The 53009-nt window shown below is 64.6% G+C and carries 65 protein-coding genes, 1 other RNA gene and 5 pseudogenes (2 of these 71 running past the window's edge); 16 read left to right on the top strand and 55 right to left on the bottom strand.

Annotated elements, in window-relative coordinates:
- Positions 1 to 356, top strand: the end of a protein-coding gene (locus EIO64_RS18625) for a hypothetical protein (protein ID WP_136891743.1). It extends 670 nt beyond the left edge of the window; 356 of the gene's 1026 nt are visible here — the last part of the coding sequence; the start codon falls outside the window, past its left edge; its stop codon occupies positions 354 to 356.
- 41 nt (positions 357 to 397) lie between these two features.
- Here the strand turns inward: EIO64_RS18625 and dapA are convergent, their stop codons facing one another.
- On the bottom strand, positions 398 to 1291 hold the full coding sequence (dapA, locus tag EIO64_RS18620; protein ID WP_119310959.1) for a 4-hydroxy-tetrahydrodipicolinate synthase: 894 nt from the start codon (positions 1289 to 1291) through the stop codon (positions 398 to 400).
- On the opposite strand from dapA, the gene EIO64_RS18615 reads away from it, so the two are divergent.
- Positions 1291 to 1488, top strand: a complete 198-nt coding sequence (locus EIO64_RS18615; protein ID WP_145985070.1) for a hypothetical protein — start codon at positions 1291 to 1293, stop codon at positions 1486 to 1488. The genes dapA and EIO64_RS18615 overlap by 1 nt on opposite strands.
- Positions 1489 to 1495: 7 nt before the next feature.
- Here the strand turns inward: EIO64_RS18615 and asd are convergent, their stop codons facing one another.
- Positions 1496 to 2581, bottom strand: coding sequence for an aspartate-semialdehyde dehydrogenase (gene asd, locus EIO64_RS18610; protein WP_025545280.1), 1086 nt, complete (start codon positions 2579 to 2581; stop codon positions 1496 to 1498).
- A 193-nt stretch (positions 2582 to 2774) separates the two neighbouring features.
- Here asd and EIO64_RS18605 point away from each other — a divergent pair, with 193 nt between their 5' ends.
- The 5 genes from EIO64_RS18605 to EIO64_RS18590 all read left to right on the top strand — a co-directional run bounded on the left by EIO64_RS18605 (position 2775) and on the right by EIO64_RS18590 (position 7587).
- Entirely contained in the window at positions 2775 to 4157 is a 1383-nt protein-coding gene (locus EIO64_RS18605; RefSeq protein WP_021750224.1) for a SpoIID/LytB domain-containing protein, read from the top strand.
- Between the two features lie 15 nt (positions 4158 to 4172).
- Complete coding sequence (gene queA / locus EIO64_RS18600; RefSeq protein ID WP_025545288.1) at positions 4173 to 5198, top strand: tRNA preQ1(34) S-adenosylmethionine ribosyltransferase-isomerase QueA; 1026 nt, start codon at positions 4173 to 4175, stop codon at positions 5196 to 5198.
- 51 nt (positions 5199 to 5249) lie between these two features.
- Complete coding sequence (recN, locus tag EIO64_RS18595) at positions 5250 to 6953, top strand: DNA repair protein RecN (RefSeq protein WP_136891742.1); 1704 nt, start codon at positions 5250 to 5252, stop codon at positions 6951 to 6953.
- A 131-nt stretch (positions 6954 to 7084) separates the two neighbouring features.
- Positions 7085 to 7237: a hypothetical protein gene (locus tag EIO64_RS19325; protein ID WP_429835358.1), complete on the top strand. Its 153-nt coding sequence runs from the start codon at positions 7085 to 7087 to the stop codon at positions 7235 to 7237.
- The gene (locus tag EIO64_RS18590; RefSeq protein ID WP_429835357.1) at positions 7234 to 7587 is read left to right on the top strand and encodes an amidase domain-containing protein; all 354 of its coding nucleotides are present in this window, start codon (positions 7234 to 7236) and stop codon (positions 7585 to 7587) included. Before EIO64_RS19325 ends, EIO64_RS18590 begins: the two co-directional genes overlap by 4 nt.
- A gap of 52 nt (positions 7588 to 7639) precedes the next feature.
- On the opposite strand, the gene EIO64_RS18585 is transcribed toward EIO64_RS18590, so the two are convergent.
- From EIO64_RS18585 to EIO64_RS18575, 3 genes and pseudogenes are all read right to left on the bottom strand, one after another.
- Complete coding sequence (locus EIO64_RS18585; protein ID WP_119310956.1) at positions 7640 to 8662, bottom strand: tyrosine recombinase XerC; 1023 nt, start codon at positions 8660 to 8662, stop codon at positions 7640 to 7642.
- 430 nt (positions 8663 to 9092) lie between these two features.
- Positions 9093 to 10468: pseudogene (gene radA / locus EIO64_RS18580) on the bottom strand (DNA repair protein RadA).
- A gap of 51 nt (positions 10469 to 10519) precedes the next feature.
- Positions 10520 to 11242, bottom strand: a complete 723-nt coding sequence (locus EIO64_RS18575; protein ID WP_136891741.1) for an N-acetylmuramoyl-L-alanine amidase — start codon at positions 11240 to 11242, stop codon at positions 10520 to 10522.
- A 167-nt stretch (positions 11243 to 11409) separates the two neighbouring features.
- Between EIO64_RS18575 and EIO64_RS18570 the strand changes: the two genes are divergently transcribed.
- Together EIO64_RS18570 and EIO64_RS18565 are read left to right on the top strand one after the other, a co-directional pair.
- Positions 11410 to 11907 carry a spore coat protein CotJB gene (locus EIO64_RS18570; RefSeq protein WP_025545340.1) on the top strand — a complete coding sequence of 166 codons (498 nt, stop codon included), beginning with the start codon at positions 11410 to 11412 and terminating at the stop codon, positions 11905 to 11907.
- Entirely contained in the window at positions 11907 to 12503 is a 597-nt protein-coding gene (locus EIO64_RS18565; RefSeq protein ID WP_021750721.1) for a manganese catalase family protein, read from the top strand. The genes EIO64_RS18570 and EIO64_RS18565 overlap by 1 nt, the downstream gene beginning before the upstream one ends.
- 58 nt (positions 12504 to 12561) lie before the next feature.
- Here the strand turns inward: EIO64_RS18565 and EIO64_RS18560 are convergent, their stop codons facing one another.
- Together EIO64_RS18560 and EIO64_RS18555 are read right to left on the bottom strand one after the other, a co-directional pair.
- Entirely contained in the window at positions 12562 to 12807 is a 246-nt protein-coding gene (locus EIO64_RS18560) for a hypothetical protein (RefSeq protein WP_021750720.1), read from the bottom strand.
- Positions 12808 to 12984: 177 nt separating this feature from the next.
- Positions 12985 to 13635 (bottom strand): GNAT family N-acetyltransferase, encoded by a 651-nt coding sequence (locus EIO64_RS18555; protein WP_025545342.1) that lies wholly within the window; start codon positions 13633 to 13635, stop codon positions 12985 to 12987.
- Positions 13636 to 13725: 90 nt separating this feature from the next.
- Between EIO64_RS18555 and EIO64_RS18550 the strand changes: the two genes are divergently transcribed.
- Positions 13726 to 14538, top strand: coding sequence for a MerR family transcriptional regulator (locus EIO64_RS18550; protein WP_119310953.1), 813 nt, complete (start codon positions 13726 to 13728; stop codon positions 14536 to 14538).
- Between the two features lie 81 nt (positions 14539 to 14619).
- Here EIO64_RS18550 and ligA read toward each other — a convergent pair whose 3' ends face one another.
- The 4 genes from ligA to EIO64_RS19095 are packed head-to-tail and all read right to left on the bottom strand — an operon-like array spanning position 14620 to position 18812.
- On the bottom strand, positions 14620 to 16665 hold the full coding sequence (gene ligA / locus EIO64_RS18545; protein ID WP_119310952.1) for an NAD-dependent DNA ligase LigA: 2046 nt from the start codon (positions 16663 to 16665) through the stop codon (positions 14620 to 14622).
- A gap of 16 nt (positions 16666 to 16681) precedes the next feature.
- Entirely contained in the window at positions 16682 to 17389 is a 708-nt protein-coding gene (gene yunB / locus EIO64_RS18540) for a sporulation protein YunB (protein ID WP_036628743.1), read from the bottom strand.
- Positions 17390 to 17436: 47 nt separating this feature from the next.
- Entirely contained in the window at positions 17437 to 18585 is a 1149-nt protein-coding gene (gene murD / locus EIO64_RS18535) for a UDP-N-acetylmuramoyl-L-alanine--D-glutamate ligase (RefSeq protein WP_346730058.1), read from the bottom strand.
- 17 nt (positions 18586 to 18602) lie between these two features.
- A complete protein-coding gene (locus tag EIO64_RS19095; RefSeq protein ID WP_346730057.1) occupies positions 18603 to 18812 on the bottom strand; it encodes a hypothetical protein in 210 nt (69 codons plus the stop codon).
- A 262-nt stretch (positions 18813 to 19074) separates the two neighbouring features.
- On the opposite strand from EIO64_RS19095, the gene rnpB reads away from it, so the two are divergent.
- Positions 19075 to 19653, top strand: an RNA gene (gene rnpB, locus EIO64_RS18530) — RNase P RNA component class A.
- A 200-nt stretch (positions 19654 to 19853) separates the two neighbouring features.
- Here the strand turns inward: rnpB and EIO64_RS18525 are convergent.
- The 13 genes and pseudogenes from EIO64_RS18525 to EIO64_RS18465 form a co-directional block, all read right to left on the bottom strand.
- Positions 19854 to 20864 carry a helix-turn-helix domain-containing protein gene (locus EIO64_RS18525; protein ID WP_136891740.1) on the bottom strand — a complete coding sequence of 337 codons (1011 nt, stop codon included), beginning with the start codon at positions 20862 to 20864 and terminating at the stop codon, positions 19854 to 19856.
- A gap of 26 nt (positions 20865 to 20890) precedes the next feature.
- Positions 20891 to 21196, bottom strand: coding sequence for a DUF6291 domain-containing protein (locus EIO64_RS18520; protein WP_158629843.1), 306 nt, complete (start codon positions 21194 to 21196; stop codon positions 20891 to 20893).
- 369 nt (positions 21197 to 21565) lie between these two features.
- Positions 21566 to 22302 (bottom strand): annotated as a pseudogene (locus EIO64_RS18515) (YebC/PmpR family DNA-binding transcriptional regulator).
- A 6-nt stretch (positions 22303 to 22308) separates the two neighbouring features.
- A pseudogene (locus tag EIO64_RS18510) lies at positions 22309 to 23039 on the bottom strand (Nif3-like dinuclear metal center hexameric protein).
- Between the two features lie 37 nt (positions 23040 to 23076).
- Entirely contained in the window at positions 23077 to 23280 is a 204-nt protein-coding gene (locus EIO64_RS18505; RefSeq protein WP_249390927.1) for a hypothetical protein, read from the bottom strand.
- A gap of 80 nt (positions 23281 to 23360) precedes the next feature.
- Positions 23361 to 23791 (bottom strand): annotated as a pseudogene (locus tag EIO64_RS18500) (class I SAM-dependent methyltransferase); the annotation flags it as partial.
- A 65-nt stretch (positions 23792 to 23856) separates the two neighbouring features.
- Positions 23857 to 24066 (bottom strand): DUF1858 domain-containing protein, encoded by a 210-nt coding sequence (locus tag EIO64_RS18495; RefSeq protein ID WP_021750706.1) that lies wholly within the window; start codon positions 24064 to 24066, stop codon positions 23857 to 23859.
- Positions 24067 to 24310: 244 nt separating this feature from the next.
- A complete protein-coding gene (locus tag EIO64_RS18490) occupies positions 24311 to 24592 on the bottom strand; it encodes a zinc-ribbon domain containing protein (protein ID WP_021750705.1) in 282 nt (93 codons plus the stop codon).
- 38 nt (positions 24593 to 24630) lie between these two features.
- Positions 24631 to 25272 (bottom strand): sigma-70 family RNA polymerase sigma factor, encoded by a 642-nt coding sequence (locus EIO64_RS18485; RefSeq protein WP_021750704.1) that lies wholly within the window; start codon positions 25270 to 25272, stop codon positions 24631 to 24633.
- Between the two features lie 67 nt (positions 25273 to 25339).
- Positions 25340 to 26695 (bottom strand): phosphoglucosamine mutase, encoded by a 1356-nt coding sequence (glmM, locus tag EIO64_RS18480; protein ID WP_021750703.1) that lies wholly within the window; start codon positions 26693 to 26695, stop codon positions 25340 to 25342.
- A 737-nt stretch (positions 26696 to 27432) separates the two neighbouring features.
- Positions 27433 to 27645, bottom strand: coding sequence for a helix-turn-helix domain-containing protein (locus EIO64_RS18475; protein ID WP_021750702.1), 213 nt, complete (start codon positions 27643 to 27645; stop codon positions 27433 to 27435).
- Between the two features lie 149 nt (positions 27646 to 27794).
- Positions 27795 to 28007: a helix-turn-helix domain-containing protein gene (locus tag EIO64_RS18470; protein ID WP_036628729.1), complete on the bottom strand. Its 213-nt coding sequence runs from the start codon at positions 28005 to 28007 to the stop codon at positions 27795 to 27797.
- A 159-nt stretch (positions 28008 to 28166) separates the two neighbouring features.
- On the bottom strand, positions 28167 to 28379 hold the full coding sequence (locus tag EIO64_RS18465) for a helix-turn-helix domain-containing protein (RefSeq protein WP_021750700.1): 213 nt from the start codon (positions 28377 to 28379) through the stop codon (positions 28167 to 28169).
- Positions 28380 to 28466: 87 nt separating this feature from the next.
- Here EIO64_RS18465 and EIO64_RS18460 point away from each other — a divergent pair, with 87 nt between their 5' ends.
- Positions 28467 to 28673 carry a hypothetical protein gene (locus EIO64_RS18460; RefSeq protein WP_021750699.1) on the top strand — a complete coding sequence of 69 codons (207 nt, stop codon included), beginning with the start codon at positions 28467 to 28469 and terminating at the stop codon, positions 28671 to 28673.
- Between the two features lie 4 nt (positions 28674 to 28677).
- Here the strand turns inward: EIO64_RS18460 and EIO64_RS18455 are convergent, their stop codons facing one another.
- The 31 genes and pseudogenes from EIO64_RS18455 to EIO64_RS18305 form a co-directional block, all read right to left on the bottom strand.
- Positions 28678 to 29157 (bottom strand): hypothetical protein, encoded by a 480-nt coding sequence (locus tag EIO64_RS18455; protein ID WP_136891738.1) that lies wholly within the window; start codon positions 29155 to 29157, stop codon positions 28678 to 28680.
- Positions 29158 to 29170: 13 nt separating this feature from the next.
- On the bottom strand, positions 29171 to 30235 hold the full coding sequence (gene ruvB, locus EIO64_RS18450) for a Holliday junction branch migration DNA helicase RuvB (protein WP_021750696.1): 1065 nt from the start codon (positions 30233 to 30235) through the stop codon (positions 29171 to 29173).
- 53 nt (positions 30236 to 30288) lie between these two features.
- Positions 30289 to 30543 carry a hypothetical protein gene (locus tag EIO64_RS18445; RefSeq protein WP_136891737.1) on the bottom strand — a complete coding sequence of 85 codons (255 nt, stop codon included), beginning with the start codon at positions 30541 to 30543 and terminating at the stop codon, positions 30289 to 30291.
- A complete protein-coding gene (ruvA, locus tag EIO64_RS18440; protein ID WP_021750694.1) occupies positions 30519 to 31124 on the bottom strand; it encodes a Holliday junction branch migration protein RuvA in 606 nt (201 codons plus the stop codon). Before ruvA ends, EIO64_RS18445 begins: the two co-directional genes overlap by 25 nt.
- A 67-nt stretch (positions 31125 to 31191) precedes the next feature.
- On the bottom strand, positions 31192 to 31704 hold the full coding sequence (gene ruvC / locus EIO64_RS18435) for a crossover junction endodeoxyribonuclease RuvC (protein WP_021750693.1): 513 nt from the start codon (positions 31702 to 31704) through the stop codon (positions 31192 to 31194).
- A 189-nt stretch (positions 31705 to 31893) separates the two neighbouring features.
- Entirely contained in the window at positions 31894 to 33273 is a 1380-nt protein-coding gene (locus EIO64_RS18430) for a DUF4179 domain-containing protein (protein ID WP_119310947.1), read from the bottom strand.
- Positions 33270 to 33743: a sigma-70 family RNA polymerase sigma factor gene (locus EIO64_RS18425; protein WP_021750306.1), complete on the bottom strand. Its 474-nt coding sequence runs from the start codon at positions 33741 to 33743 to the stop codon at positions 33270 to 33272. Before EIO64_RS18425 ends, EIO64_RS18430 begins: the two co-directional genes overlap by 4 nt.
- A 292-nt stretch (positions 33744 to 34035) precedes the next feature.
- Complete coding sequence (xerD, locus tag EIO64_RS18420) at positions 34036 to 34923, bottom strand: site-specific tyrosine recombinase XerD (protein WP_181446418.1); 888 nt, start codon at positions 34921 to 34923, stop codon at positions 34036 to 34038.
- Positions 34924 to 34951: 28 nt separating this feature from the next.
- The gene (locus EIO64_RS18415) at positions 34952 to 35587 is read right to left on the bottom strand and encodes a stage II sporulation protein M (protein WP_051320057.1); all 636 of its coding nucleotides are present in this window, start codon (positions 35585 to 35587) and stop codon (positions 34952 to 34954) included.
- A 363-nt stretch (positions 35588 to 35950) separates the two neighbouring features.
- Positions 35951 to 36373: a DUF3792 family protein gene (locus EIO64_RS18410; RefSeq protein WP_021752115.1), complete on the bottom strand. Its 423-nt coding sequence runs from the start codon at positions 36371 to 36373 to the stop codon at positions 35951 to 35953.
- Between the two features lie 65 nt (positions 36374 to 36438).
- Positions 36439 to 36828, bottom strand: a complete 390-nt coding sequence (gene yajC, locus EIO64_RS18405) for a preprotein translocase subunit YajC (RefSeq protein WP_021748962.1) — start codon at positions 36826 to 36828, stop codon at positions 36439 to 36441.
- Between the two features lie 74 nt (positions 36829 to 36902).
- Positions 36903 to 38036 (bottom strand): tRNA guanosine(34) transglycosylase Tgt, encoded by a 1134-nt coding sequence (gene tgt, locus EIO64_RS18400; RefSeq protein ID WP_136891736.1) that lies wholly within the window; start codon positions 38034 to 38036, stop codon positions 36903 to 36905.
- An 88-nt stretch (positions 38037 to 38124) separates the two neighbouring features.
- Positions 38125 to 38574: an arginine repressor gene (gene argR / locus EIO64_RS18395; protein ID WP_021748960.1), complete on the bottom strand. Its 450-nt coding sequence runs from the start codon at positions 38572 to 38574 to the stop codon at positions 38125 to 38127.
- The gene (locus EIO64_RS18390; protein WP_021748959.1) at positions 38564 to 39442 is read right to left on the bottom strand and encodes an NAD(+)/NADH kinase; all 879 of its coding nucleotides are present in this window, start codon (positions 39440 to 39442) and stop codon (positions 38564 to 38566) included. The genes argR and EIO64_RS18390 overlap by 11 nt, the downstream gene beginning before the upstream one ends.
- On the bottom strand, positions 39439 to 40263 hold the full coding sequence (locus EIO64_RS18385; RefSeq protein WP_136891735.1) for a TlyA family RNA methyltransferase: 825 nt from the start codon (positions 40261 to 40263) through the stop codon (positions 39439 to 39441). The genes EIO64_RS18390 and EIO64_RS18385 overlap by 4 nt, the downstream gene beginning before the upstream one ends.
- Positions 40260 to 42110 (bottom strand): 1-deoxy-D-xylulose-5-phosphate synthase, encoded by a 1851-nt coding sequence (dxs, locus tag EIO64_RS18380; protein ID WP_136891734.1) that lies wholly within the window; start codon positions 42108 to 42110, stop codon positions 40260 to 40262. The genes EIO64_RS18385 and dxs overlap by 4 nt, the downstream gene beginning before the upstream one ends.
- 16 nt (positions 42111 to 42126) lie before the next feature.
- A complete protein-coding gene (locus EIO64_RS18375) occupies positions 42127 to 42690 on the bottom strand; it encodes a hypothetical protein (RefSeq protein ID WP_025545655.1) in 564 nt (187 codons plus the stop codon).
- An 839-nt stretch (positions 42691 to 43529) separates the two neighbouring features.
- Positions 43530 to 44411, bottom strand: a complete 882-nt coding sequence (locus EIO64_RS18370) for a polyprenyl synthetase family protein (RefSeq protein ID WP_136891733.1) — start codon at positions 44409 to 44411, stop codon at positions 43530 to 43532.
- Positions 44408 to 44647 carry an exodeoxyribonuclease VII small subunit gene (gene xseB, locus EIO64_RS18365; protein ID WP_021749003.1) on the bottom strand — a complete coding sequence of 80 codons (240 nt, stop codon included), beginning with the start codon at positions 44645 to 44647 and terminating at the stop codon, positions 44408 to 44410. Before xseB ends, EIO64_RS18370 begins: the two co-directional genes overlap by 4 nt.
- Positions 44644 to 45861, bottom strand: a complete 1218-nt coding sequence (xseA, locus tag EIO64_RS18360; RefSeq protein ID WP_119310944.1) for an exodeoxyribonuclease VII large subunit — start codon at positions 45859 to 45861, stop codon at positions 44644 to 44646. The genes xseB and xseA overlap by 4 nt, the downstream gene beginning before the upstream one ends.
- 86 nt (positions 45862 to 45947) lie before the next feature.
- Positions 45948 to 46397: a transcription antitermination factor NusB gene (gene nusB / locus EIO64_RS18355; RefSeq protein ID WP_021749005.1), complete on the bottom strand. Its 450-nt coding sequence runs from the start codon at positions 46395 to 46397 to the stop codon at positions 45948 to 45950.
- Positions 46398 to 46439: 42 nt separating this feature from the next.
- Positions 46440 to 46817 carry an Asp23/Gls24 family envelope stress response protein gene (locus EIO64_RS18350; protein WP_021749006.1) on the bottom strand — a complete coding sequence of 126 codons (378 nt, stop codon included), beginning with the start codon at positions 46815 to 46817 and terminating at the stop codon, positions 46440 to 46442.
- A gap of 113 nt (positions 46818 to 46930) precedes the next feature.
- Entirely contained in the window at positions 46931 to 47494 is a 564-nt protein-coding gene (locus EIO64_RS18345) for a SpoIIIAH-like family protein (protein ID WP_136891732.1), read from the bottom strand.
- Between the two features lie 23 nt (positions 47495 to 47517).
- Positions 47518 to 47858: pseudogene (locus EIO64_RS19385) on the bottom strand (hypothetical protein).
- Positions 47859 to 48012: 154 nt separating this feature from the next.
- Positions 48013 to 48498 carry a stage III sporulation protein AF gene (locus EIO64_RS18335; RefSeq protein ID WP_021749009.1) on the bottom strand — a complete coding sequence of 162 codons (486 nt, stop codon included), beginning with the start codon at positions 48496 to 48498 and terminating at the stop codon, positions 48013 to 48015.
- Entirely contained in the window at positions 48495 to 49256 is a 762-nt protein-coding gene (locus EIO64_RS18330) for a stage III sporulation protein AE (RefSeq protein ID WP_158629841.1), read from the bottom strand. Before EIO64_RS18330 ends, EIO64_RS18335 begins: the two co-directional genes overlap by 4 nt.
- Entirely contained in the window at positions 49202 to 49567 is a 366-nt protein-coding gene (locus tag EIO64_RS18325; protein WP_158629840.1) for a hypothetical protein, read from the bottom strand. The genes EIO64_RS18330 and EIO64_RS18325 overlap by 55 nt, the downstream gene beginning before the upstream one ends.
- Positions 49564 to 49953: a SpoIIIAC/SpoIIIAD family protein gene (locus EIO64_RS18320; protein ID WP_021750249.1), complete on the bottom strand. Its 390-nt coding sequence runs from the start codon at positions 49951 to 49953 to the stop codon at positions 49564 to 49566. The genes EIO64_RS18325 and EIO64_RS18320 overlap by 4 nt, the downstream gene beginning before the upstream one ends.
- Before the next feature lies 1 nt (position 49954).
- Positions 49955 to 50149, bottom strand: a complete 195-nt coding sequence (gene spoIIIAC, locus EIO64_RS18315; protein ID WP_021750248.1) for a stage III sporulation protein AC — start codon at positions 50147 to 50149, stop codon at positions 49955 to 49957.
- A 10-nt stretch (positions 50150 to 50159) separates the two neighbouring features.
- The gene (locus EIO64_RS18310; protein ID WP_021750247.1) at positions 50160 to 50657 is read right to left on the bottom strand and encodes a stage III sporulation protein AB; all 498 of its coding nucleotides are present in this window, start codon (positions 50655 to 50657) and stop codon (positions 50160 to 50162) included.
- Positions 50651 to 51559 carry an ATPase, T2SS/T4P/T4SS family gene (locus EIO64_RS18305; RefSeq protein WP_021751893.1) on the bottom strand — a complete coding sequence of 303 codons (909 nt, stop codon included), beginning with the start codon at positions 51557 to 51559 and terminating at the stop codon, positions 50651 to 50653. Before EIO64_RS18305 ends, EIO64_RS18310 begins: the two co-directional genes overlap by 7 nt.
- 200 nt (positions 51560 to 51759) lie before the next feature.
- Between EIO64_RS18305 and EIO64_RS18300 the strand changes: the two genes are divergently transcribed.
- The 4 genes in view from EIO64_RS18300 to EIO64_RS18285 are tightly spaced (at most 14 nt apart) and all read left to right on the top strand, a layout consistent with a single transcriptional unit that may run on beyond the window.
- Positions 51760 to 51963, top strand: a complete 204-nt coding sequence (locus EIO64_RS18300) for a helix-turn-helix transcriptional regulator (protein WP_025545063.1) — start codon at positions 51760 to 51762, stop codon at positions 51961 to 51963.
- Positions 51960 to 52391 (top strand): hypothetical protein, encoded by a 432-nt coding sequence (locus EIO64_RS18295; RefSeq protein ID WP_025545064.1) that lies wholly within the window; start codon positions 51960 to 51962, stop codon positions 52389 to 52391. Before EIO64_RS18300 ends, EIO64_RS18295 begins: the two co-directional genes overlap by 4 nt.
- A gap of 12 nt (positions 52392 to 52403) precedes the next feature.
- A complete protein-coding gene (locus EIO64_RS18290) occupies positions 52404 to 52820 on the top strand; it encodes a DUF2178 domain-containing protein (RefSeq protein WP_119310940.1) in 417 nt (138 codons plus the stop codon).
- Positions 52821 to 52834: 14 nt separating this feature from the next.
- Positions 52835 to 53009, top strand: the beginning of a protein-coding gene (locus EIO64_RS18285) for a hypothetical protein (protein ID WP_119310939.1). 248 nt of this gene lie beyond the right edge of the window; the window shows 175 of its 423 coding nt (coding positions 1-175); it begins with the start codon at positions 52835 to 52837; its stop codon lies off the right edge, out of view.

The raw sequence follows: 53009 nt of genomic DNA, 5'->3' as shown, positions 1-53009 counted from the left end.
CAGCCGCCTATCTGGGGCGGTTCGTGGACGGCGTGGCCCTCCAGGGGGCGGATCTGACGTACACCTTCCACTTCATGCCGGAGCTGCCCTATGCCGCCCTGGTGATCGAGAACCAGGGGGACCAGGACATCCTGGTGCGTGTCTTCCGCCCCTGGACCGTGGGCCATATCAACCAGGAGCTGTTCTCCATGGTTCGCATCCCCGCCGGAGAGACGCTGGTCCGGGCTTTCCAGGTCCAGGAAGGGGAGAGCGCCGACCTGCGGAACAAGCTGACGGTGGAAATCACCGGCATCGGTGATGGAGAGGCCCAGGTGCGCCTGTCCTCGGAGCAGTACGGCGGCAGTACCCGGAAATAAACCGAACAGCAGCCGCCCGGCTTTCGCCGGGCGGCTGTGGCTTATACTCTGGAGGTCAGCCCGTGCTTTTCCAGGGCCGCCCTGATTTTCTCCAGCCCGGCCTCGGTGGGGTCGCACAACGGCAGGCGCAGGGGGCCCACGTCCCAGCCCAGCAGGTTCAGCGCCGTTTTGACGGGGATGGGGTTCACGTCGCAGAACATGGCGTCGCAGAAGTCCTTCAGCTCCAGCTGCAGCTTTCCGGCGGCGGCGAAGTCGTTCCGCAGGCACAGCTCCGTCAGCCGGTGCATCTCCGCCGGCAGGACGTTGGCCACTACGGAGATGACGCCCTTGCCGCCCAGCATACAGATGGCCGCTGTCTCGTCATCGTTGCCGGACCAGATGGAGAAGTCCTCCGGGCACAGGTTCCGGGTCTTCTGAATGTTGGAGAAATTGCCCCCCGCCTCCTTGACGCCGTTGATGTTGGGGTGCTTGGCAAGCTCCGCATACGTCTCCGGCGCGATGGTGACGCCGGTGCGGGAGGGTACGTCGTACAGGATCAGCGGCACATCCACGCCGTCGGCGATCACCTGGAAGTGGCGGATGAGCCCGGCTTGGCTGGCCTTGTTGTAGTAGGGCGTCACCAGCAGCAATCCGTCGGCCCCGGCCCGCTCCGCGTCCCGGGACAGGGCCAGGGCGTTCTCTGTGGAGTTGGAGCCGGTGCCGGCGATCACCGGCAGCCGCCCGTCCACGTGGTCCACACAGAACTCGATGGTCCGCATCCGCTCCCGGTAGCTCATGGTGCTGGCCTCGCCGGTGGTGCCGCAGACGATGATGGCGTCGGTGCCGTTTTTCATTTGAAAGTCCAGCAGCTTCCCCAGGGTGGGGAGATCCACGGTCTCTTTGGTAAAGGGCGTGACAATGGCCACACCGGACCCGGTGAAGAGAGGCTTTTTCAATGTACACACGCTCCTTTTCAGCTGGAAATGGGGAATTAGAAATTTTGGTGCCCGGTGGAGCTTGGAAATTTAAAATCGTTCCGCCTGCGGCGGAACACCTCCATTTCAAATTTCCAATTCCTAAATTTGATGCAGGTCTGAGGATAAAAGAGGCGGCCTGCCAACTCCGGCAAGCCGTCTCTTTTGTGGATGTATGAGATGGAATCAGTCCATGTATCCCTTGGCGCACAGCAGCTCCGCCAGGAGCACCGCGCCGCCCGCAGCGCCCCGCAGGGTGTTGTGGGAGAGGCACACGAACTTGTAGTCGTACTGGGTGTCCGGCCGCAGGCGGCCCACGGACACGGCCATGCCGTGCTCCAGGTTCCGGTCCAGCCGGGTCTGGGGCCGGTCAGGCTCCTCAAAGTAGTGGAGGAACTGCTTGGGGGCGGAGGGGAGTTCCAGCTCCTGGGGTACGCCCCGGAAGGCGGCCCAGTCGGCCTTGATCTGCTCTATGGAGGGGGCCTTGCCGTCCGCGAATTTCATAAACACCGCGGCCATGTGACCGTCCTGGCAGGCCACCCGGAAGCACTGGGCGGTGATGGAGGGGCCGTCGGCCCTGACGATCTTCCCGTCCTCCACGCGGCCCCACAGCTTCAACGGCTCCTGCTCGCTCTTCTCCTCCTCGCCGCCGATGTAGGGAATGCAGTTATCCACCATCTCCGGCCAGCGCTGGAAGGTCTTGCCGGCGCCGGAGATGGCCTGATAGGTGCAGACCAGGATTTTGTCCAGGCCGTACTTCTTCAGGGGGTGCAGGGCCGGGACGTAGCTCTGGAGCGAACAGTTGCTCTTCACGGCGATGAAGCCCCGGCGGGTGCCCAGGCGCTTGCGCTGGGCCTCGATCACCGCCAGATGGTCCGCGTTGATCTCCGGGACTACCATGGGTACATCGTCGGTCCACCGGTGGGCGGAGTTGTTGGAGACGATGGGACACTCCAGTCTCGCGTATTTCTCCTCCAGGGCCCGGATCTCCTCTTTCTTCATGTCCACGGCGCAGAAGCAGAAATCCACCATGGAGGCCAGCCGCTCCGCGTCCTGCTCCGCGTCCAGGACCACCAGATTTTTGGCCTCCTCCGGCATGGGGACGTCCAGGGCCCAGCGGCCCGCCACCGCCTCGGCGTAAGGTTTGCCGGCGCTGCGTGCGCTGGCGGCGATGGCCGTCAGCTGAAACCAGGGGTGATGCTCCATCAGCGTGATGAAGCGCTGGCCCACCATGCCGGTGCCGCCGATGATTCCGACTTTGTACTGTTTCATAGTATGTGCCTCCTGCTCCCATGTTGCGGCGGAAAAACGCGATGCCTTCCGTCGATTTTGGTTGAATATGGCGCCGGAATGTACTATAATGATCCATATTGATGTAGAAAGCCTGTACTTCCAGCACGGACATTTGTACATATATTAGCATACTTCTGCGATTCCGTCAAGGTGCATGGCTTGGGGAGGTTCCATGAAAAAAGGCTTGTTCCTGCTGTCGCTGATTGTGACATTTTACGCCCTGGGTACTGTCAGCGCCTCCGCCGTCACCAATGATACGGTGAAGGTGGGGCTGCGGTACGGCTCCTCCGTCATGTCCTCCGCCAACCTGGAAAACGATGAGGGCAGCGGTTACGAGTTCGGGTACTTCGAGGACGACCGGACCTTCGTGTCCCTGGGTGAGACGGACGAGACCGCCATCACCATGGAGCCGGCAGGCCGGGACGGCATCCAGGTGACCATCACCGGCACAGACCGGGTCCTCTATGAGAGCAGGGAGGACACCCTGGCCGTGATGCCCCAGGGCCGGGACCCCGTCACCTGGTTCCGGGGGAACCGCTACCGGGGCGGGTTCGAGTACACCGTCAGCGGCGGCGGGCTGCAGGTGGTGAACGTGGTGGACCTGGAGGACTATGTGAAGGGCGTTCTGCCCTCTGAAATGCCGGGGAACTGGGAGCTGGAGGCCTTGAAGGCCCAGGCCGTGTGCGCCCGGACCTTTGCCTGCCTCACCACCAAGCACCTGTCCGCCTACGGATTCGACGTGTGCAGCTCCACAGACTGCCAAGCGTACAGCGGCATCGGTGAGGCCACCTCCGCCACGGACCGGGCGGTGGAGGAGACGGAGGGGGAGTGCCTCTATTATGACGGCGAGCTGGCCCAGGCCTACTACCACTCCTCCGACGGCGGCGCCACCGAGGACGCGGAGAACGTCTGGGGCACCGACGTGCCCTATCTCCGGGGAAAGGAAGACCCCTACGAGGCGCAGATCTCCATTCCTGATTACAGGTGGACGGTCACCTATACCTGGGAGGAGCTGACCTGGGTGCTGCAGAACAGCGGCTACGACATCGGGGACGTGGTGGACGCCTATGTATCGGAAGTCACCGATCTGGGCAACGTGTATTCCGTGACCTTTGTGGACAGCCGCGGAAAGACCCTGGTCCGCACGGGGGACGATGCCCGGATGGCCTTTTACAGCACCACCCTGGGCAAGAACGTCCCCAGCCTGCGGTTCACCATCACCGGCGGCACCGGGGGCGGCAGCAGCTACGCGGTGAACAGCGCCTCCGGCACCCTGTCGGCTCTGGACGGTGCGTCCGTCATCTCCGGCAGCGGCACCGTCAGCCGCCTAGAGGGGGAGGACCACGCCGCCATCTCCGCCTCCGGAACGGCGGACCTCACCGGCGGCAGCTCCGGCGGGCGGGGCTCCGCCTCCCGGGGCGGCATCACCATCACCGGCACCGGAAACGGCCATAACGTGGGCATGAGCCAGTACGGCGCCAGGGCCATGGCGGAGCAGGGCCACGACTACATCGACATTTTGGAATTTTATTTCACCGGCATCCGTGTCCGGTAACGAGAAGGAAGCAACATGAAGACCAGTGATTTTTACTACGACCTGCCCCAGGAGCTGATCGCCCAGACCCCCATCGAGAAGCGGGACACCTCCCGCCTGATGACCCTGGATCGGGTGAGCGGCGCCACGGGACACCACCATTTCTACGACCTGCCGGACTACCTGAACCCCGGCGACTGCCTGATTTTGAACAACTCCCGGGTGCTGCCCGCCCGTCTGGTGGGACAGCGGCTGCCCGGCGGCGGCATCTGCGAGGTGCTGCTGCTGAACGACAGGGGAGACAAGGTGTGGGAGTGTCTGGTCCGCCCGGGCCGGAAGCTCCGCAAGGGCACCAGACTGTCCTTCGGCAACGGGGAGCTGACCGCCGAGATCGTGGAGCAGCTGGAGGAGGGCGGCCGCCTGATCCGCTTCGACTACGAGGGCATCTTTCTGGAGACGCTGGAGCGGCTGGGCAAGATGCCTCTGCCCCCCTACATCAAGGAGGAGCTCCAGGACCAGGAGCGGTATCAGACCGTGTACTCCAAGGTCCTGGGCAGCGCCGCCGCCCCCACGGCGGGGCTCCACTTCACCCCGGAGCTGCTGGAGAAGATCCGGGCCAAGGGCGTAAAGATCGGGTATGTGACGCTCCATGTGGGCCTGGGCACCTTCCGGCCCGTGAAGGAGGACACCATTGAGGACCACCCCATGCACAGCGAGTACTGCACCATCCCCCAGGAGACGGCGGACCTCATCAACGAGACCCGGAAGGGCGGGGGCCGGTGCATCTGTGTGGGCACCACCTCCTGTCGGACATTGGAATCCTGGGCCGCCGAGGACGGACACATGGAGGCCAAGTCCGGCTGGACGGACATCTATATCTACCCCGGCTACCGATTCAAGGTGATGGACGGCCTGGTGACCAACTTCCACCTGCCGGAGAGCACCCTCATCATGCTGGTGTCCGCCTTCGCCGGGCGGGAGCACGTGCTGGCCGCCTATGAGGAGGCGGTGCGGGAGAAATACCGCTTCTTCTCCTTTGGCGACGCCATGTTCATCAGCTGACATTGCCGCGCCCGGCGGACCTGCCGGGCGCTTTTTCAGAGGAGGAGTCCCATGCTGGAGCTTCTGCACATTGAGAATATCGCGGTCATCCAGGAGGCGGACATCCAGTTCCGCCCCGGCTTCAACGCCCTCACCGGCGAGACCGGCGCCGGCAAGTCCATCGTCATCGACGCCATGGGCGCGGTACTGGGCGGGCGCACCTCCCGGGACCTGGTCCGCACCGGCGCGGACCGGGCCTTTGTCAGCGCCGAATTTTCCCAGGTGCCCGGTGATCTGGCCGGGTTGGCGGAGACCGGAGCTGCCCCGGACGAGGACGGCCACCTGCTGCTCCAGCGGGAGCTGACGGGGGACGGCAAGAACCTCTGCCGGGTCAACGGCCGCCCTGTCACCGTGGCCCAGCTGCGCAGGATCGGAGAAGAGCTGCTGAACATCCACGGCCAGCACGACGGCCAGCAGCTGCTGGACGAGGAGCAGCACCTGAGCTATCTGGACCGCTTTGGCCGGACGGAGGCACCCCTGGGGCGGTATCAGACGACCTATGAAGCCATGGCCGACTTACAGGCGAAGATTCGGGCTCTCCAGATGGACGAGGCGGAGAAGGCCCGGCGGATGGACAGCCTCCGCTTTCAGATCGACGAGCTGGAGCGGGCCCAGCTGGTGCCCGGCGAGGAGGAGAGCCTCACAGAGCGGCGGGACCTGCTGCGGAACGGGGAGAAGTACCTCTCCGCCCTGTCGGGGGCGGACTACTGCCTGAACGGCGGGGAGGAGGGAGGCGGCGCCGTCTCCGCCCTCCGGGACGCGGAAGAGGCCCTCGCCGGTGTCCGCACGCTCTCCGGAGACATGGGGGAGCTGTACCAGCGCCTGGAACAGCTGCGGTGTGAAGCCTATGACCTTGCCGAGATCATTCGGGACAAGCGGGAGGCGTTCGACTTCTCCCCGGCGGAGCTGGACGCGGTGGAGAGCCGGTCCGACCTGCTGTACCGGCTGAAAAAGAAGTACGGCGCCACGGTGGATGAGATGCTGGCCTACCTGGACAAGTGCCGCCGGGAGCTGGATGATATGGAGACGGCGGACGACACCCTGGCCCGGCTGGAACAGCAGCTGGAGAAGGCCCGGAAGGCCGTCCTGGCAGCGGGGGCGGAGCTGACCGCCGCCCGGAAAGAGGCCGCCGCCGTTCTGGAGCAGCGCATCCAGTCCGAGCTCCGGGACCTGGACATGCACAAGGTCCGGTTCGCCATCGACTTCGGGGAGAAGGAGCCGGGCCCCGACGGCTGTGACGCCGTCCGGTTTCTGATGTCTGCCAACGCCGGGGAGGACTTGAAGCCCATCGCCCGGATCGCCTCCGGCGGTGAGCTGGCCCGGATCATGCTGGCTCTGAAAAATGTGCTGGCGGAGCAGGAGTCCATCGGCACGCTGGTGTTCGACGAGGTGGACACCGGCGTCTCCGGCCGTGCGGCCCAGAAGGTGGCGGAGAAGCTGGCCCAGGTCAGCCGCCGCAAGCAGGTGCTGTGCGTGACCCACCTCCCGCAGCTGGCCGCCATGGCGGACACCCACTTCTCCGTGGAGAAGGGGGAGCGAGACGGCCGCACCTATACCCGTGTGGTGCTGCTGGACTGGGAGCAGCGGAAGGCGGAGCTGGCCCGGATCACCGGCGGCAGCCGCGTGACAGAGGCCCTGCTGGCAAGCGCCGGAGAGCTGCTGGACCAGGCGGAGCGCTATCGGAGCGAATTAGGAATGAGGAATCATGCGGAATGAGCAATTTCTGGGTCCGGCTTTGCCGGACCCATTCCAATTGTTCCGCCTGCAGCAGAACACATGAATTCCGAACTCCCAACTGACCAAACGTCCCTCTTTCGCATACAATGGCGGGAAGAGGAGGGGAGCCCATGCGCTTTTTTGCAGACTACGACCGCAGTGCCGCCGTGCTGTATGCCCACCAGTGGGCCTATGGCCGGAACCCGGCCTTTTACGACTACGAGAACGTGGGGGAGACTGCACCAACTTCGCGTCTCAGTGTGTGTTCGCCGGCAGCGGTGTGATGAACTTCACCCCGGATTTCGGCTGGTACTACATCGACGCCAACCAGAAGTCCCCCTCCTGGACCGGGGTGCCCTATTTCTGGAATTTCATGACCAGGCAGGCGCCCTCCGTGGGGCCGGTGGCCCAGCCCTGCGCCCTGGAGGACCTGCAGCCCGGGGACCTGGTGCAGCTGAGCTTCAACGGCCAGGAGTTCCAGCATACGCCGGTGGTGGTGCGGGTGACGGCGCCCATCACCCTGGAGACGGTACTGATCGCCGCCCACAGCTACGACGCCGACAACCGGCCCCTGTCCACCTACACGTTCCAGGACATCCGGTTTCTGCACGTACTGGGCACCATCCGGCCTTAGGCAATCGTTTGCGCAAAATGAACAGGGAAAACCGGCTGGGAGGGAGCGCCTCTCAGCCGGTTTCCTTTTGCTTTTTCCTTGATTTTTTCACGTGTGACAAGGGATTTGCCTTTGCAGCTATCCGCAGGGATTCGTTGTCGATGTGGGTGTAGATTTCCGTGGTGTTCAAATGGTCGTGGCCCAGCACCTCCTGGACGGCCCGGACGTCCACGCCGTTCTGCAGCATCAGCGTGGCGGCGGTGTGCCGCAGCTTGTGGGAGCTGTACTCCGCCGGGTCGATGCCCGCCTGACCCAGCCGCTTTTTCACCATGGCGTGGACCGTGGAGCGGCTGATCCGCTCGTTCTGGGAGGAGAGGAAGAGGGCGTTTGCGTCCCGGCCGGTGATGGGCCGCCGCACTGCCAGATATTTGGCGATGGCGTCCTGGCAGGCGTCGTTCAGGTAGATGATCCGGACCTTGTTGCCCTTGCCAAGAACCCGCAGGGCATCCTCCTGGATGTCGGAGAGGTTCAGACCCACCAGTTCGCTGATCCGCAGCCCGCAGTTGAGGAACAACGTCAGGATACAGTAATCCCGCTCCTGATTTTTGCCGTCCACGGAGTCCAAGAGCTGGATGCTCTCGTCCAAGGTCAGGTATTTGGGCAGGGTTTTCTTCAATTTCGGAGAATCCATATCTTTGACAGGATTTTCACGAAGTAAGTGCATCTTATTGGTGAGGTAGTTGTAAAACGACCGGATCGTGGCGATCTTCCGGGCCCGGGACGCGGCGTTCAGGCCGTAGCCGGAATTCCGGCTGTTCTGGTGCTGGACCCGGTCCCGGCTGAGGTACGTCATGTAGCCGTAAATGTCCGTCAGGGTCACGGAGGCCACGAAGTCCAGATCCACGTCCATAATGTCGATCTCATCCAGAGACCGGTCACACAGGGACGGGTCCCGGGTCTGCTTGAGATAGCGGAAGAAATTCCGCAGGTCCAGAAAGTATTCGTCCACGGTCCGCTTGGAGTGGGCTTTGATGGTCTCGTGGTACGAGAGAAAGTCCCGCAGAATCTGCGGCGCTTCGGTGCGGTAATCAGCCATAACGGTGTCAACTTGCGGGCAGATACTCCGCGCAGCCGCCGGAGCGGCTGCTGGGGGGGTAGGTCGTGCCGGGGGCCTGAAACGGGCCCCGGAGCGGTTTGGCTCTCCCCCAAATTGAACAAAATTTTTATTTTGTTCAATTTTCTGTCTCCCCGCAAAACCTCCTTCCCTGACAGGTCTTTTGAAAATTTCCCGGCCGGACCGCAGCCGCAGCGCCGGCGGCACACGCCGGAATGCGCGGCGCATCTCCGGACCGGACATAAAAACCGCCGCTTTCGGCAAAGCTAGTCCCAAATCCATGGAGATGGGATGATGTGTATGAGTTTGATTCCCTGTACCAGCCAATGTGTGTATCAGCAGGACGGCGTCTGCACGCTGGACAGCGCCGCCGCGGCGGGCCTCCCCGCCCTGGGCGGCGCCTGCGTCCACTTCATTCCGACGGACGAAGGGCGGCTCGGATCGCCTCACCGATATTCCGCACCGGGATCAGACGAAGCCCCGCAGGCGCGGCCAGCTCCCCGGTCCGGCGGGACGGAATCAGGCACTGGGTAAAGCCCAGCCGCCGGACCTCGCTGACCCGCTGGCCCAGCTGGCTGACGGACCGCAGCTCTCCGGTGAGGCCCACCTCCCCGATGGCCACCAAATCCGCCGGCACCGGCCGGTCCAGATAGCTGGAGGCCAGGGCGATCACCGCCGCCAGATCCGCGGCGGGCTCGTCCAGGCTCAAGCCGCCGATGATGTTCAGGTACGCGTCGCAGGCGGAGACCTTCAGGCCGCCCCGCTTCTCCAGCACCGCCAGCAGCATGGCGAAGCGGTTGTAGTCAAAGCCGTTGCTGGTGCGGCGGGGGTTGCCCGCCGGAGACGACACCGCCAGCGCCTGAATCTCCGCCAGCACCGGCCTTGCCCCCTCCATCACACAGGTGACGCAGGTCCCGGGGGCGTCCTCCGGCCGACCGGACAGCAGCATCTCTGACGGGTTCTCCACCTCCACGAGGCCGCTGTCCCGCATCTCGAAGACGCCGATCTCATTGGTGGCGCCGAAGCGGTTCTTGGCCGCCCGCAGGATGCGGTAGGCGGTGTGCTGGTCCCCCTCAAAGTACAGCACGCAGTCCACCATGTGCTCCAGAACCTTGGGGCCGGCGATGGACCCCTCCTTGTTCACATGGCCGATGACGAACACCGTGATCCCCTGCCCTTTGGCCAGCTGCATCAGGGCCATGGTGCAGTCCTTCACCTGGCTGACACTGCCCGCCGGGGACTCCAGCGCGTCATTGTACAGGGTCTGGATGGAGTCCACGATCAGCACGTCCGGCGCCTCCGCCGCCACGGACTCCAGCAGGTCCCCCAGGCTGGTCTCGGAGATCACGAACAGCCGTTCGCTCTGCACGTCCAGCCGCTTGGCCCGGAGCTTCAGCTGGTGCTCCGACTCCTCGCCGGATACATACAGGACCTTATTCTCCCGGCAGAGGCTCTCGCAGATCTGAAGCATCAGCGTGGACTTGCCGATTCCCGGCGCGCCGCCCACCAGCACCAGCGAGCCCTTGACGGCACCGCCGCCCAGGACCCGGTCCAGCTCTCCCATGCCAGTGGAGAACCGGATTTCCGCATCCGCCTCCAGCTCCGTCACCGGCCGGGCCCTGCGGACGGCCCCCCTCCTGCCGGGCGGGAGGCCCCCTTCCCTGCCGCCCGGGCGGCCTGGGGCTGCTCCACGATGGTATTCCACGCCCCGCAGGCCGGGCACTTCCCCGCCCACTTGGGCGTCTCATTGCCGCACTCCGTGCAGTAGAACAGAGTCTTTGGCTTCATTGCAACCTCCCATGGAAAGAGAAAGGAACAAACTGTCTGATCTTTTCTCTTTCAACGCTTATCTGAATTCAGCACGCCCGCCGCGATGGCCGCCGCCAGCTTTGTCTGGTAGGCCGGGTCCTTCAGCTGTTCCGTCTCCGCGGCGTTGGAGAGAAATCCGCACTCCACCAGCACGCCGGGGGCGGTGATCTCCTTCATCAGGTACACCGAGGACGGCACCTGGGCGGCCTTCTTCTCATGTCCGGCGTTGACGGCGCCGTTCAGGGACTCCTGAATGGACGACGCCAGTTCCTCCGCCCCCTCCTGGCGGTTCCAGAACACCTGGGCCCCCCGGGTGGAGGGCGACGACGGCAGGCTGTTCTGGTGGATGCTCAACAGCACCGCGCCGGGCAGCTCATTCACCAGAGCCACCCGGTTGTGGAGGTCGGAGACCTTCTTCTCCCGCAGAGTGGCGCTGCCGGGGTCGTAAATGGCGGCGTCCCCCTCCCGGGTGACGGTGGTGGGCACCCCCGCAAAGGTCAGCAGGTCCCGGACCCGCCGGGCGATGGCGAGGTTCAGGCCGCTCTCCACCGTGCCGTCGGCGGCCACAGCGCCGCCGTCCTCCCCGCCGTGGCCGGCGTCCACCACCACAACGGGAGACGCGCCCTCCTCCCCCGGGGCGAACGCCGCCGTGAAGGCGGCGTTCCCATGCCACAGCACGGCGGAGAGCCCGGCGACAAAACAACACAGCAGCACAACATACGCCACATGGCGCTTTCGGATCAGAATAATCACAGGCGGCACCCCCTGGGGAAAGCCTATTCCCGCCTGCTTATCCCATATTCCCGATTATAGCGGCTCGGACGGCGGAAATCAAGGGCAGGCTCCTCCCGGACCATCTCCGCATAGGATGGCATGGGCGCATGGTTCCCATGCGCACCCTACCCCAGAAGGAGGCATCCATGCAGATGGAGAAACCCAACACCAATACGCCGCCCACGCCGTCCGTGCCTTCCATGCCGCCGTCCGGCTCCTGCCAGCCGAACCAGGGCACTCTGCCCGGCACCTGTGCACCCATGGTGTTTCCCTTTGTAGCCATGCAGGAGGAGAACCCTGTCCGGTACAGCCGGATGGAGGCCCTGCAAACCGGCACCCTGTTCCCGGGGCTTGACCTGCCTTTCAAGGCGGCCATCCAGGCCAAGACGAAAATGGCCAACACCGCCCTGGTGGAGCTGATGGCCCTGGACTTTGCCATTGACGAGCTGGGCCTGTATCTCACCACCCACGCCCAGGATCAGGAGGCGCTGCAGCTGTACTGGTCCTATATCAAGCTGGCGAAAGAGGGCCGTGAGAAGTACCAGAAGATGTACGGCCCCCTGCTGCAGACGGACCTGACGCCGGAGGACGGCTTCGCCTGGCTGAAGGACCCGTGGCCCTGGGAGGAAGGAGGCAATGACTGATGTTCATTTATGAGAAGAAGCTCCAGTACCCGGTGAAGATCAAGAACACCAATCCCAAGCTGGCCTCCGTCATCATCTCCCAGTACGGCGGGCCCGACGGTGAGCTGGGCGCGTCCCTGCGCTACCTGAGTCAGCGGTACTCCATGCCCTATGCGGAGCTGAAGGGCCTGCTGACCGACATCGGCACTGAGGAGCTGGGCCATTTGGAGATGATCGGCGCCATCGTCCACCAGCTGACCAGGGACCTCACCGAGGAGCAGATCCGGACCGCGGGCTTTGACACGTATTTTGTGGACCGGACCGCCGGCGTGTACCCCACCGCCGCCTCCGGCTTCCCTTACAGCGCCGCCAGCATGGCGGTGAAGGGCGACCTGATCGCCGACCTGACGGAGGATCTGGCCGCCGAGCAGAAGGCCCGTGTCACCTACGACAACATCCTGCGCCTCTCCGACGATCCGGACGTCAACGACGTCATCAAGTTCCTCCGGGCCCGGGAGATCGTCCACTTCCAGCGCTTCGGCGAGGGACTGCGGCTGGCCAAGGACAAGATGAACGAGAAGAATCTCTACTTTGTGAACCCGTCCTTTGACAAGTGACCCACTGAATGGAAAGCGCCCGCCCCGGGAGATCGGGGCGGGCGCTTTTTGCGGGGACTCAGTCCCCGTTCTTCATCAGGTCTTCCACCAGGGGCATGAGCCGGGCCTGGTCTTCCTTCCGGTCGGCAAAGAGCTCCAGGGTATCGCCCTGCTCCTCGATGAGGCGGCCGATGGCGATATACCGGGACATGGAGGATTTCAAATTAAAAATGTCTCCCTCCGGGCTCTTCAGGTACACGTCGCCGCCGCACTGGCTGACGGCGTCCAGGAACTCCTGCACGTCCGCTTCGGAACGCAGTCGCATGGGAAACACATCCTTTCTGTATCAGACTCCCAGCCTTCCCGGCTGGTGCTTAACAAAGATACCACGCAGAGCCGCCGGTGTCTATGGCCGAACTGGATAATGTTTCGGAGTGACTCGCTCCAGAATATTGATGAACTGCACAAAAAAACAATTATTTTTTATGCAGTTAATACAATTTCAAAAATTGCAGCCCGCAGCGTCATGAAATACCGTTGCGCGGTCATAAAGAAAGAAATTCATGCTTACGGTCTGCCCGTTTATCTGGAAAAGATGCTCTCTCTGGCCGCGGCGGCACATGCCCTGGTGTTCATAAAAGCCGTAGTTGCAGCTGGTATCTGTAAACAGGTAGAATTCATCCAATCCCTGCTGTTTCAAATAGGCAAGCGCGGAATGAAACAGCTTTTTGCCGATGCCCTTTCCCTGACAGGATGAACGGACAGCAAACAGAGCCAATTCCGCCGGATAGGTCTTTTTGCAGCCGCGCAGCAATTGCTCATCGATCTCATTGACGTTTTGGAAGATTTGAGAGACTGCCCTTCCCTCTTTGGACGCATACAGCTTCACAATGGACAGGATTTGCTGAAATCTGGCAGAGAGGGCGCATCTGTGATCCTTGTTGTTCTTTACCAAAATGATCCCTGCCGCAGTTCCGTCAAGTACGGCCACCTGTGAAAAGGTGTAATTTGTCAGGCAGCTGCGCAGAAAAACCTCCGCCAGCCTGGAAGCCGTTTCGGGACTGCTGAACTCATCATAGTGCCACGTGCTTCGGATGATTTCCTTTAAGGGCTGAAAGTCCTGTTTCTGATATTCTCTGATTTGCATCTCCATGATATTCCCCCTGGTATTGGTCTCGGATACCCCGTATAATAGTCCTTACAGCAGCTGTAATGTCAATACCGGAAAAGGAGCTATTTTGTGATGAGGCAAAACACTGTAAAAATGACCACCGCCCAGTTTGCGGAACTGCACGGTGTCAATCGGAGAACGCTGCATTATTATGACGACATCGGCCTGTTTTCCCCCTGCCAAAAGGGGGAAAACGGTTACCGCTATTACGACGCATCACAGAGCATTGTTTTTGAGTATATCCGTATGCTGAAAGAGTTGAATATGAGCATCGCGGAAATTGCGGACTACTGTAAGCATCCTGCTCCGGAAAAGTTTTTGCAGATCGCAGATCGGAAAGAGGCGGAAATCGATCTGGAGATACGAAGGCTGAAGCGCGCGCGGAACATACTGAAGACCAAAAAAGCGCAGGTGCGTCTTTGCGAGGGCCTGCCGGATGAGGAAATCAGGGTCGAGGAGTGCGGCGCGGTCAAAATTTCTGTTTTGCCGTATGATTTTTCCGGAGACGATTTATCCCGGCTTTTTACCGATTTGAAAAGTCAATGGGGCATTGAGCAGATACGCATGGGAATCGGGAGCTTCCTCTCCCTGGACAAAGTCACCGCCGGGTCCTTTGAAACATACGACGGGCTGTTTACCTATTCGTCCGGCAGCGCATCCGGTCCGCATACGTTCGTCAGGCCGGCGGGGCGGTATCTTTGCGGCTATCAGAAGGGACCTTGGGACAAGGCGCCCGCCATGTACCAAAAAATGATCGACTATGCCCGCCGGCAGCATCTGACACTGACGGGCTTTGCCTACGAGCTTGGATTGAACGAATTTGCGATCTCCAGCCCGGAGGAATACGTCACAAAATTCATGATCCAGATCGATGACCCCTGCTGACGGTACGCCCGCCGGGCACGCATCGCAGCGCAGCCTGCACACAAGCCGAAAGAGCGGGGGCGTGAGCCCCCGCTTCCCTGTTTATTCCGCTTCTTTTGCCGCCTCGTCCCGGCCCAGCAGGGCCAGGATTTCCGCCTTGTCGCCGGGGACCTCGTCCACCAGCACCCGGTACTGCTCCTCGCTGAGAACCGGCACCCCCAGCTCCTGGGCCTTCCGGAGTTTGCTGCCCGCGGCCTCTCCGGCCACCACGGCGCCGGTCTTTTTGGACACGGACCCGGACACCTTGGCCCCCAAAGCCTCCAGCTTCTCCCCGGCCTCCTTGCGGGAGGCGGACTCCAGCTCGCCGGTCAGGACGAAGGTCAATCCCGCCAGCAGGTCCCCGGTGGGCTGGGCGGTGCTCTCCATGTTCACCCCCGCCTCTTTCAGGCGGCGGATCAGGTCCTTCGCCTGGTCGCCCCGGAAGTAGTCCGCGATGCACCGGGCGGTGATGCCGCCCACGTCGGGAATCTCCGTCAGCGCCTCCTCTGTGGCGGCCATCAGCGCGTCCATGGAGCCGAAGTGGGCGGCGAGGGTCTTGGCGGCCTTCTCCCCCACCTGCCGGATGCCCAGGCCGTACAGCAGGCGGCTCAGGTCGTTGGCCTTGGAGTTCTCAATGGCCCGGATCAGGTTCTCCGCGGACTTCTCCCCCATCCGGTCCAGCTTGGCCACGTCCGCGGCGTGGAGGCTGTACAGGTCCGCGGCGTTGGAGATCAGCCCGGAGTCGATCAGCTGCTGGATCACCGCCGGACCGCAGCCGTCGATGTCCATGGCGTCCCGGCTGGCGAAGTGGGTGAGGTTCCGCAGCAGCTGGGCCGGGCACTCCGCGCCGGTGCAGCGCAGGGCCGCGCCGTCCTCGTCCCGGACCACTGGGGCGCCGCACACCGGGCAGGCGTCCGGCAGCGTGTAGGGCACCGTGCCCTCCGGGCGTTTGTCGAAGTCCACGCTCAAAATCTCCGGGATGATCTCCCCCGCCTTCTGCACCAGCACAGTGTCCCCCACGCGGATGTCCTTCTCGGTGATGAAGTCCTGGTTGTGGAGGGTGGCGTTGGTGACGGTGGTGCCCGCCAGCCGCACCGGGGACAGCACCGCCTTGGGCGTCAGCACGCCGGTGCGGCCCACCTGCACCACGATGTCCTGGACCACGGAGAACTTCTTCTCCGGCGGGTACTTGAAGGCCACCGCCCACTTGGGGAACTTGGCGGTGGAGCCCAGCCGCTCCCGGTCCGCCAGGTGGTCGCTCTTGATGACCGCCCCGTCGATGTCGAAGGGGTAGTCCATCCGCTCCTCGTTGATCCGGTCGATCTCCGCCTGAATCTCCGCCGGGTCGGAGAGGGTCTTGTGGGGGATCACCTTGAAGTGCTGGGAGGCCATGTAGTCCAGGGTCTCCGAGTGGTTCTGGAAGGTCTTGCCCTCCGCCAGCTGGAGGTTGAACACCTGGATATCCAACTTCCGCTCCGCGCAGATCTTGGGGTCCAGCTGCCGCAGGGACCCGGCGGCGGCGTTCCGGGGATTGGCCATGAGGGGCTTGCCCTCCAGCTCCCGGCGGGCATTGATCTCCGCGAACACCGCCCGGGACATATAGACCTCGCCCCGGACGATGAGCCGGGGCAGCTTCTCCGGCAGCTGCATGGGGATGGCGCGGATGGTCTTGAGGTTCTCCGTCACGTCCTCCCCCACCCGGCCGTCGCCCCGGGTGGCGCCCCGGACGAACACGCCGTCCCGATACTCCAGGGCCACGGACAGGCCGTCCACCTTGGGCTCCACGGAGTAGGCGGCGCCGTCCCCCAGGGCCTCCCGCATCCGATCCAGGAACTCCGAGACCTCCTCTGCGTTGAACACGTCCTGCAGGCTCTCCAGCGGCACCGGATGCTCATAGGTCTCAAAGCCCTCCAGGATTTTGTCTCCCACCCGCTGCGTGGGAGAGTCCGGGGTGATCTCCTCGGGGTGCTCAGCCTCCAGCTCCTCCAGGCGCCGGTTCAGCCGGTCGTACTCGTAATCCGGGATCACCGGCGCGTCCAGAACATAGTACAGATAGCTCTGCTGGTTCAAAAAGTCCCGCAGCTGCTTCATTTCCTCGCGGTAGTCCATAGGGTGTGCTCCCTTCTCAGCTGTTGTTCAGAATGTAGTCTTTCAGATCCTCCTCGTACGTATCCGGATCTGTGGAGAAATAAGTGTAGGTGTCCGGCACCGTGCCTACGATCACCGTCTCCGCCACGATGAAGGAATTGGACACCTTGGTGGCGGTGCGGAACCCCGGCAGCAGAACGCTGACGGAGACATCCACCGTCAGGATGATCTGATGCTTGGTCTGGTTGATGCCGGCGGAGGTGAAGGCGTTGCGGAAGTTCGCCTCCGACGACCCCACGGACTCCATCCGCACGGTGATGCGGGGCCCCCGTCCCGCCAGCAGCGTCGAACCCGTCAGGCTGCCGATGGGGATGGACAGGTCCCCGGTGGGCACCTGGCTGATGCGGGTCAGGACCGTGTCCAGAATCTCCGCCTGCAGGTGGTTGAAGGCCGCCATGTTGCTCTGCACAGCGGTGATGTGGCCCTCCGTGTCCTTCTCAAAGGACACCAGGCCGTCGTACTGCAGCTCGCCCTTCTCGATGGCCTCATACACGGCCTCGCTGACGATGCGGGTAACGGTGTTGGACACCCGGGTGGTGGCCATGCTCTCCAGCAGAGGCCGCATCTGGGTGGCGGCGATGAAGAGCACCGTCAGCGCCAGAGCCATCAGCAGAAACGCCAGGGCCCGCAGCACCCGCCGGCGGTCCATCCGCCGGCGGTAGAAGTAAAATCCGCGCCAGATCATGGCCATCACGCCCCCTTCCCGCCATTGTATGCGGGGGCGGCCTGGCCTTATTTCAGAGCGTTCACCAGATCCTTGAAGACCCGGCCCCGCTCCATGAAGTTGGCGAACCGGTCAAAGGAGGTGCTGGCCGGGGACAGCAGCACCACATCCCCCGGCCGCGCCGTCTCACGGGCCAGCGCCACGGCGGACTGGTAGCTGTCCACCTCCGTGATGGGCAGGCCGGTGAAGTTGGCGGCCTTCTCCACGGCGGCCCGGATCACCCCGGCGGTTGCGCCGCAGAGGATCAGGGCTTTCACATGCTCGTTGATCTCCGGGCCGATGGCGTCATAGGAGATGCCCTTGTCCTTGCCCCCGGCGATGAGGATGACCTTCTCCGGGAAGGACCGGAGCCCGGCGATGGTGCGGCTGGGGCTGGAGGCGATGGAGTCGTTGTACCAGCGCACCCCGTCCAGCTCCCGGACCAGCTCGATCCGGTGCTCCACGCCGCCGAAGGTGCGGGCGAAGGCCCGGATGGCCTCGTCTGGGACCATCCCGTCCACGGCGGCGACGGCGGCCATGTAGTTCTCGATGTTGTGGACGCCGGGGAGCTTGATGTCGGCGGTGTCCAGCACTACCCGCTCGCCCTGCGGCCCCCGGCAGACGATAGAGGTACCCCGGAGGAACACGCCGTCCGCCACCTCCTTCCGGCGGGAGAACCACCGCACCCGGCCCGGGGCCTTTTCAGCGCAGCGGACCGTGGCCTCGTTGTCGGCATTAAAGACGGCAATATCCCGGACTGTCTGGTGTGTAAAGATATTTTCCTTGGCAGCGATATACTCTCCGTAGCTCTTGTGGACATCCAGGTGGTTGGGAGACAGGTTGGTCATAACGGCGATGCGGGGGCTCCGGTCCATGGTCATCAGCTGGAAGGAGCTGAGCTCCAGCACCGCCAGATCCGTTGGCGCGATGTCCGGCGTGTCGCACAGCAGCGGGCGGCCGATGTTGCCCCCCAGGTGGACGGTGCGCCCGGCGGCCTCCAGGAGCTTTGCGATGATCGTGGTGGTCGTGGTCTTGCCGTCGGACCCGGTGACGGCGATCTCGGGACAGGGGCAGACCTCAAAAAAGACCTCCATCTCGGAAGTCAGCAGGCTGCCCCGCGCCACCGCCGCCGCCAGCTCCGGCACGTCGGGCCGCAGGCCGGGGGTCCGGAAGATCACGTCCTCCGTCAGGCCCTTCAGGTAGTCCTCCCCCAGCTGCAGGCGGCAGCCGTGCTGCTCCAGCTCGTCCCCAGGGGCCCCAGGGCCTCCCGGGATTTTTTGTCGCAGGCGGTGACGCGAATGCCCCGCTCCAGCAGCAGCCGGATCAGGGGCCGGTTGCTGACGCCGATGCCGATGACGGCCACGGACTTGTTCCGCAGAGAGTCCAGATATTCCTCAAACTTCATGGGTACGCTCCTAACGCCGCGCTGGGCGGCAGAGATTGACAGACAAGGAAATTATACCGCAGATCGGAAAAAAATACAACCACGCCCCTCCCCTTCCCAGACTTTTTCTCCCAGGGCTGCGGGGCCATGAAGCCGGGACCTAACTGCGCTCTGCGGGCCATCCGGTATTTTCAGCGGAAGGCCCTGGCGACTTCCGCCGATGTGGAGGCCGCATTGCGGCCAGGCGTTGACAATCCCGTCGGATTCCGCTAAAATAGACAGGCGAGTAAGACAGACAGTCGCGCGGCCAGGCCGAAAGGCCGGTCGTGAGGAAAGTCCGGGCTCCACAGGGCAAGGATAACGGGTAACGCCCGCCGAAGGCGACTTCAGGAAAAGTGCAACAGAGATATACCGCCGACAGAGTTACTCTGTATCGGTCAGGGAACCAGCGACGGCTGAACGCGATGCCCGCGGAGCGGGGCGAGGGAAACTTCCCCGAACAGCGCAATCGCTTCCGCGCGGAACGGCGCAGGGGTGTTGTGTGAAGAGGGACGAAGGGTCCCTCTTCCTAATTGCAATCAGCCCGCCGCAGCGGCCGCTCCCGCGGGGAGCGGCAAGCCACCCTTACCGACAGAGAGTAGCTCTGTCGGTAAGGGTGGAAAGGCGAGGTAAGAGCTCACCCATCGGCTGGAGACTGTCCGATGCTGTAAACTCTATCCGGAGCAACACCGGTATGGGAGCAGGGGGTCCGACCCTCAAGGCTGGCCCGGCCGCTCCCGGGGTGGCTGGAGCGTACCGGCGACGGTACGTCGAGATAGATGACTGTTTGATACAGAACCCGGCTTACAGTCTTGCTCGTACAAGAAGAGGTCCTGGCGAAAGCCAGGGCCTCTTTTTGTCCCGATTGATGCCGGTACTGCCGCGCGGTGTACTGGTCGATGCGGCGGAGGACCCGCTCCCGGCTGTGAAAGGCCAGATGCTGGCTCCCCGCCTCCGGGTGGAAGGAGACCCCACCCGCCGCTCTCAGAGGGGGGGCGCAGGAGATTCCATAGGCAGCACCTCTCATAGCCCTTCCCACGGGGCCCACATCTGTTCCAAAATCTCCTCCGGCAGGGTGTCCGGCCATGACTCCACAATCTCTCCATCCACATAGTCGTAGACGGTGTACGGCTTCTCCGGCCAGCGGGTGCGGACGGCCACCTCCAGCGCTCCGTCCCCATCCACGTCCAGCGCCTCGGCGTTGATGCAGTCCTCCACTTCCAGGATTGCCCGGGTGTTGATGCCGGTGGGGTCCGGCTCCTCCGGATGATAGGGCCAAAACCGGACGTCACATAAAAACACCAGATTTTCGGACTCTGCGTAGGGGTCCGGGTAATACCCGTCCCGGAGATACTGGACGCTGGTATCGCCGAAGAGAAGCGGCACGCTGCCGGAATCCCCCTCATAGGTGACATCCATGACACCTCCCAGAACGGTGACGCCGGTGTCCTCACAGGCAGACACCGTACCAGTGCGGGTCAGCCGGTTCCATTGAAAGTCCATCTGATAGGAAATGGTATCTCCCCGCTCGTCCCGCAGCGTGAGGGCATCAAAGTCCACATCCTCCCCGCACTTCAGCCGGATCAGGTGTCCACGGTCCTCCACATAGACACAGTTCCTGCCATTCACAGTCTCTTTCAGAACGATGCTGTAATACCCCTCCTCCGTCACCACGATCTGCGTATACGCCACCACGGCTGCAGTTACGGCCAGCAGCACCAGCACCGCCGCCAGCCGCTGCCAGGAGCGCCGCCGCTCCTGCCGCACGCTGTCACGGGAGATATCCAACAAGCTCTGCATGGTCTCCTCCGCTCCTTTCGCCGCCTGCCTCCGGCAGGCCATCAGCTCCTCCACCGTCAAGTCCAGGGCTGCCGCCAGGGGCTCCAGCAGCGTCACATCCGGGTAGCTCAGTCCCCGCTCCCACTTGCTGACGGCCTTGTCCGTCACATGCAGCCGCGCCGCCAGATCCCGCTGGGTCAGGCCCAGATTTTTCCGCTCGCTGCCGATGAAATCGCCCAGCCGCTCCTTGTTCACGTGTATCACCTCGCCCTCAGTCTACCCTATGGGTCCGATTTTGGCAACCGACCAGCGGTAGAGACGTCCCGTAGGTACTTCCGGATGTCGCTGTAATCCTTGGGCGCGGCCTGTTCCAGGGCCTGCCGGGAGATCGCCCCATCCCCCTGCCGCCGCGCCGCCGCCTCTTGGTAGCGCCGCTGCTTTTCCTTCCACTTCTCTGTATCCCGCCGAATGGTCTCCGCCAGAAACCGGTAGGCCATGCGGGTCTCCTCCCTCAAGCCCGGGTGCTGCCGCAAAACCTCCTCCGGATCCGTGGGAGCCTTGTCCGCCGCCATGGCATAGCGGTACAACAGAAGCAGCAGTTCCCCCGCTGCTCCGCGTCCAGGGCCGCCACACAGGGAAAATTATCGAAATACAGCATAAAACTCTTCTTGTGTTCCTCTGCCAACGAAAAACCACTCCTCTCAAGAAAAGGCGTCCCCTCCCCATCTGATGCACGGTTCTATGCAATCTCCGGGAGGATTTTGTAAAATTCTCCCGTTATGGTAATAGCTAGAGTTAGGGTTATGGTGATGGTTATGGTCATTGTTATGGTAATGGTAAGGGGGACCGGTTAGGCCCGCCTCTCCGGCGTTTTTGCACAAAAGAAAAGTTTTGTTTCATTTCTGCAGAGATGAAAAGAGGACGGGTCTCCCCGTCCTCTCTCTATCCAGCGATGCTCAGTCGTTATCCCAGTTGTGCCAGACGTTCTGCACGTCGTCGTTGTCCTCCAGCATGTCGATGAGCTTCTCCATGTTCTTCACGTCTCCCTCGCCGGTGAGGGTGATGTAGTTCTGGGGCACCATCTCGATCTCCGCGCTGGCGAAGGCGTAGCCCTTCCCTCCAGGGCCTTCACCACATCGTTGAAAGCGTCGGGGTCGCAGGTGATCTCCAGGGCGGGACCGTCGGCCTCAAAGTCGGCGGCACCGGCCTCCAGAGCGTCCATCATGACGGTGTCCTCGTCCAGCTCGCCCTCCTCGTTGTCAATGACGATGACGCCCTTCTTGTCAAAGGACCAGCTGACGCAGCCCTGGGCGCCCAGGTTGCCGTTGCACTTGTCGAACGCGTGGCGGACCTCCGGCGCGGTGCGCTGGCGGTTGTCGGTCAGGGCCTCCACAATGACGGCCACGCCGCCGGGGCCGTAGCCCTCGTAGGTGACGGCCTCGTAGTTGTCGGTGCTGCCGGAGCCCAGGGCCCGGTCGATGGTGCGCTTGATGTTGTCGTTGGGCATGTTGACGGCCTTGGCCTTGGCGATGACCGTGGCCAGGCGGGAGTTGTTGTTGGGGTCGCCGGAGCCGCCGCCCTCTTTCACGGCCACGATGATCTCCTTGGCGATCTTGGTGAAGGCGGCGGAGCGCTTGGCGTCGGCCGCGCCCTTGGTCTTTTGGATATTATGCCATTTGGAATGTCCGGACATGGTACATTACTCTCCTTCTACGTAATACTGGATGACCTCCCGGTGGGAGGCGGATTTGGTGACGGTGAGGCCCGGGAACCGGCCGCGCAGGTACTCTGCCAGCACGGTGCACACCGGATTCTCTGTGGGGAAGTGGCCCGCGTCGATCAGGCGGATGCCCTTCCCTGCCGCGTCTAAAAACTGGTGGTAGCTGAGGTCCGAGGTCACGAACACGTCGCACCCTGCGGCGATGGCCGCATCCTCATAGTCGCCGCAGGCGCCGCCGCCCACCGCGACCTTCCGCACCGGGCCGCTGTCCCCGGCGTAGCGGACGCCGTTGGCCTGGAGCGCCCGGCAGACGTGCTTTGCAAATTCCTGTAAAGGCATAGGACTTGCCAGTGTTCCCATCCGGCACAGCCCCTCCGGGTCCCCAGCGGCCCAGGGTCCTCCAGCCCCAGCGCGGCGGCCAGCGCGTCGTTGACGCCGCCGGGGGCCACATCCAGGTTCGTGTGCATACAGATGGCGGACAGGCCGCTCCTCAGGATTTTCAGCAGCAGGTGCCCCTGGGGCGTGTCCTGCCGGACGGTCTGCACCGGCAGCCATTTGCAGTTCATCACCGGATGGTGGCTGACAATCAGCTGGCAGTTTTCCGCGATGGCCTCGTCCGCCACGGCCTCCGTGATGTCCAGGGCCACCAGGACCCGCCGGACCTCCGCCTCCGGGTCCCCCAGCAGCTGGCCCACGTTGTCCCAGTCCATGGCGCCCTCCTTCGGGGCCAGTCGGAACAGGGCCTGTTCAATTTCCCGGACAGTTGGCATGGCGCCACTCCTCCCTCATTTGCAGAAGCTCCGTGATGACGGCCCTGGCGTAATCGCCCCGTTCCCGGGCCTCTGGCGCCGACGCCCGGTTGGACCCGGCCGCCGCCGCCTGGAGCTGGATGATCTTCTCGATGATGTAGCGGTCCCCCAGGGGTCGTAGAGCAGGTCCGCCCCGGCCCACTGCCGGCCCAGCGTGAGATGCATCTCCCCTGCCCCGGCCTCGATCACGGGATAGAGAAAGCCCCGGTCCCGCACCAGCGCCTCCCGCGCTATGGCGTAGCCGTGCTCCGCCAGGAAGCGGCGCAGCGCCTCCGCCCGGCTCTGGGGCTGGAGCAGCAGGGTGTGGCGGCCGTCGGCGGTCCAGGGTGCCCCGGCCAGAATCTGGGCGATGTTCTCGCCCCCATGCCGGCGATGACGATGGTGTCGCACTCCTCCGGCGCCACGGCGGCCAGACCGTTGCCCAGGCGGAAGGTGATCCGGTCCCCCACACCGTAGCGCCGGCCGGTCTCCTGCGCCCGGTCCAGGGGGCCGCGCCGCAGATCGCTGGCAATGGCAGAGGCCACGCGGCCCTGCAGCGTCAGCCACACGGGCAGATAGGCGTGATCCGTGCCAACATCAGCGAGGTGCGCACCCTGGCGGACCCAGGCGGCGATCTGCCGCAGGCGCGGCGTCAGTTCCAGATGTTTTCCCATGGCGCCCTCCTGTTCCGGCTGTCGGAGGAGGACGCATACGGTCTCCCGTATGCGTCCCGTTCCGGTCATTCCGCTTTCTTGTTGGCTTCCTCGTTCACCAGGGCCAGCAGCTTGTCGCAGTCCACGCCGTGGACCATGCAGGCCTCCTCCACAGTCTCGCCCCGGGAAGAGGGGCAGCCCAGGCAGTGCATGCCGATGGACAGGAAGATGGGCGCGGTCTGAGGCGCCACGTCCAGAATGTCACCGATGATGGTGTCCTTCTTGATCTCGATCATCAGAGGTTCCTCCAATTCTAATCTGAAATTCAGCAGGGGTATTATACTCTAGTTTTCGATGTTTTTCAAGAGAAAATCTTTGAAAAGCCTGGAAATGTGGAGATTCGGCGTCCGCACCGGCACATTTTTCCGGAATGCCTCCCGTTTCCCCGGCGCGGGGCGCGGCGGCCGGCTCCCACGGCAAAAGAAGAAGCGGCGCCCACCGGGCGCCGCCTCTGCAAGAGACCAAAACGGATTGATTCGTTTATCTCTGCTGGTCCCGCATCTTGGCGAAGCACTCGCTGCAGTACACGGGACGGTCAGACTTCGGCTCGAAGGGCACGCGGGCTTCGCCGCCGCAGGCGGCGCAGACAGCGGTGAAATACTCCCGGGGACCGCGGGCCGCGTTCTTGCGGGCGTCACGGCAGGCCTTGCACCGCTGGGGCTCGTTCTGGAAGCCGCGCTCGGCATAGAACTCCTGCTCGCCGGCGGTGAACACGAACTCCTGGCCGCACTCCTTGCAAACTAAGGTCTTGTCTTCGTACATGATGTTACCCTCTCTTTGAAAAGAAAAATATATTGCGTTCAGCTTCCGCTGAGATCGCCGGAAAGAAGCTGCCGTGCCACCTTGCGCCGAATGCGCTGCACGGCGTTGTCCACGGACTTTGGGGGCTTGCCTACCGTCTCGGCAATTTCCCTGCATGAAAGACCGTCTAAATAGTACCCCAAAATCTTTGCTTCAAACTCGGACAACTGTTTCCGGACACCGGATAAGAGGGCAGCGGTATGTTCCCTGTCGATGAGATACGCTTCGGGATCGCGCTGAGTCAGATCGCTGGTACCAGAGGTGTAGGAATTGGCGTCAAAGAAGGGTGTATCCAAGGGGACCGACTGATTGAGAGCCATGTGCTTATCCCGCGCCGCGGCGCGGAGGACGGAATACAGCCGGTTACGAATGCAGATTTCTGCGAAGGTCCGGAAGGATGCCTCCTTGGAGGCGTCATACTCCCGAACGGCTTTGAGGAGGCCCACCATGCCCTCCTGGGTCAGATCCTCGCTGTCGCCGCCCACCAGAAAGAAGGGGCGGGCGCAGGTCCGGACCAGCCGGTTGTACCGCGTCACAAGAGCTTCCTCCGCTTCGCGGCTGCCGCCGGCAACCAGTTGGCACAGCGTTTCATCGCTGCACTGGTCCAGGGGCTGGGGTGTCTTCTCGCTAAATTTGTACATATCGTATTATACCTGTCTATCCAGTGAAATGTCAAGCAATTTGTAAAAAAATCCGAGAAACAGATTTTTATTTTTTTTGCGATTTGATGAAATCTGCCAGCCGGTCCGCCACCGCCTGGGCGATCTGCGTGGTTTTGGCCTCCACCATCACCCGGATCAGGGCCTCCGTGCCGGAGGGGCGCACCAGCACCCGGCCAGCGCCGGCGAGGGCCTCCTCCTCCCGCTTCACGGCCTCCGCCAGCGCGGGGGACGCCATAATGGCCTCCTTCACGCCGCCGCTGTGGGGCACCTCCACGTTCACCAGAACCTGGGGGTAGACGGCGCAGCAGCTGACAAGGGAACTTGCTTTCTCCCCGGACCGGGCCAGCACCTGCAGGAACTGGAGGGCCGTCACTTCACCATCGCCGGTGGTCTCCACATCGGTGAAGATGGTGTGGCCGGACTGCTCCCCGCCGATGCGGTAGTCCCGCTCCAGCATCTTCTCCAGCACGTTCCGGTCGCCCACATCCGTGCAGAGCAGGTCGATGCCGTTGTTCCGGCAGAACTCGTGGAGGCCCAGGTTGCTCATCACCGTGGCCACCAGGGCGTTGCCGTTGAGCTTTCCCCGGCGCTTCATGTCCAGGGCGCACACCGCCAGGACCTTGTCGCCGTCGATGACGCCGCCGGTCTCGTCCACCAGCAGGCAGCGGTCCGCGTCCCCGTCAAAGGCCACGCCGATGTCATAGCCGCCCCGCACCACGGCGGCGGCCAGGTCCTCCAGGTGGGTGGAGCCGCAGTGGCTGTTGATGTTCACCCCGTCCGGGTCCCGGTGGATGAAGTCCGTCCGGGCCTTGAAGCGGCCGAACAGCTCCGGCGCGGTGGCGCTGGCAGCGCCGTTGGCGCAGTCCGCCAGGATTTTCAGCCCCGCCAGATCGGACTCGATGGTGGAGGCCACGAAGTCGATATAGTCCCGCTTCAGCTGGCGCATACCGTGGTGGCGGCGGCCGATCTCCCCCCGGGTTCGGAGCTTCATGGGCTCCTGGGAGAGGATCTTCTCCTCGATCCGGGCCTCCACGCTGTCGGAGAGCTTGTAGCCCTGTCCGCTGAAGACCTTGATGCCGTTGTGCTCATAGGGGTTGTGACTGGCGGAGATCACGATGCCCGCGTCCGCCTTTTCCTGCACGGTGAGATAGGCCACCGCCGGGGTGGGAATGGTGCCCACCGGCTTTACGTCGCTGCCCACGGAGCAGAGCCCCGCCATCAGGGCGGACTCCAGCATGTCGGAGGAGATGCGGGTGTCCTTGCCGATCACCACGGTGGGGCGGCTGCCCTTGTCCTCCATCAGAACAGTGCCCACGGCCTGCCCCACGCGGAAGGCCATGTCGGCAGTGAGGTTCTCCCCCACCACGCCGCGGATGCCGTCGGTTCCAAATAGTTTGCCCATTGATATTACCTCGTTTGTTTCTTATGATGTGACCGTCCCCATGGGACGGGGATTCAGCTATGTTGATGGCTGGGCGGATGCACCCCCCGTTTCTCTTTTGTCGTGCCAAAAGAGAAACGGGCCGTGCACGGTCCAAAGAGAAAAGCGTTGGCGCGCTCCGGTGCAGTGGCCCTCCGCGCGACGGGGGGCGGCGGATCGGTGCAAGCGCCGATTTGGCCCGGCCTTCGGGCACGCTATACTCTTCTGCGATTTCTCCAACTGCCGTCCCGTGGCGGATCGTGCGGAGGTCGTCGGGGTGGTCATCGCATGGAGCTGCTTCTCTTTTCGCTGCCGCTAGCTGTCCCGCGCGGGAGCTGCCGATAAAGGCATCGGCCCCTACGACCGCCAGGGCAGCGCGTAGCGAAGCGGAACGCGCAGAAAGAGGAGCTGGTCAAATGCGTCCTTGCACCCCGTTGACCTCCGCATCCACGCCGCGGGAATCAGCGTTCAAGCCTGTACCGCACCCCGCCGCGCCCGTTGGCCAGTCCTCGCAAACACGCAGGCACCATCTCACGCCAACCCCCGTACAGCAACTTTGCACGCCCGTGCAGAGTTGCGGCCAAAAGCGTTCTTTTCTTTTGGACCGTGCACGGCCCGTTTTCTTTTCGGGCAAGACCGAAAAGAAAATGGGGGGTGCATCCCGCTGAACAAGCCCCTTGCGGGAGCAAAGATTCCCGAGGCCGCCGGACGGCGGCCTTTTACAACTCCCGCCGGTCCGACCGGCCGGCCAGATAATCCAGCGACACGCCGAAGTGGTCCGCCAGGGCGATCAACGTGTCCAGGCTGGGCCGGTGCTCGCCGGACTCCAAGTATTGGTAGGGCCGCTCCCCAATCCCGATGGCGGCGGCCACCTGCTTTTGGGTTTCGCCCTGTTCCTTGCGGAGTTCCCGCAATCGCTCGTTTAGTTCCATAAATCCCCCTTAACACGCTTCGCAGAGCGTGTTATATTTTTCTCACGCTTTATGAAGCGTGAGAAAGGAGTATTCGCAATGTCTGACTCCAAAAACGGGCCGCACGCCCCTGCAGGAGCGGGTTCCTCTGAACGGCGGGAAACCCACCTCTACATCTCCCTCCGGTCCGACCGCCCGGCCAGATAATCCAGCGACACGCCGAAGTGGTCCGCCAGGGCAAGCAGACTGTCAAACCCCGGCTTTTGTTTGCCTGTTTCAAACCGCTGATACTGCCGGTCTGTCATTCCGGCGGCTGCGGCCACCTGCGCTTGGGTCTCGCCGTGCTCTTTGCGGAGTTCCCGCATTCGCTCATAAAACTCCATATATGATCTCCTTGGCACAACCTAAAAGTCGTGATATATCCTTTCTGCAAACAGCTTAAAAGTTGTTTGCAGAAAGGAGCATTCGCAATGTCCGGCTTTGTAAAAAGGCTGTACGCCCCCTGCAGGAGCAGGTTCCTCTGAACGGCGGGAAACCCGCCTCTACATTTCCCTCCGGTCCGACCGGCCGGCCAGATAATCCAGCGATACGCCGAAGTGGTCCGCAATGCCCACGAGATTTTCAAATCCAGGCAGATTGACCCCGGTCTCAAACCGCTGGTACTGCCGATCCGTCACACCGATGGCGTCGGCCACCTGTCTCTGGGTCTCCTTCCGCTCTTTGCGGAGTTCCCGCATTCGCTCTTGCAATGTCATATCGTCACCTCTTGACACGATGTATCCGTTGTATTATACTGCAGCTAAGCACAACGCATCCATTGTATTTTGAAAGGAGCATTCGCAATGTCCGACTTCATGAAATGGCTGTACGCCCACTACATCCGCCCCCAGCTGGACGCTGCCCCACCGGATGACTACGAGATGCCCCTCTCCCTTCTGGAGGGAGAGCTCACCTCTGAGATGGCGGCGGATTACGAAAAGGCCCGGGAATTCACCGCCATCCATGCCTTTCTGCTGGGCCTGCGCACCGGCCGGGGCCTGCCCCTGTGACGCCTCAGACGCCCGCCATCCTGGACAGCTCCGGCAGCCAGGCGCAGAAGGTCTCCAGATACACGCCCCGCAGGGGGTCCTCCCCTGCCTCCGCAGGCGCCGCCAGCGCGCGGGCGATCACTTCCTCCGCGTCCGGCCGGGTCACCAGCTCCGCCAGGGCGTCGTTGCCCGCCAGGGCCGCCCGCTTTCCGAACATCCCCTCCAGGTCGCTGGACACATACATGGAGGCGTTGAACGGATAGTCCAGCGCCGTCTCCAGCAGGGCCTCGGAGGTCATCTGCTCTGCCAGCCCCGCCGGCAGGCGGCAGGCGGCACGACGGGCGTTGGCGGACAGCTCCACCCACTCCGGCGTGCCGGGCTGGACGGGAAACTGATAGGGCGCCGTCACGGAGCAGGCAGCCCGGCCTGTGACGGCCCAGGCTCCGACGGCCAGCGCCGCCGACAGCATCAGAAATGCGACGCGCTCCGCCAGGGTCCGCTTCATGAAAACCGCCTCCTCACAGCGTCAGCTGGTCCATGTCCGGCGGATCCGCCGTCATGCCGCCAGGGATGGGCTTATGCAGGTGCTGGTATGCCTTCGCCGTCACGCACCGGCCCCGGGGCGTCCGGGTCAGGAAGCCCAGCTGCATCAGGTATGGCTCGTACACGTCCTCCAGAGTCACGGCCTCCTCGCCGATGGTGGCGGCCAGGGTCTCCAGGCCCACGGGACCGCCGCCGTAGTTCTCGATGACGGCCCCCAGCATCCGCCGGTCGATGGGGTCCAGCCCCAGGTGGTCGATCTCCAGCGCGCACAGGGCCTGGTCCGCCACATCCTTGGTGATGACGCCGTCGGCCTTCACCTGGGCGAAGTCCCGGACCCGGCGCAGCATCCGGTTGGCGATCCGGGGCGTGCCCCGGCTGCGGCGGGCGATCTCATAGGCGCCCTCCGGCACGATGTCCACGTTCAAAATGGCGGCGGACCGGGTGATGATCTGAGAGAGCTCCTCCGGCGTGTACAGCTCCAGCCGCAGCGTCACGCCGAACCGGTCCCGCAGGGGCGCGGACAGCTGCCCCGCCCGGGTGGTGGCGCCGATCAGGGTGAACCTGGGCAGGTCCAGCCGGATGGAGTTGGCGCTGGGGCCCTTGCCCACGATGATGTCCAGGGCGTAGTCCTCCATGGCCGGGTACAGGATCTCCTCCACGGACCGGTTCAGCCGGTGGATCTCGTCCACAAAGAGGATGTCCCCCTCGTTGAGGTTCGTCAGCAGCGCCGCCAGATCCCCGGGCTTCTCGATGGCCGGGCCCGAGGTGATGCGGATGCCCGCCCCCATCTCCTGGGCGATGATCCCGGCCAGCGTGGTCTTGCCCAGGCCGGGCGGGCCGTGGAGCAGCACGTGGTCCAGGGCCTCTCCCCGCTTCTGGGCGGCCTGGATGAACACGGCCAGGTTGTCCTTCGCCTTCTCCTGGCCGATATACTCCCGCAGGGTCTTGGGCCGGAGGGACCCCTCCTGGGCGTCCTCCTGCAGGAAGGTCTTGGCCACGATGGGCTCTTCATAGATGTCGTTTCCAAAGTCGATGCTCATGGGTTCACTTCCTCATGTGCTCTGAATGTGCTCCAAAATTCCGGCCGGGGCGGTCAGCCCGCCTGGAACAGATGCACCGCCAGCCAGGCCAGGCCGAACACCGCGCACAGGCACAGGGCGAACACCGCGCCGCTGCGGTTGCGCTGCCGCCGCTCTTTTTCCGGCAGGCCGTGGCGCTGCTGGCCCTTATTGAGCAGGGCCGCAAAGCGGGTTCCGAATATCATGGCAAGAAAGGCCATGGCCAGCGCGGCCAGGAGCAGAATCACGGACAGGATCTTCATACTCACTTCACCATCTTTTTCAGGCACTGGCGGATGATCTCCTCCAGAGACAGAGTTTCCACGTCCACGCCCTTCAGCGCTTGGGCCACCTCAGCGCTGGTGTAGCCCAGCACCGCCAGGGCCTGGGCCGCCTCTGTGGCCTTATTTGTAAAGGCCGGGACGCTCACAGCGGCTCCGCCGGAGAAGTCCAGCCCCGTGGCGGCGCTCTCCCGGGCCATCTTGTCCTTCAGCTCCAGGATGATCCGCTGGGCGATCTTCTTGCCCACGCCCGGCGCCGCCGTCAGGCTCTTCTCGTCCCCGGTGACGATGGCCATGGCCAGGGACTCCGGCGTGGCGGCGGAGAGGATGGCCAGCGCCGCCTTGGGCCCCACGCCGCTGACGCCGATCAGCAGCTTGAAGCTGTTCAGCTCGTTGGCCGTGGCGAAGCCGTACAGGCCGAAGGCGTTCTCCCCCACGTCCAGATAGGTGTAGAGCTTCCCCCGCTGGCCCTTTTTCAGCTGGGCCAGAGTGGTGTTGGTGGTCTTGCAGGCGTAGCCCACGCCGCCGCAGTCGATGACCGCCAGATAGGGCAGAATCTCTGCCACGGTGCCGTCCAGATAGTAAAACATGGATAATCACACTTCCTTGGGAGTTCGGAATTCCGGCGTCCGGCGGAGCGGTCCGGTTCCTGACTGTTCAGATGGTCTCCTTGACCCTGCTGTCCTGCAGGGGCAGGCGGGACGTGGCACTCCGGGCATGGCACAGGGCCAGGGCCAGGGCGTCCGCGGCGTCGTCGGGCCGGGGGACGGCTTTCAGGTGCAGCAGGCGGCGGGTCATGTCCATCACCTGGCGCTTTTCCGCCTTGCCGTAGCCCACCACCGCCATCTTCACCTGGGAGGGGGTGTACTCGTGGAGCGGGATCCCGCACTTTTCCGCCGTGTACAGCAGCACGCCGCGGGCGTGGGCCACGGCGATGCCGGTGGTCAGGTTCGTGTTGAAGAACAGCTCCTCGATGGAGATGACATCCGGCTTCAGCTGGCCGATCAGGTCCTCCATATCGGTGCCGATCTGGTACAGCCGCCGGGAGAGCGGCAGCCCCGCCGGGGTGGTGATGGCGCCGTAGGTAAGCATGTTCACTTGTGCCCGCTCCGCCGTGATGAGGCCGAAGCCGATGGTGGCGTAGCCGGGGTCGATGCCCAGGATCCGCATGGCGCTTTCCCTCCAGTATACATACTGTAACAGTATAACAAATTTTCCAGGGAAGCGCAACAGGGAAAACGCGCGGGCTTCTCCCCGGCAGGATCACCCCGGCCGCCGTTCGGCGGGCAAAAAAGCACCCGCCTTGCGGCGGGCGCTCTCTCGTTCGCATGGAAGGCGGGGGATTTGACTCCCCCTCGCCTATTGGATGGGAACCGCCGCATCAACGGCGGCCATCCGGTTGTAGCAGGGGTCCAGATAGGCCGTGTCGCCCGCCAGTCCCGCCAGGGGGAAGTCCTCGGTATACCACCGGTCCTCCCCTACGCGCTCCTGCGCCGTCTCGTCCCAGTAGCCGTAGGAGGAGCCGAACTGCCAGATCTCATAATAGTTCCCGTCCTCGTCCCAGGCCCCTCTGGAGAACACGCTCCCCATGGTCCGGTTCTCCATCAGCGGGGACACCAGGTACACGATCCATCCCTCCGGCAGGCGCTCTGCGCCCTGGAACCAGGTGCCCTCCGGCAGGTTTTCGGCGGTGCCCTCCGCCAGATTCAGCTTCACCGGCGGCGCGTCCTTGTCCTTCCACCGGACGCCGGTGATGTGGAGGGTCAGGTGCTCCCCCTGGCTGAAGAAGGGGCTGTCCAGCCAGAAGGTGCCCATGCCCTCCCCCTCCGGGTCCCCGGATGCGGTGATGCCGCCCAGGCTCTTTTCAAACCGCTCGCCGTGCTCGTTCTCCAGGTACAGGTCCAGGCCCGCCAGCCAGGCGGTGTTGTCCGGGTCCGCCGTCAGGGTCAGCCGCAGATGGGTGGGGTAGATTTCCGCCTCTTGCAGCGTGAAGGTCTGGCCGTCCAGGGCAAAGGTCCGGTTCAGCTCCAGTAGCGTCCCCTGGGCGGTGAAATAGGGGTCGAATTCCAGGTGGAACGTCATCTCCGCCAGATACGCCGGCTGGTCATCGACCGGCTGGTCAAAGTAGCCGTCGCCGGTGTTCTCCGCAGGCGGCCCGCCCCCGTCCTGCTCTGCCGGGTAGACCGACAGGGTCAGATCCAGGATTCCGGGCACGTCCCGGTCCACAAAGTCCCGCTTGATCTCCACCAGCTCCCCCGGCTTCTCCGTCCGGCCGCCGGCGTCTCCCGCGCTGCCGTCGCCGGGGGTGATCCGGCAGTCCGCCCACATGGGCCCCAGGTCCGGGGCATAGTCCAGGGTGTAGAAGATGTTCAGCTGTTTGCGGTCCACGATCACATACTCCACCGTGGCGGTGACGCCGTTCACCGTCTGGGACTGGCCGATGGGCTGGACGTAGTCGTTCTCCACCGCGGCGGAGAGGCTGGGCGACCAGGCCACCGCCTGGGCCAGCTCCCGCAGCACCGGCACTGAGCCGCAGGCCCGCGCGAAGGGCGGGAACAGGTTCACCAGCAGCACAAAGGCGGCGAAGCAGGCCGCCAGGCTCCCCGCCGGGACGCCGAAGAGCCGCAGGCGGCGGTCCCGTTTCCGGCGGCGCAGCGCCCGCTCCACAGCGCCGTCCAGGGCCGCCGGTGTGGTCTCCAGCTCCTGGAGCAGGGCCTGATATTCCTCGTTTCGGGTCATGCGTCTCCCTCCTCTCCCAGTTCCAGGCGCAGCAGCTGCAATGCCCGCCGCTGGCGGGTGGCCGCGGTGCCCTGGGGAATGTTCAATGCCCGGGCGGTCTCCGCCTGGGTGTATCCTGCGAAGTACCGCAGGATCACCACCGCCCGCAATTCCTCCGGCAGGCGGCGGACGGCCTCCTTCAGGGGCAGGGCGTCATAGGCATCCGGACCGGCGCTCTCCGGCAGAGCCTCCTCCCCGGCCAGGCGCCGCCGGCGCCGCAGCTCCCGGTGGCACGCGTTCAGCACGATCCGGGTGAGCCAGGTCTCAAAAAAGTCCGGCTGACGCAGCTGCCGCAAAGCCCGCAGGGCCTGGTATACGCCCTCGTCCACCGCCTCCAGGGCGTCGGCCTCGCTGCCCAGGTACAGGTACGCCGTCCGGTACAGCCGGGCCCGGAGAGCCTCCGCCCGGCGGGCGAATTCGTCGTGATCCATGGCGGTCCTCCTTTCTCTTCTCTTCACCTATTTGAGTCCCAGGCAGCCGGTTTTGTTTGCGGCGGCGGAAAATTTTTTCACAGGCAGGCAGAACGCCGCTGTGCATTTCCGTGGTCTGCCGTGCGTTTGCGCAGAAAAAAGTCCCGGCCAGGGCATGTGCCTGGACGGGACGCCTCTGCCCCTGGCCGCAGTCGGCCGGGGGCCGTCTTTGCCGTGCAAAGGCGAGGGGATCGGCAGAGGCGGGCTCTGCCCGCCGGAGCGTCGGCGGGAGGCGCCGGTGCTCCCCTTGGAATTACGCCCGGGGATGGGCTTTCTGATACACATCCTTCAGCTGGCGCTTCACCACATGGGTGTAGATCTGGGTGGAGGAGATGTCCGCATGGCCCAGCATCTCCTGGATGGACCGCAGGTCCGCGCCGTTTTCCAGCAGGTGGACGGCAAAGGAGTGGCGCAGGGTGTGGGGGGTGATGTCCTTTTCGATCCCCGCCTTCTCCTGATAGTACTTGATGATCTTCCAGAACCCCTGGCGGCTCATGCGCTCGCCGTTCATGTTCACGAACAGGGCCTGCTCGCCGCCGTCGGCGATCAGCTGGGGCCGGATATCCCGCACATAGTCCTGCAGCGCCTTCACGGCCGTGTGGTACAGGGGGATGATCCGCTCCTTGCCCCGGCTGGCACACCGGATGAAGCCCGCGGAGAGATTCAGGTCCTTCAGGTCCAGGGAGATCAGCTCGCTGACCCGGATGCCGGTGGCGTACAGCAGCTCCAGCATGGCATGGTCCCGGTATCCCTTGGCGTCCACGCACCGGGGCTGCTCCAGAAACAGCTCCACCTCTTTGCTGGTGAGGATCTCCGGATACTTCCGCTCTGCCCGGTCCGCGCTGATGCTCTTGGCGGGGTTGGCCTTTACGGCGCCGGCGGAGAGCAGAAAGTTGTAAAACGACTTGACGGAGGCCAGGAACCGGGTCACCGAGGCGGCGGACTTCCCCCGCCCCCGCATCCAGCTCATGTAGTCCTGAATCATCTCTCCGCCGGCCTGCCGCAGCGTGCAGCTCTGGTGCTCCCGCAAATACGCGGAGAACTGGGTCACGTCCCGCAGATAGGAGCAGATGGTGTTCTGGGAGGCGTGACGCTCCTCCGCCAGATAAGTCCCAAAGTCCGCAATGTCGTCTCTTGCCAAGGGTGCTCTCCTCCCTCTCTCTTTCTCTCTACCCCAGGATGCGCTCCAGCATCAGCCGCAGCAGCACCGGGGACAAAAACAGCTCCGCACACACACCCGCCAGCAGCGCCAGACAGCAGGCGCCGAACCGGACCCAGCAGGCCCGGCCGTAGACCACAGGGGCAGTCCGCCGTCCTCTCCCAAAGGACACGGCCGCCAGTCCCGCGGACGTCCCCCAGGAGGCCGCCGCCAGCAGGAAATAGCAGGGCAGGGTCACCATGCACCGCAGGCCGAACACCGCCAGGGCCAGCAGCACGCCGTCCACGCCGAAGGCCGCCGTGAAGCAGCACACGGAAAAGGACAGAAAAAAGCCGTAAGCCGCCGTCACACAGGGCAGCAGCACCACCCCGATGGAGGCGAACCCCAGCAGAAATGCAAACAGCGGATAGCGGAAATAGATCACCAGGGCCGACAGAGCCGTCTGGACAGTGGGCGCTCCCTCGCCCCCCAGGCGGACGTAGTCCTCCAGATACCGCCGCAGCTCGTCCCCCGTGGTGTCCGGCACCCGGCCCGACAGGACCTGTCCCAAAAGGACGCCGGCCAGGAAGAACAGCGCCAGCAGAAGCAGGCGGGGCAGCGTGGGCAGCTGGACCGTGGGCCGCTTCGTCAATGTTCTCGTGTTCAATCCGCCTCACCTCACCGCATCCTATGCGGGGGCAGGCGGATTTATGTAGCGGTTGACGTAAGACCTTGCTTGTTCTAATATAGTTGAATTCGCCGGATTTTGCAAGGAATTTACGGGAATTTTCCGTTTTTTGTGAGTTATGGCAAAATATTATGTAAACAATATTATGTTAACTTTGTAAAATCGGCGTGAGAGATCACCTCCCCCGCCCCGAAAAACGACAATATCTTGTAGACATAAAAGCGGCGGCGCCCCACATTTGCCGCCGCCGTCTCCCCTGCCGCGGGAGACCTCCCGCCTGTGGCCGCAGTCTCCGCGGCAGGGCTCAGATCTGTATTTTTGGTGAAATTCACAAGCGGCTTTTCAGGCCTTGCGGCCCCTGCGGACCGGACGGCGCTTCCGCTTCCTCCGCCGGCCACCCAACAGGCCCGCCAGAAGTCCCCCGCCTGCGCCGCACAGCAGCAGCACGCCCCCGCGGCCCAGCCAGGTGATCTGCTGCCAGCACAGCAGCGCCACAGCCACCACCGCCAGCAGAAAGCCTGCGGCGCTCACCATGGCGCTGGCCAGGCTGCCCCAGGAGGAGCGGCGGACACTGAGCATGGCCCCGGCGAAGGACGCCAGACAGCACGACGCCGCCACAGCGGGAAAGCTCCCCTCCTCCGGCAGCACCGCCTTCACCACCAGCGCGGACAGCAGCACCGTCAGCAGCAGATAGATCCCCAGAGACAGCGCCGCGCCCTCTACGAACACCAGCCACAGGGCTGTCTGTTTCCGCCCGTTACCCATAAAAATTCCTCCCCTGTCATCGCTCTATCCGAGCTTATGACAAGGGAGGGTGGTTTTATGATGGGTTAGTCCTTCTTTTCCTCTTCAGAGGATGCATCGGTCTCCTCGGCGGGAGCCTCGGGGATCTCCTCGGTCTTCTTGACCTCGTCCTCTTTCTTCTCCTCCTTGGAGGACTTCTCCTCGCCGGAGGACTGGACGCCGGTGGTGGAGACGGCCCACTTGGTCAGCTCCATACGAACCCGGTCGTCGCTGGTCTCGATGACGATGGTGTCCGGCTTGACCATGACGATCTTGCCCACGATGCCGCCGATGGTGGTGATGGTGTCACCCTTCTTCAGGCTGTCCCGCATCTCCTGGGCCTTTTTCTTCCGCTTGTTCTCCGGGCGGATCAGCATGAAGTAGAACACCGCAATGAGAACAACCAGCATGATGATAGAGGAGGAAGCGCCTTCCATAACAACAAAACTCCTTTTCGTTCCAAAGTCAGAATGACAATATTATAGCAGATATACCAGCTTTTGCAAGGGGGTCATGCGCGTTTTTCCAAATTTCCGCTGTAACGGGCCCGAAAATCCGCGAACGTCCCTTCGTCCAGGGCCCGGCGGATGCGGGCGGCCAGCTCATTGTAGAAGTACAGGTTGTGCAGCACCGCCAGCCGCAGGGCCAGCACCTCATCCGCCTTGAACAGGTGCCGGATGTACGCCCGGGAGAAGTGGCGGCAGGCGGGGCAGCCGCAGCTCTCGCTGATGGGCCGGGGGTCGGTGGCGTACTTCTCGTTGAGGATGTTCACCGTGCCCTCCCAGGTGAAGAGCTTGCCATGGCGGCCGTTGCGGGAGGGCATCACGCAGTCGAAGAAGTCCACGCCCCGGGCCACGCCCTCGATGATGTTGCTGGGAGTGCCCACGCCCATGAGGTACCGGGGCTTGTCTTTGGGCATGTGGGGCTCCACCGCGTCGATGATCTCGTACATCACCTCCGCGGGCTCCCCCACCGCGAGCCCCCCGATGGCGTAGCCGTCGCAGTCGATCTTGGCGATCTGGTCCATGTGCCACACCCGCAGGTCCGCAAACGTGGCGCCCTGGTTGATGCCGAAGAGCATCTGCCCCGGGTTCACCGTGTCCGGCAGGGCGTTGAGGCGGTCGTGCTCGGCCTTGCACCGCTCCAGCCAGCGGGCGGTGCGCTCACAGCTGGCCTTGGCGTATTCGTAGGTCGCGGGGTTCTCCACGCACTCGTCAAAGGCCATGGCGATGTCGCTGCCCAGGTTGGACTGGATCTGCATGGACTCCTCCGGCCCCATGAAGATCCTGTGCCCGTCGATGTGGGAGGCGAAGGTGACCCCCTCCTCCCGGATCTTCCGCAAAGAGGCCAGGGAGAACACCTGGAACCCGCCGGAGTCCGTCAGGATGGGGCCGTCCCAGTCCATGAACTTGTGGAGCCCCCCCATCTGCCGGACGATATGGTCGCCCGGCCGCAGGTGCAGGTGGTAGGTGTTGCTGAGCTCGATCTGGCAGCCCACCTCCTTCAGATCATGGGCGGAGACGCCGCCCTTGATGGCCCCCTGTGTGCCTACGTTCATGAACACCGGCGTCTGGACCACGCCGCCGTGGGCGCAGGAGAATTCGCCGCGCCGGGCGCGGCCCTCGGTTTTCAGCACTTTGAACATCCAGTGATCTCCTTAATATCGAATCTGTTCCATATTTTGTAGGGCGCATCCCGTTGGACGGGAGGAACCGGCTCCCGCCGGGGATGCCTCACAGCATCTCCTTGATCTCCTCGCAGAAGCTGGCCGCGGACTCCGTGTCCCGCATCACCAGAAAGGCCGTGTCGTCTCCCGCCAGGGACCCCACCATGTAGGCGACGCCCATGTCGTCCAGCGCGGCGCAGGCGGCGCTGGCCAGGCCCGGCATGGTCTTGATGACCACGATGTTCTGTGCGCTGTCGATGCTGGTGATGCTCTCCCGGAAGATGGTCCGCAGCTTCTCCGCGAAGTTCAGCCGGGTCCGGTTGCCGGACACGGCGTACTTGTACACTCCATGGCCCACCGGCTCCTTGATGAGGTGCATCTGCTTGATGTCCCGGGAGATGGTGGCCTGGGTGCTGGTGATCCCCCGCTCCTGGAGACGGACGAGCAGCTGCTCCTGGGTCTCGATATTCTCCTGGCTGATGATCTCCAGGATCATGCTCTGCCGGTCATTTTTCATCTTCAAATCCTCCTGGCAGCATTTTTTGTGCAAAGATCTCACAGAAGCTCCGCTCCGACAGCCGCACCAGCCGCACGGTGTGCTTGGACCGGCGGACCTGGATCTTGTCGTCGGCCTTCAGGGAGAAGGCCCGGCTCTCGTCCACGAACAGATACACCGGCTTGCGGCCGTTGCGCTCCAGCTCGATGGTCAGCGTGTGCTCCGGCGAGAGGACATAGGACGAAAAGCGCATGTTGTGGGTGCAGATGGGACAGACCACCATGGTCTGGGCCACCGGCTCCACCACCGGCCCCCCGGCGGACAGGGAGTAGGCCGTGGACCCGGTGGGCGTGGCCACGATGACGCCGTCTCCGGCGATATCCGCCAGGTGCCGCCCGTCGGAGGAGATCTTCAGATGGATCACATGGGAGATGGGACCCTCCCGGATCACCGCGTCGTTCAGGCCCAGATTCGTGTAGATCTGGCGGCCCTCCCGCTGGACGGTCACGTCCAGCATCATCCGCTGTTCCGTCTGGAAGTCCCAGTCCTTCAGCTTCCGCAGGGCCTCCAGCTCCCCGGCCTCCAGCTCCGCGATGAAGCCCAGGCCCCCCATGTTGATGCCCAGCACCGGAATCTTGTTCAGGGCCACCAGCTTGGCGAGATGCAGGATGGTGCCGTCCCCGCCGAAGGTAATCAGCAGGTCGGCGCTTTTCAGCTCCGCCGTCAGGGGCCGGGTCTTGTAGTCCCCATAGGCCCCGTCCTTCTGGTCCTTGAAGGGGGGACACACCACCGTCTGGAAGCCCATCTGCCGCAGAATGGCGTCTGCCCTGCGGGTGGTCTCCATGCCCCGGTCCCGGTTGGGGTTGGGGCAGAGGATGATCTTTTTCATGGGTTGCCTCCCTCTCCGTGCTCCTTCAGGGTCTGGTGAGACTCGTCCACCAGGGCCTTCAAATCAAATGTACGCTCCTGCCGGGGACCCTTTTCCAGATATCCCAGGTACTCGATGTTCCCCTCCGGGCCCCGGATGGGGGAATAGGTCAGTCCCAGCACTGTGAAGCCCGCGTCCCCGGCGTGGTCCAGAAAGTGCTCCAGCACCTCCAGGTGGACCGCCGGGTCCCGGACCACGCCCTTCTTCCCCACCTTCTCGCGCCCGGCCTCGAACTGGGGCTTCACCAGGCAGGCGGCGTGGCCGCCGTCCTTCAGCAGGCCGTTCAGGGGCGGCAGGATCAGCTTCAGGGAGATGAAGCTCACGTCCACGGAGGCGAAGTCCAGCTCGTCCGGCACCTGCTCGTGGGTGAGATACCGGGCGTTGGTCCGCTCCAGGCACACCACCCTGGGGTCGCTGCGGAGCTTCCAGGCCAGCTGGCCGTAGCCCACGTCCACGGCGTAGACCTTCTCCGCGCCGTTTTGCAGCATACAGTCGGTGAAGCCGCCGGTGGAGGCGCCGATGTCGGCGCAGACGGCGCCGTTCAGGTCGATGGGGAAGGCGGCCATGGCCTTCTCCAGCTTCAGCCCGCCCCGGCTGACGTATGCCAGCGTGCCGCCCCGGACCTCGATCTGGGCGTCCTCCGCCACGGCGGTGCCGGGCTTGTCCACCCGCTGGCCGTTCACAAAGACCTCGCCGCTCATGATGACCGCCTGGGCCCGCTGGCGGCTCTCCTGAAGGCCCCGCTCCGTCAGCAGGACGTCCAGCCGTTTTTTTTCACTCATGTACGCGCCTCCTGTACCGCCCGGGCGATGCCCGCGGCGTCGATGCCTGCCTGATGCTCCAGCTGGGGCACGGCCCCCTCCGGCAGGAAGGTCTTGCCCAGGTTGATGAGCACCAGCTTCTCCGGCGCCTGGCCGTGCTGGGCCAGGATGGCCGCCGTCCGCTGGCCCACGCACCCGGCGCCGAAGGCATCCTCCGCCACTGCCAGCAGCTTCTTCCCCGCCAGCCAGGGCGCCAGCGTCTCATACTCCAGGGGGGAGATCTGATTCAGCTTCAGCACCTCGGTCCTGACGCCCTGCCGTTCCAGCAGGTCCGCCGCCGCCAGGGCCTGATTCACCAGCACGCCGTAGGTGAGGAGCGTGACGTCCTCCCCCTCCCGGAGCCGGACCACCGGCGCACCGGACCGGTCCTCCCGGTAATCGCCCTCGCCGCCCCGGGGATACCGGACCGCCACAGGCCCGTCGATCTCAAACAATGCCTGCCGCAGCATCCGCCGCAGTTCCGCAAAGCTGGCGGGGCACAGCACCGTAAACCCGGGGATCTCCGACAGGAACAGCGCGTCGAAGCAGCCGTGGTGAGTCTCGCCGTCGGCCCCCACCAGACCCGCCCGGTCCACCCCCAGCACCACATGGAGCCGCTGGAGGGCCACGTCATGGATCAGCATGTCGTAGCCCCGCTGGAGGAACGAGGAGTACACGGCAAACACCGGGAGCATCCCCTGCTTGGCCAGGCCCGCGGCCATGGCGACGCCATGCCCCTCAGCGATGGCCACATCGAAGAACCGGTCCGGGAACTCTTTGGCAAAGGGGGCCAGGCCGGTGCCGTCCGCCATGGCGGCGGTGATGGCGCAGACGCGCCCGTCCTCCGCGGCGCAGGCGGCCAGCGTCCTGCCGAACACGGCAGAGAAGTCGTCTCCCCCGCTCTTCTTCACAAGGCCCGTCTCCGGATCGAATGGCCCCACGCCGTGGAACTTGTCCGGGTTCTGCTCCGCGAAGGAGTAGCCCCTGCCCTTCACGGTCTTCACGTGGACCACCACCGGGCACTGGAGCTCCCGGGCCCAGGCCAGCACGTGGACCAGCCGGTCCAGGTCGTGGCCGTCGATGGGCCCCAGGTAGGTGAAGCCCATGTCCTCAAACAGGGTGCTGCCGGGCCACAGGGCCTTTTTCAGGGACGTCTTGACCTTGTGGTTGAACCGGTACAGCGGGTTCTCCATGGGGTGCTGTCCGAACAGGCCCCGGTACCACTTCTTGAAATGGTAGTAGGCGGGCTTGGAGCGGATCTGGCTCAGATGGCTGTCCACCGCCCCCACGTTGGGGTTGATGGACATGCCGTTGTCGTTGAGAAGGACGATCAGGGGCTCGCCGGAGGCACCGGCGTTGTTGAGGCCCTCATAGGCCAGTCCCCCGGTCAGGGCGCCGTCCCCGATCAGCGCCAGAACACTGTAATCCAAGTGCTGTAAAGTTCTTGCTCTTGCCATCCCAAGGGCCACGGAGACGGAGTTGGAGGCATGTCCGGCGATGAAGGCGTCGTGTTCGCTCTCTCGGGGCTTGGGGAAGCCGGAGAGGCCGCCGAACTGCCGCAGGGTGTCAAACAGCGCCTGCCGGCCGGTGAGGGCCTTGTGGACGTAGCACTGGTGCCCCACGTCGAACACCAGCCGGTCCTTCGATGTGTCGAAGACCCGGTGGATGGCCACCGTCAGCTCCACCGCTCCCAGGTTGGAGGCCAGATGGCCGCCGGTTTTGGACACATGCTCCACCAGGAACTGCCGCAGCTCCCGGCACAGGGGCTCCAGCTGTTCCCGGTCCAGGGCCTTCACGTCCGCCGGGGTATGGATATTCTCTAAGATCAAATGACCCAGCCTCCTCTCAGCGGTGGAACAGGTGCAGAAACCTTCCCACCCAGTAGACCACGCTGGTGCTTTTGTTCAGGGCCACTGTCTTGCCCAGGGCCTTGCCGCCGATGGTGAGGCCGGACACCAGGGCCGTCACCGCCACGCTCAGCAGCACGCTCTCCGGCAGGGCAAAGGCCGTCTGGAGCCGCACCACGATCACGGCAGTGGTGGTCCCGCTGACGATGCCGCAGATGTCCCCCACCACGTCGTTGCAGACGCTGGACACCCGCCCGGCGTTCCGCAGCAGGACCAGCGCCTCCTTGGCGCCGGGCTCCTTGTGGGCGGCCATGGAGTGAAAGGGCCTGGGGTCCGCCGCCGTGACCGCCACGCCGATGATGTCGAACAGGATGCCCAGGCCGATAAACACCGCCAGCACCAGCGCGGCAGCCGCCGCGCCCGCGCCGCTGAGACTGGTTTCCGACGCAAGGCTCAATGCCGCAGACAGGACGATGGCAAGAAAAAAGACCTGCACGGCCCACCGGTAGGGGCCCGGCCTCTCCCGCTCCCGTCCGCGCTTTCGCTTTGGGGTATCGCTCAAAAAAAGTCCCTCCACTTGGGAATGAATTCCAGTTGGCTAAGTCGGCGGCGGCGGAAAAGGTAAATCTTACGGCTTAGGTACGGGTTGGATTTCCCCGCGGCACACCTCTCGTTGCCGATGGAGGCGGTTCCCCCTTCGGTGCCGCGGCACAGTGTCGCCAGCCATGCCACCCGATCGCCACTTAGTCCGCACTGCAATCCCTTTTCAGCCCGGTCAGGACAGCCTAGGTGATTTCCACCCCAGTCGATCCGTCCCTTTAGCCTCTTTTGCAAACCGGGTTTCAGGGGGCGATCAAACGGGCCCTCTGGCCAGAGGGCCCCGCCTGTTGTTCCCCCATCCACCCGCCTCACGCAAGGCAGGCTACGTCTGCACACAGCGTTACGGCCCCGCAGGGCCGATGCACCGCGCTGCAGGTTCATCAGCTGCTTCGTACGCGGCCCGGAATACCACACTGGGAGTACGTCCGCGCACAAGAACAGGTCTCCACGGAAACAGGGTCGTCATCACCATGCCATTGGAAAGCGCCCTGAGTCCGCAAGCGCAGGCAAAGCCAGGCTTCCCCCCAGCACCCACCCGAAACTGGGCGTATCAAGCAGGCACCAGAGGTTTCATCGGTGTGCCCTTCAGAGGATTTTTAGCCCCTCCTTCGGAGACGGATGATCTGACTAGAATACTGCGCCGCCGCTTAGCGCCATACAGTATATCACAAATCTAATAAATATACAACATATTCCGTATATGCGTCCGTAAATTTTTTGTGACCGGCCGGGCTGTCCTCCCGATGCGGACAGTCCCCGGCGCCGGACAGAAAAGGGGCCGCCGTCCGGCGGCCCCGCTCTTCACTTGTTCCGCTCCGCCAGGGAGTCCGCCAGGGCGGCCAGGATGCCGTCCGTGTCCCAGTCCGCCACCGCGGCCTTGGCCGCCTCCGTATGGGCGCGGACCGCCCGGCCGCAGCCCTCCAGCCCCAGCAGGTCCATGAAGGTGACCTTCCCCTCCTCTTTGTCGGAGCCGATGGGCTTGCCGAACTCCGCCGCGTCGCCGCACACGTCCAGCATGTCGTCCCGGATCTGGAAGGCCAGCCCCAGCTCCTGGGCGTACGTTTCGGCGGCGGCCATCAGCCCGCCGCTTCCGCCCGCCGCGGCCACGCCCAGGCGGCAGGCCCCGGCGATCATGGCCCCGGTCTTGAGCCGGTGGACCTCCGTCACCTCCGCCTCGGTCTTCGGGGCGTGGAGGGTGTCCAGCACCTGGCCCGCCACCATGCCGTCCGCGCCGGAGACCTCCGCCAGGATGCGGCCGCAGGCGGCCCGGCGGCTCTCGTCCAGCCCCGGCGCCGTCAGGATCAGGCGGTAGGCCTCCGGCTGGAGGGCGTCCCCCGCCAGCACGGCCAGCGTCTCGCCGTAGACCTTGTGGTTGGTGGGCTTGCCCCGGCGCAGGTCGTCGTTGTCCATGCAGGGCAGGTCATCGTGGATCAGGGAGTAGGTGTGGACCAGCTCCAGGGCGCAGGCCATGGGCAGGGCCGTCTTCCAGTCCGCAAGGCCCGCCAGCCGGGCAAACTCCAGGGTCAGCACCGGCCGGATGCGCTTGCCCCCCGCCAGCAGGCTGTATCGCATGGACTCATACAGGTCCCGCCAGTCCGGACTCCCGGCAAAGAGGGTCTCCAGATACGACTCCACCGCCGTGCGGTAGGTCTCATACCGGGTCTGAAACACCTGTTCGCTCATCCCTGCTCCTCCTCTCCGAAGGGCAGCTCCACCGGCGCGCCGTCGGGGCCCTTCATCAGCTTGACCACCTTCTGCTCCGCCGCGTCCAGCTCCTGGGAGCAGGCGGCGATCAGCTTCGTCCCCTCCTCAAACAACGCCAGAGAGTCCGCCAGGGGGGCATCCCCCTTCTCCAGTGCCGCCACGATCTCCTCCAGCCGGGCGATCTCCTGCTCGAACGTCTGTTTCTTCGCGCTCATGGCTGTTCCTCCTTCGTATAGGGCTTGTCCACCACGGCGGTGAAGCCGCCCTCTCCCAACGTGACGGACACCCGGCTGCCCGGCGCCGTCTCCCGCCAGCTTTTCAAGATCTTCCCTTGCTCATCCCGGGCCACGGCGTAGCCCCGGCCCAGCACCGCCAGTGGGCTCATGGCGTCCAGCGACGCCGCCAGGGCCGCGAATTTCTGCCGGTGCCGCCCCAGCACCGCGCCGGTCACGTCCCCCAGCCGCTGCTGTAAGTGGTCCAGGTCCAGCCGCTTGTCCTGGACGTAGGCCATTCCGTCCGTCATCACCCGCTTGGCCGCCAGGGCGGTGAGCCGCTGCCGGGCGGTCTCCAGCCGCGCCGTCTCGCTTCTCGCCATCCGCTCCCCTGCGCCCCGGAGCCACCGCAGCAGCTCCACCTGGTCCGGCACGGCGATCTCCGCCGCGTTGGAGGGGGTGGACGCCCGCGCATCCGCCACAAAGTCGGCGATGGTCACGTCCGGCTCGTGGCCCACGGCGGAGATGATGGGCGTCTCACAGTCGTAGATGGCCCGGGCCACCCGCTCGTCGTTGAAGGCCCACAGGTCCTCCATGGACCCGCCGCCCCGGCCGGTGATGATGACGTCCCCGATCTTCCACCTGTCCGCGTACCGGATGGCCCCCACGATCTCCGGCGGGGCCTCGGCCCCCTGGACCCGCACCGGCAGCAGGATCACCCTGGCGATGGGATACCGGCGGCGGAGGATGCGGATCATGTCGTGGACCGCCGCCCCGGCGCCGGAGGTGACGATGGCGATTTTCTCCGGATAGGGCGGCAGGGGCTTTTTGTGGGCAGGGTCAAAGAGGCCCTCCTTCCACAGCTTTTCTTTTAACTGCTGGAAGGCCACCGCCAGGTCCCCCACCCCCTCCGGGATCAGGGAGTCGCAGTAGAGCTGATAGGCCCCGTCCCGGGGGAACACGGTGATGCGGCCGGAGGCCACGGCCTTCATGCCGTTCTCCGGCCGGAACCGGAGGCGGGAGGCCTGTCCCCGGAACATGACGCACCGGAGGGCCCCCTCCTGATCTTTCAGGGTGAAATAGTGGTGGCCGGAGGGGTAGATCTTGTAGTTGGACAACTCTCCCCGGACGGCGACGCCCTGTAAAGCCGGGGCACTGTCCAGCAGGCCCTTCACCAGCTGATTCACCTCTGTGACACCATAGATATGTGGTTCCATACGCGTTTGCTCCTTGGTCCCTGCGGGCAGAAAACGAGGAGCCGGACGGCGGCGTCACGCCCCCGTCCCGCTCCGCAGGACTGCCCTTATTCCGCTGTCTCCCGGCGCACGAAGGTGCCCAGGATGCCGTTGATGAACTTCACCGTCTCCGGCGTCTCATACTTCTTGGCGATCTCCACCGCCTCGTTGATGGAGGCGCCGTGGGGGATGTCCGGCATGTACAAAATCTCATACATGGCCACCCGCATGATGGCGGAGGCCACCAGGGGGATCCGGGCAAAATTCCACCCCTTGGCGTATTTGGCGATATACCCGTCCAGCTCCGGAGCGTGGTCGGCCACGCCCCGCACCAGGCGGCGGATGTAGTCCGCCTGCTTGGCGTTGGGCGTCTCCTGATACAGCGGGTCCTCCTCCGCCAGGGCGGCGAAGGACTCCGGTGTCAGGCGCTCGTCCAGCAGCTCCTCCACCGGCTTGTCGGTGAAGCTCAGCTCGTAGGACAGATGAATGGCGATCTCTCGCGCGGTGTTCCGTACCATAACCTCAACTACGTCCTTTTCTCTCTCATTCCCATCCGGGACTCAGGCCAGCGTCACGCCGCCCACGTGGATGTTGACCGCCTCCACAGAGCAGCCGGTCATGGCCTCCACCGCGCCGATGACGGCCTTTTGGGCATTTTCCGCCACCGTGGGGATGGGGTGGCCGTACTCCACCGTCAGATAGATGTCCAGCACCAGGGCGGCGCCGGTCATGTCGATCTTCACACCCTTGGCGCCCTTCTGGGCGTTCTTCTTGTTGTGGACCAGGTCCGTGACGCTGCCGCCCATGGCAGTCACCATGCCGGACACGCCCTCCACATCCCGGACGGCGCCCACGGCGATGGCGGCAATCACTTCCTCGGAAATGTTGATGCTCCCGTTCTCCTCCGGCAGCGTCATATACTCTTTGCTCTCGCCCATCGTAAGCCTCTCCTCACTGTTTGATCCTTGGTAGAGACGGGGGTCGCCCGCCGCGTCCCAGAAGAATGGTTCCAGGGTGTTATTTTACCATGTTTCCCGGGAAAATACAACAGCTAATTTGAGGCCATGATCTTGATGCCGCTGGCTGGGTATCCGGTCTCCGTCATGGCGATGTCGGTGATCTTGGCCACGTCCTCGGCCGTCAGCTCGCCGGTGCCGGTGTCCACCACCACGCTGATGCTGTCCTCCCCCATGAAGGCCACGCAGTCGGTATAGCCCTTGGCGGTCACCAGGTTTTCGATCTGGGCCTCCTTCATGGTGTAGCCCGCCAGCACCTGGATGCCCTCCGACGCCTCGTTGGCCACCGCCGCGTCGGCCCCGGACTGGTCCGCCGCCTCCTGCAGCAGGGAGATGGCGTTGTCCCTGGCCTGCTGGCGGGTCAGCCGGGCGGAGGCGAAGTAGTCCCCGCCGGTGTAGACCGCCTCCTCATCCGTCCCGGCCTCGCCGCCGTCCTCCTGACCGCTGACCAGCGTGGCTTCCCCCAGGATCTTGGTGCCGGTCTCCTCCACGGCGTCCGCCGCCTGCTCGCCGGTGTACTTCCAGTTCAGGGCCACTGCTGCGCACACCAGCAGCACCATCGTGGCCACCACGGTATTCCGCTTCCATCTCGCGCTCATGGGCTGTCTCCTCCTCCAAATCATCACTGCGATTTTGCCACGGTGATGCGGTCTGCGGAAAGGCCGGTCAGGGCCGCCACCGCCTCCGTCACCGCCAGCTTCACGTCCGCCCGGTCCCCGCCCTGGCACACCACCAGGGCCCCCGATAGGTGGGATACACCGTCCGGGTCACCACCGGCGCCTCGGCGCTCCCGTCATCCACCAGCACGGTCTGGGAGGAACGGGAGTAGTCCTCCGGCGCCGCGGTGGAGCCGCTGTAAGAGAGCTCCGAGTCCTGTGCCAGCTGCCGCTCGCCGTCCGATTCCACGGTCAGCAGCACCTGCACCTCCCCCACGCCCTGGATGCGGCCCAGAATGTCCTCCATCTCCTGCTGGAGCTCCGCCTCCACCAGGGCGGCCGCCTGGGGCGAGGCGCGCTCCGCCGTCTTCCCGTCCCCGCCGGGCCACAGCAGCAGCACGGCTCCCGCCAGCGCCACCAGCGCCACGAATTTGTACTTGTCCCATATCCTTCGCACTCCTTCAGTTTTCTGCTTCCCGCTCATGCCAAACCTGCCTCTCCGCCGGGATGCCCAGTTCCGTCTCCAGCGCCGACGCCAGCGCCTGCGACCAGCTGCCCGTCAGCTCCGCGGACCAGGGCACCGGGATGCCGTTTCCCTCCGTCCGCGTCTCCACCCGGACGGTCACCTCCAGCCCCAGCTCGCCCGCTTTGTCCAATATATATGCTTCTGTCTGCTCCGCTATGATAGAAGCCATGGCCTCGGTCTGTGTGTCGGCCAGCTCCTCCTGCCGTTCCTCCACCGCCGCCTGGTAGTGGTCGAAATCCAGCTCCAGATGCTCCAGGTCTGCCCCCAGCACCGGCCGCAGCAGCACCAGCAGCAGGATGAGCCCGCCGGTGAAGCCCGCCGCCTTCCGCACGGTGCCCGGCGGGATCAGGCTCTGGGCCGCCGACAGCAGCACCGACACCAGTACCACGGAGGTCAGCCACGCCCGCACCGCCTCCATCATGGCATCACCGCCCCCACGGAGGCCAGCACGGAGATGAGCAGCAGCAGCGCGCAGCCGCCGGTCATGCCCAGAATCAGGCCGAAGGCGCCTCCCAGCCCGTCGATGAGCTTGCACAGCCCCGGCGCCCCCACCACGGAGGCCAGATACGCCGTCAGCTTGTACAGCAGGTACTGGACCCCCAGCTGCAGGAAAGGATAGGCGCAGGCCGCCAGGATGGCCAGCATCCCGAAGACGCCGATGGTGTTCTTCAGCATCCCGGCCCCGGCCAGCACCGTCTCCGACGCGTCGGCGATGATGCCTCCCACCACCGGCACCACGCCGGAGATGGCGGCCTTTGCCACCTTCACCGTGGCGCTGTCGGCGGAGCCGGAGATGATCCGCACGATGGAGAGGTAGATGGTGAACACCAGCAGCGCCGTGGTGAGGATCCAGGTCACCAGCTTTTTCAGCGCCTCGGCAATGGCCCCCAGCCGGTTTTCCGGCAGGCAGGCCGCCGCCGTCAGCAATCCGATGTACAGGTACACCAGCGGCAGCAGCAGCTGCCGGATCAGCCGCAGCAGCAGATCCACGAAGAACACCGTGGACACCTGCTGCACCGTGGCGGTGGTGACGGCCCCGCTGGCCGCCGTGGCCGCCGCCAGGGTGGGCAGCAGCGCCTGGGAGAAGTCCGCCAGCTCCCCGATGGTCCGGCTGCCCAGCCCCATCAGGGAGTCCAGGCTCCCGGCGGAGGCCAGGGTGATGGACAGCGCCCCCGCCATGGGCAGGAACGCCGCCCCCTTCCCCCGGTCCCCTGGGCGAAGCCCTCCACCACGCCGCACAGCACCACCACCAGCAGCACCGCCGCCGCGCCCCGGGTGCGCTCCCGGACCACGTCCCCCACCTGGTCCGCCAGCCGGTCTAAAATGTTCCCCACCCCCTGGGCAAAGCCTGTCCCGCCGGAGAGGTCCCCGCCCGTGAGATCCTCCGCCGCCTCCGGGGCGGCCCGCTCCAGCTCCGCCGGCAGGTCCGCCGCCGCGGCGGAGGTGGTCAGCGCCAGCACCAGCGCCGTCAAACAGATCCACCATTTCATCCCATCAGCTCCAACAGCATGTCCAGCACCGCCCGCAGCAGCGGCAGGGCCGCCAGCAGGGCGCAGAGGGTCCCCGCCGTCTCCACCACGGAGGCCAGGGCGCTCTCCCCCGCGTCCCGGCAGAGGTTGCCTCCCACCTGCACCACCAGGGCGATGCCGATGGTCTTGTACAGGGGCACAAACAGGTCCGCGGACACGCCGCTGGCCGACCCCAGCTCCCCCAGGAAGGCCAGCAGCTCCTTCACCACGCCCGCCAGGGCCAGGGCCACCACCACGGCGGCCCCCACCGCCAGCAGCAGCGCCGTCTCCGGACTGCCCCGCTTCACCACCAGGGCCAGCAGCGCCCCCACCACGCACAGCCCCGTCACCTGGATGACCTGCTCCATGTCAGAAATCGAACAGGGACTTGATGAGGTCGAACAGGTCGCTGATCTCTCGGACCATCAGCATCAGCACGCACACCAGCCCTGCCAGCACCACCATCAGCCCCTGCTCCTCCCGGCCCGAGCGGATCAGCAGCTGGTTCAGCACCGCCACCAGGATGCCGATGGCGGCGATCTTGAAAATCAAATCCACTTCCATGCGTCTATCCTCAAATCAGTAAAATCACCAGCAGCGCCGCGCTGGAAAGCCACAGCGCCGCGGACCGCTTCTCCGTCTCCTGCCTGTGGTCCCGGGCCGCCGCCAGGTTTTTTTCCAGGATCTTTCCGGCAAGGGTTAATGCTTTACATACGCTCTCCTCATCCCCCTGGAGGGAATCTCCCAGGGCGGTCAGGGCGGTCCGGCTCTCTGGACCGAGGGGCAGCGCCTCCGCGGCGGACCGCCAGCTCTGCCCCAGGGGCGCGCCCCGCGCCAGCGACGCCGCCACCGATGTACAAAAGTCCCGGACAGGTCCCGTCCGGTCCCGGCCCAGGGACCCCAGCAGCCGGGGCAGGCTGGTCCGGCGGAGCCGGATCTCCTCCCCCATGCGGTCCAGCAGGGCGGTCAGGTCCGCCAGCGTGTCCAACTCCCGCCTGCGCTCCGCCGCCGACCGCCGCCAGGCCCAGGTCCCGGCCCCCAGGATACACACCGCGCCCACCAGCTTCACCATGGCAGTTCCTCCACTTCGTATGTCCTTCCGGCCTCATCCCGGCGGATGCGCACCGCCAGCCGGAACACCTTCTCCGCCAGCAGCTGCCGGTACAGCGGCCGCTGGGTCAGCTCTGCGGCATCGGCGGCGTGGATGGTGGCCAGCAGCCCCACGCCGCACCCGGCGGCCTGCATGGCGGCCCGGAGGTCCGCCTCCGCCGTGATCTCGTCCACGGCGATGACCTGGGGGTTCATGGCCCGCAGGGCCATGGGGATGCCCAGGGCCTTGGGGCAGGCGTCCAGCACGTCCGTCCGGGGCCCCACGTCCATCTGGGGCCTCCCCCGGACCATCACTGCCACCTCCCCCCGCTCATCGATAAGGGAGACCCGCAGACCCGGCCTGCCGGTGCCGCCGGAGGAGAGGCACCGCACCAGATCCCGCAGCAGCGTGGTCTTGCCGCCGCCGGGGGGCGACAGCAGCAGGGTGTTCTGATACCGCCCGTCCCGAAACAGCCGGGGCGCCACCGCCTCCCCGATCCCCCTCTGCTCCCGGGCGATGCGGACAGCGGCGGAGGACAGGTCCCGCAGGGCGGTGCTCTCCCCGTCCTTCATCACCGCCGTGCCGCACAGCCCCACCCGGAAGCCGCCCCGCACGGAGAGATACCCCTCCCGCAGGGTCTCCTCCGCCGCATAGCGGGAGTAGTCGGTGGCAAGGTCGCAGAGAGTCTCCAGATCCTCCGGCGTCACGGCGGCCCCCAGGGACCGCTCCCCCTCCGGCAGCAGCACCGCCAGCGGCTGCCCCGCCCGGAGGCGGAACTCCTCCGCCATCTGCCGGACCTCCGGCGGCTGGGCCAGAGCCTGTTCCCGCAGGCGGCCCGGCAGCACCCGGGCCGCCTCCTCATAGCGGCGTTCTTCCTCCTTCACGGGCCGCGCCCCCTTTCGTAACACGCTATACTCTATGAGGGGTTGTCCCCGGATATGACTCCCTCAGTGGAAAAATGGGACAAGCCCGGAAAAATGGAAAGCGTACTTGACATGGTACCGGAAGTGTGCTAAGTTGAAGACGGAAAGCAAACTTTCCATCCGTCAGAAGCGGATGGGGCGTATGAAAGGGGGAATCGCCCTTGAAAAACCGCCTGGAGGCGCTGCGCAAGGCCAGGGGGATCAAGCAGGAGGAGCTGGCGGAGGCGCTGGAGGTGTCCCGCCAGACCATCGGGTCGTTGGAAAACGGGCGGTACAACCCCTCCATCCTGCTGGCCTTCAAGCTGGCCCGGTACTTCGGCACCACCATTGAGGACATTTTCATCTATGAGGAGGATGGCACATGAAGAAGCAGGTCATATTGATGTCCCTGGCAATCGCGGGGCTGCTCTGCTGCATCCCGATGTTCGTCCTGAATGCGCCGGGTGCGCCCGGTCTCTCCGGCGGCGCGGCCTCCCTGCTGGGTATGGCCGGGGCGGTGCTGTTCGGCACCTGCGCCGGGACGTTGCTCCAGCTGAAACGGCTCTCCCGGGACCCGGACTACCGGCAGAGGCAGAAGGCCCAATGCGACGAGCGGAACCAGGCCATCCGGGACCGGGCCGGCTGCATCGCCGGATTTTGGACCGTCGGACTGCTGGTGGTCTCCGGCCTGATTTTCCAGAGCTTTGAACGGTTCGGCATTCCCGACTGGGTGGGCTGGGTGTTCATCGGCATCTATCTGTTTTACACTTTGGCGTTCCTGGGGCTTTACAAATGGCTCCAGCGGAAGATGTGAGGAGGCGCTGTCATGAAGCGGAACACACGCTGGTATCTCTCGGCCGCCGCGGCGGGGGCGCTGCTAGCGGGGGCCGCCCTCTGGGCGGCGCGGACGTTTCCCGCCGCTCCCGCCGCTGTGCCGGGGTTTTTTGGCCTTGCAGGCGGCCTCCTGTTCTTCTGCGCCATGGCGGAGCTGCTGTCCACCCGAGACCTGGACCCCGCCCGGCGGGAGCGGGACCGGGAGGACCACGACGAGCGGGGCGCCATGATCCGGGCCATGGCCAGGGCCCGGGCCGGGGACGTGCTGCTGTGGCTGCTGCTGTTCGGCGCTGCCTACCTGTACTTCTTCGGCGTGCCCAAGTGGGTCAACATCACCCTGCTGGGCCTGGCCTGCGTAAAACTGCTTCTGGACTGGATGTTCACCGTCTGGTACCGCCGTCAGTATTGAAGGAGGGACTCTGTATGAACCGCACACAAAAAAAGCGCCTGTTCCAGGGACTTCTGGCCATGGGCATCGTCCTGCTGGTCCTGTCCCTGCTGCTGGACGGCCGGGTGCCCGATTCCCTGGGCGGGATGCTCTGCGGCATAGGCTCCGGCCTGCTGGCCATGGCGGGGTCCACCCTGCTGAACCTCCGCC

Origin of the sequence: Dysosmobacter welbionis, from assembly GCF_005121165.3 — a bacterium.
GTDB classification, from domain to species: Bacteria; Bacillota; Clostridia; order Oscillospirales; family Oscillospiraceae; genus Oscillibacter; species Oscillibacter welbionis.
The sequence above is the reverse complement of the archived record's forward strand: the minus strand, read 5'-3'. Positions and strand labels throughout refer to the sequence as shown.

What these genes read in the sequence shown, in the direction of transcription:
- EIO64_RS18465 (WP_021750700.1), bottom strand. Translation starts at nt 28,379, where the DNA reads ATGACATTGCAAGAGCGAATGCGGGAACTCCGCAAAGAGCGGAAGGAG.
- EIO64_RS18485 (WP_021750704.1), bottom strand. Translation starts at nt 25,272, where the DNA reads ATGTACAAATTTAGCGAGAAGACACCCCAGCCCCTGGACCAGTGCAGC.
- EIO64_RS18385 (WP_136891735.1), bottom strand. Translation starts at nt 40,263, where the DNA reads ATGAGTGAAAAAAAACGGCTGGACGTCCTGCTGACGGAGCGGGGCCTT.
- EIO64_RS18615 (WP_145985070.1), top strand. Translation starts at nt 1,291, where the DNA reads ATGTACACACGCTCCTTTTCAGCTGGAAATGGGGAATTAGAAATTTTG.
- EIO64_RS18290 (WP_119310940.1), top strand. Translation starts at nt 52,404, where the DNA reads ATGAAGCGGAACACACGCTGGTATCTCTCGGCCGCCGCGGCGGGGGCG.
- EIO64_RS18475 (WP_021750702.1), bottom strand. Translation starts at nt 27,645, where the DNA reads ATGGAACTAAACGAGCGATTGCGGGAACTCCGCAAGGAACAGGGCGAA.
- EIO64_RS18490 (WP_021750705.1), bottom strand. Translation starts at nt 24,592, where the DNA reads ATGTACGAAGACAAGACCTTAGTTTGCAAGGAGTGCGGCCAGGAGTTC.
- spoIIIAC (WP_021750248.1), bottom strand. Translation starts at nt 50,149, where the DNA reads ATGGAAGTGGATTTGATTTTCAAGATCGCCGCCATCGGCATCCTGGTG.
- argR (WP_021748960.1), bottom strand. Translation starts at nt 38,574, where the DNA reads ATGAAAAATGACCGGCAGAGCATGATCCTGGAGATCATCAGCCAGGAG.
- EIO64_RS19325 (WP_429835358.1), top strand. Translation starts at nt 7,085, where the DNA reads ATGCGCTTTTTTGCAGACTACGACCGCAGTGCCGCCGTGCTGTATGCC.
- EIO64_RS19095 (WP_346730057.1), bottom strand. Translation starts at nt 18,812, where the DNA reads ATGAAGTTTGAGGAATATCTGGACTCTCTGCGGAACAAGTCCGTGGCC.
- EIO64_RS18555 (WP_025545342.1), bottom strand. Translation starts at nt 13,635, where the DNA reads ATGGAGATGCAAATCAGAGAATATCAGAAACAGGACTTTCAGCCCTTA.
- tgt (WP_136891736.1), bottom strand. Translation starts at nt 38,036, where the DNA reads ATGTTCAAAGTGCTGAAAACCGAGGGCCGCGCCCGGCGCGGCGAATTC.
- EIO64_RS18460 (WP_021750699.1), top strand. Translation starts at nt 28,467, where the DNA reads ATGTCCGACTTCATGAAATGGCTGTACGCCCACTACATCCGCCCCCAG.
- EIO64_RS18570 (WP_025545340.1), top strand. Translation starts at nt 11,410, where the DNA reads ATGCAGATGGAGAAACCCAACACCAATACGCCGCCCACGCCGTCCGTG.
- EIO64_RS18390 (WP_021748959.1), bottom strand. Translation starts at nt 39,442, where the DNA reads ATGAAAAAGATCATCCTCTGCCCCAACCCCAACCGGGACCGGGGCATG.
- EIO64_RS18325 (WP_158629840.1), bottom strand. Translation starts at nt 49,567, where the DNA reads ATGAAATGGTGGATCTGTTTGACGGCGCTGGTGCTGGCGCTGACCACC.
- glmM (WP_021750703.1), bottom strand. Translation starts at nt 26,695, where the DNA reads ATGGGCAAACTATTTGGAACCGACGGCATCCGCGGCGTGGTGGGGGAG.
- nusB (WP_021749005.1), bottom strand. Translation starts at nt 46,397, where the DNA reads ATGGTACGGAACACCGCGCGAGAGATCGCCATTCATCTGTCCTACGAG.
- EIO64_RS18310 (WP_021750247.1), bottom strand. Translation starts at nt 50,657, where the DNA reads ATGGTGAAGCTGGTGGGCGCGGTGTGTATCCTGGGGGCCGGGACCTGG.
- recN (WP_136891742.1), top strand. Translation starts at nt 5,250, where the DNA reads ATGCTGGAGCTTCTGCACATTGAGAATATCGCGGTCATCCAGGAGGCG.
- xseB (WP_021749003.1), bottom strand. Translation starts at nt 44,647, where the DNA reads ATGAGCGCGAAGAAACAGACGTTCGAGCAGGAGATCGCCCGGCTGGAG.
- EIO64_RS18425 (WP_021750306.1), bottom strand. Translation starts at nt 33,743, where the DNA reads ATGGATCACGACGAATTCGCCCGCCGGGCGGAGGCTCTCCGGGCCCGG.
- EIO64_RS18560 (WP_021750720.1), bottom strand. Translation starts at nt 12,807, where the DNA reads ATGCGACTGCGTTCCGAAGCGGACGTGCAGGAGTTCCTGGACGCCGTC.
- EIO64_RS18345 (WP_136891732.1), bottom strand. Translation starts at nt 47,494, where the DNA reads ATGAGCGCGAGATGGAAGCGGAATACCGTGGTGGCCACGATGGTGCTG.
- asd (WP_025545280.1), bottom strand. Translation starts at nt 2,581, where the DNA reads ATGAAACAGTACAAAGTCGGAATCATCGGCGGCACCGGCATGGTGGGC.
- EIO64_RS18550 (WP_119310953.1), top strand. Translation starts at nt 13,726, where the DNA reads ATGAGGCAAAACACTGTAAAAATGACCACCGCCCAGTTTGCGGAACTG.
- EIO64_RS18470 (WP_036628729.1), bottom strand. Translation starts at nt 28,007, where the DNA reads ATGGAGTTTTATGAGCGAATGCGGGAACTCCGCAAAGAGCACGGCGAG.
- EIO64_RS18585 (WP_119310956.1), bottom strand. Translation starts at nt 8,662, where the DNA reads ATGGCTGATTACCGCACCGAAGCGCCGCAGATTCTGCGGGACTTTCTC.
- EIO64_RS18295 (WP_025545064.1), top strand. Translation starts at nt 51,960, where the DNA reads ATGAAGAAGCAGGTCATATTGATGTCCCTGGCAATCGCGGGGCTGCTC.
- yajC (WP_021748962.1), bottom strand. Translation starts at nt 36,828, where the DNA reads ATGGAAGGCGCTTCCTCCTCTATCATCATGCTGGTTGTTCTCATTGCG.
- queA (WP_025545288.1), top strand. Translation starts at nt 4,173, where the DNA reads ATGAAGACCAGTGATTTTTACTACGACCTGCCCCAGGAGCTGATCGCC.
- xseA (WP_119310944.1), bottom strand. Translation starts at nt 45,861, where the DNA reads ATGGAACCACATATCTATGGTGTCACAGAGGTGAATCAGCTGGTGAAG.
- ruvA (WP_021750694.1), bottom strand. Translation starts at nt 31,124, where the DNA reads ATGTTTTACTATCTGGACGGCACCGTGGCAGAGATTCTGCCCTATCTG.
- EIO64_RS18350 (WP_021749006.1), bottom strand. Translation starts at nt 46,817, where the DNA reads ATGGGCGAGAGCAAAGAGTATATGACGCTGCCGGAGGAGAACGGGAGC.
- EIO64_RS18335 (WP_021749009.1), bottom strand. Translation starts at nt 48,498, where the DNA reads ATGATGGAGGCGGTGCGGGCGTGGCTGACCTCCGTGGTACTGGTGTCG.
- EIO64_RS18410 (WP_021752115.1), bottom strand. Translation starts at nt 36,373, where the DNA reads ATGGGTAACGGGCGGAAACAGACAGCCCTGTGGCTGGTGTTCGTAGAG.
- EIO64_RS18430 (WP_119310947.1), bottom strand. Translation starts at nt 33,273, where the DNA reads ATGACCCGAAACGAGGAATATCAGGCCCTGCTCCAGGAGCTGGAGACC.
- EIO64_RS18565 (WP_021750721.1), top strand. Translation starts at nt 11,907, where the DNA reads ATGTTCATTTATGAGAAGAAGCTCCAGTACCCGGTGAAGATCAAGAAC.
- EIO64_RS18370 (WP_136891733.1), bottom strand. Translation starts at nt 44,411, where the DNA reads ATGAGCGAACAGGTGTTTCAGACCCGGTATGAGACCTACCGCACGGCG.
- yunB (WP_036628743.1), bottom strand. Translation starts at nt 17,389, where the DNA reads ATGATCTGGCGCGGATTTTACTTCTACCGCCGGCGGATGGACCGCCGG.
- EIO64_RS18455 (WP_136891738.1), bottom strand. Translation starts at nt 29,157, where the DNA reads ATGAAGCGGACCCTGGCGGAGCGCGTCGCATTTCTGATGCTGTCGGCG.
- EIO64_RS18495 (WP_021750706.1), bottom strand. Translation starts at nt 24,066, where the DNA reads ATGATCGAGATCAAGAAGGACACCATCATCGGTGACATTCTGGACGTG.
- EIO64_RS18605 (WP_021750224.1), top strand. Translation starts at nt 2,775, where the DNA reads ATGAAAAAAGGCTTGTTCCTGCTGTCGCTGATTGTGACATTTTACGCC.
- ruvC (WP_021750693.1), bottom strand. Translation starts at nt 31,704, where the DNA reads ATGCGGATCCTGGGCATCGACCCCGGCTACGCCACCATCGGCTTCGGC.
- ruvB (WP_021750696.1), bottom strand. Translation starts at nt 30,235, where the DNA reads ATGAGCATCGACTTTGGAAACGACATCTATGAAGAGCCCATCGTGGCC.
- EIO64_RS18320 (WP_021750249.1), bottom strand. Translation starts at nt 49,953, where the DNA reads ATGGAGCAGGTCATCCAGGTGACGGGGCTGTGCGTGGTGGGGGCGCTG.
- EIO64_RS18330 (WP_158629841.1), bottom strand. Translation starts at nt 49,256, where the DNA reads ATGGCGGGGGCGCTGTCCATCACCCTGGCCTCCGCCGGGAGCCTGGAC.
- ligA (WP_119310952.1), bottom strand. Translation starts at nt 16,665, where the DNA reads ATGGACTACCGCGAGGAAATGAAGCAGCTGCGGGACTTTTTGAACCAG.